General features: G+C 47.7%; 49 protein-coding genes and 1 tRNA gene. 29 read left to right on the forward strand and 21 right to left on the reverse strand.

Translation table 11 applies throughout. From position 1 onward, the window contains the following. The 4 genes from PKI34_07835 to PKI34_07850 all read right to left on the reverse strand — a co-directional run. Nucleotides 1–298: DUF6443 domain-containing protein (locus tag PKI34_07835; protein HNS17714.1), on the reverse strand; the 298-nt coding region annotated here is incomplete at its 3' end. 28 nt (nucleotides 299–326) lie between these two features. Further along, nucleotides 327–2,030 carry a T9SS type A sorting domain-containing protein gene (locus tag PKI34_07840; protein HNS17715.1) on the reverse strand — a complete coding sequence of 568 codons (1,704 nt, stop codon included), beginning with the start codon at nucleotides 2,028–2,030 and terminating at the stop codon, nucleotides 327–329. Beyond that, entirely contained in the window at nucleotides 2,027–5,587 is a 3,561-nt protein-coding gene (locus PKI34_07845) for a hypothetical protein (protein ID HNS17716.1), read from the reverse strand. The genes PKI34_07840 and PKI34_07845 overlap by 4 nt, the downstream gene beginning before the upstream one ends. A gap of 521 nt (nucleotides 5,588–6,108) precedes the next feature. After that, a tRNA-Leu gene (locus PKI34_07850) sits at nucleotides 6,109–6,192 on the reverse strand. 251 nt (nucleotides 6,193–6,443) lie between these two features. Between PKI34_07850 and PKI34_07855 the strand changes: the two genes are divergently transcribed. From PKI34_07855 to pth, 3 genes are all read left to right on the forward strand, one after another. After that, nucleotides 6,444–7,406, forward strand: a complete 963-nt coding sequence (locus PKI34_07855) for a ribose-phosphate pyrophosphokinase (protein HNS17717.1) — start codon at nucleotides 6,444–6,446, stop codon at nucleotides 7,404–7,406. A gap of 14 nt (nucleotides 7,407–7,420) precedes the next feature. After that, the gene (locus PKI34_07860) at nucleotides 7,421–8,020 is read left to right on the forward strand and encodes a 50S ribosomal protein L25/general stress protein Ctc (protein HNS17718.1); all 600 of its coding nucleotides are present in this window, start codon (nucleotides 7,421–7,423) and stop codon (nucleotides 8,018–8,020) included. Nucleotides 8,021–8,155: 135 nt separating this feature from the next. Beyond that, nucleotides 8,156–8,725, forward strand: coding sequence for an aminoacyl-tRNA hydrolase (gene pth / locus PKI34_07865; GenBank protein HNS17719.1), 570 nt, complete (start codon nucleotides 8,156–8,158; stop codon nucleotides 8,723–8,725). Between the two features lie 10 nt (nucleotides 8,726–8,735). On the opposite strand, the gene PKI34_07870 is transcribed toward pth, so the two are convergent. The 5 genes from PKI34_07870 to PKI34_07890 all read right to left on the reverse strand — a co-directional run bounded on the left by PKI34_07870 (nucleotide 8,736) and on the right by PKI34_07890 (nucleotide 16,032). Beyond that, nucleotides 8,736–11,219 (reverse strand): bifunctional UDP-N-acetylmuramoyl-tripeptide:D-alanyl-D-alanine ligase/alanine racemase, encoded by a 2,484-nt coding sequence (locus tag PKI34_07870; protein ID HNS17720.1) that lies wholly within the window; start codon nucleotides 11,217–11,219, stop codon nucleotides 8,736–8,738. Then, nucleotides 11,219–12,337: a 4-hydroxythreonine-4-phosphate dehydrogenase PdxA gene (gene pdxA / locus PKI34_07875; protein ID HNS17721.1), complete on the reverse strand. Its 1,119-nt coding sequence runs from the start codon at nucleotides 12,335–12,337 to the stop codon at nucleotides 11,219–11,221. Before pdxA ends, PKI34_07870 begins: the two co-directional genes overlap by 1 nt. Nucleotides 12,338–12,580: 243 nt before the next feature. Next, nucleotides 12,581–14,020: a leucyl aminopeptidase gene (locus PKI34_07880; GenBank protein HNS17722.1), complete on the reverse strand. Its 1,440-nt coding sequence runs from the start codon at nucleotides 14,018–14,020 to the stop codon at nucleotides 12,581–12,583. 9 nt (nucleotides 14,021–14,029) lie between these two features. Continuing rightward, entirely contained in the window at nucleotides 14,030–15,268 is a 1,239-nt protein-coding gene (locus PKI34_07885; protein ID HNS17723.1) for a glycosyltransferase N-terminal domain-containing protein, read from the reverse strand. Further along, a complete protein-coding gene (locus tag PKI34_07890) occupies nucleotides 15,268–16,032 on the reverse strand; it encodes a hypothetical protein (protein HNS17724.1) in 765 nt (254 codons plus the stop codon). The genes PKI34_07885 and PKI34_07890 overlap by 1 nt, the downstream gene beginning before the upstream one ends. Before the next feature lie 192 nt (nucleotides 16,033–16,224). Here PKI34_07890 and PKI34_07895 point away from each other — a divergent pair, with 192 nt between their 5' ends. Genes PKI34_07895 through PKI34_07905 form a run of 3 tightly spaced genes read left to right on the forward strand, consistent with a single transcriptional unit; the run spans nucleotide 16,225 to nucleotide 18,919 of the window. Further along, nucleotides 16,225–17,364, forward strand: coding sequence for a DegT/DnrJ/EryC1/StrS aminotransferase family protein (locus tag PKI34_07895; GenBank protein ID HNS17725.1), 1,140 nt, complete (start codon nucleotides 16,225–16,227; stop codon nucleotides 17,362–17,364). Beyond that, nucleotides 17,361–17,945 carry an acyltransferase gene (locus PKI34_07900; protein HNS17726.1) on the forward strand — a complete coding sequence of 195 codons (585 nt, stop codon included), beginning with the start codon at nucleotides 17,361–17,363 and terminating at the stop codon, nucleotides 17,943–17,945. Before PKI34_07895 ends, PKI34_07900 begins: the two co-directional genes overlap by 4 nt. Before the next feature lie 23 nt (nucleotides 17,946–17,968). After that, nucleotides 17,969–18,919 (forward strand): Gfo/Idh/MocA family oxidoreductase, encoded by a 951-nt coding sequence (locus tag PKI34_07905; GenBank protein HNS17727.1) that lies wholly within the window; start codon nucleotides 17,969–17,971, stop codon nucleotides 18,917–18,919. Nucleotides 18,920–18,941: 22 nt separating this feature from the next. On the opposite strand, the gene fabD is transcribed toward PKI34_07905, so the two are convergent. From fabD to PKI34_07940, 7 genes are all read right to left on the reverse strand, one after another. Further along, nucleotides 18,942–19,829: an ACP S-malonyltransferase gene (gene fabD / locus PKI34_07910; GenBank protein HNS17728.1), complete on the reverse strand. Its 888-nt coding sequence runs from the start codon at nucleotides 19,827–19,829 to the stop codon at nucleotides 18,942–18,944. Nucleotides 19,830–19,948: 119 nt separating this feature from the next. Then, complete coding sequence (folE, locus tag PKI34_07915) at nucleotides 19,949–20,548, reverse strand: GTP cyclohydrolase I FolE (GenBank protein HNS17729.1); 600 nt, start codon at nucleotides 20,546–20,548, stop codon at nucleotides 19,949–19,951. 81 nt (nucleotides 20,549–20,629) lie between these two features. Next, nucleotides 20,630–21,046 carry a 6-carboxytetrahydropterin synthase gene (locus tag PKI34_07920; GenBank protein HNS17730.1) on the reverse strand — a complete coding sequence of 139 codons (417 nt, stop codon included), beginning with the start codon at nucleotides 21,044–21,046 and terminating at the stop codon, nucleotides 20,630–20,632. After that, nucleotides 21,043–21,453, reverse strand: a complete 411-nt coding sequence (locus PKI34_07925; GenBank protein ID HNS17731.1) for a hypothetical protein — start codon at nucleotides 21,451–21,453, stop codon at nucleotides 21,043–21,045. Before PKI34_07925 ends, PKI34_07920 begins: the two co-directional genes overlap by 4 nt. Before the next feature lies 1 nt (nucleotide 21,454). Continuing rightward, the gene (locus tag PKI34_07930) at nucleotides 21,455–21,676 is read right to left on the reverse strand and encodes an AtpZ/AtpI family protein (protein HNS17732.1); all 222 of its coding nucleotides are present in this window, start codon (nucleotides 21,674–21,676) and stop codon (nucleotides 21,455–21,457) included. Further along, a complete protein-coding gene (locus tag PKI34_07935; GenBank protein HNS17733.1) occupies nucleotides 21,642–22,049 on the reverse strand; it encodes a polymer-forming cytoskeletal protein in 408 nt (135 codons plus the stop codon). The genes PKI34_07930 and PKI34_07935 overlap by 35 nt, the downstream gene beginning before the upstream one ends. 120 nt (nucleotides 22,050–22,169) lie before the next feature. Next, nucleotides 22,170–24,848, reverse strand: coding sequence for a hypothetical protein (locus tag PKI34_07940; protein ID HNS17734.1), 2,679 nt, complete (start codon nucleotides 24,846–24,848; stop codon nucleotides 22,170–22,172). 212 nt (nucleotides 24,849–25,060) lie between these two features. Between PKI34_07940 and PKI34_07945 the strand changes: the two genes are divergently transcribed. From PKI34_07945 to rseP, 3 genes are read left to right on the forward strand one after another with little or no spacing between them, the layout of a single operon-like run. Continuing rightward, a complete protein-coding gene (locus PKI34_07945; protein ID HNS17735.1) occupies nucleotides 25,061–25,966 on the forward strand; it encodes a M23 family metallopeptidase in 906 nt (301 codons plus the stop codon). Then, nucleotides 25,966–27,132, forward strand: a complete 1,167-nt coding sequence (locus PKI34_07950; GenBank protein HNS17736.1) for a 1-deoxy-D-xylulose-5-phosphate reductoisomerase — start codon at nucleotides 25,966–25,968, stop codon at nucleotides 27,130–27,132. The genes PKI34_07945 and PKI34_07950 overlap by 1 nt, the downstream gene beginning before the upstream one ends. A gap of 28 nt (nucleotides 27,133–27,160) precedes the next feature. Further along, on the forward strand, nucleotides 27,161–28,483 hold the full coding sequence (rseP, locus tag PKI34_07955; GenBank protein HNS17737.1) for an RIP metalloprotease RseP: 1,323 nt from the start codon (nucleotides 27,161–27,163) through the stop codon (nucleotides 28,481–28,483). 2 nt (nucleotides 28,484–28,485) lie between these two features. On the opposite strand, the gene PKI34_07960 is transcribed toward rseP, so the two are convergent. Further along, entirely contained in the window at nucleotides 28,486–29,406 is a 921-nt protein-coding gene (locus PKI34_07960) for a YitT family protein (protein HNS17738.1), read from the reverse strand. 221 nt (nucleotides 29,407–29,627) lie between these two features. Between PKI34_07960 and PKI34_07965 the strand changes: the two genes are divergently transcribed. The 17 genes from PKI34_07965 (at nucleotide 29,628) to PKI34_08045 (ending at nucleotide 49,452) form a co-directional block, all read left to right on the forward strand. Beyond that, the gene (locus tag PKI34_07965; GenBank protein ID HNS17739.1) at nucleotides 29,628–30,605 is read left to right on the forward strand and encodes a type IX secretion system membrane protein PorP/SprF; all 978 of its coding nucleotides are present in this window, start codon (nucleotides 29,628–29,630) and stop codon (nucleotides 30,603–30,605) included. Between the two features lie 74 nt (nucleotides 30,606–30,679). Further along, nucleotides 30,680–32,038: an SUMF1/EgtB/PvdO family nonheme iron enzyme gene (locus PKI34_07970; GenBank protein ID HNS17740.1), complete on the forward strand. Its 1,359-nt coding sequence runs from the start codon at nucleotides 30,680–30,682 to the stop codon at nucleotides 32,036–32,038. Nucleotides 32,039–32,141: 103 nt separating this feature from the next. Continuing rightward, nucleotides 32,142–33,284 (forward strand): gliding motility protein GldL, encoded by a 1,143-nt coding sequence (gene gldL, locus PKI34_07975; protein ID HNS17741.1) that lies wholly within the window; start codon nucleotides 32,142–32,144, stop codon nucleotides 33,282–33,284. Nucleotides 33,285–33,333: 49 nt separating this feature from the next. Further along, a complete protein-coding gene (gldM, locus tag PKI34_07980) occupies nucleotides 33,334–34,944 on the forward strand; it encodes a gliding motility protein GldM (protein HNS17742.1) in 1,611 nt (536 codons plus the stop codon). A gap of 32 nt (nucleotides 34,945–34,976) precedes the next feature. Further along, nucleotides 34,977–35,831 carry a gliding motility protein GldN gene (gldN, locus tag PKI34_07985; GenBank protein HNS17743.1) on the forward strand — a complete coding sequence of 285 codons (855 nt, stop codon included), beginning with the start codon at nucleotides 34,977–34,979 and terminating at the stop codon, nucleotides 35,829–35,831. 245 nt (nucleotides 35,832–36,076) lie between these two features. Continuing rightward, the gene (recG, locus tag PKI34_07990) at nucleotides 36,077–38,182 is read left to right on the forward strand and encodes an ATP-dependent DNA helicase RecG (GenBank protein HNS17744.1); all 2,106 of its coding nucleotides are present in this window, start codon (nucleotides 36,077–36,079) and stop codon (nucleotides 38,180–38,182) included. Between the two features lie 82 nt (nucleotides 38,183–38,264). Then, the gene (gene pheT, locus PKI34_07995) at nucleotides 38,265–40,730 is read left to right on the forward strand and encodes a phenylalanine--tRNA ligase subunit beta (protein ID HNS17745.1); all 2,466 of its coding nucleotides are present in this window, start codon (nucleotides 38,265–38,267) and stop codon (nucleotides 40,728–40,730) included. A gap of 105 nt (nucleotides 40,731–40,835) precedes the next feature. Next, complete coding sequence (locus PKI34_08000; GenBank protein ID HNS17746.1) at nucleotides 40,836–42,065, forward strand: sigma-54 dependent transcriptional regulator; 1,230 nt, start codon at nucleotides 40,836–40,838, stop codon at nucleotides 42,063–42,065. Nucleotides 42,066–42,084: 19 nt separating this feature from the next. After that, entirely contained in the window at nucleotides 42,085–42,621 is a 537-nt protein-coding gene (locus tag PKI34_08005; protein HNS17747.1) for an LptE family protein, read from the forward strand. A 31-nt stretch (nucleotides 42,622–42,652) separates the two neighbouring features. Next, nucleotides 42,653–43,396, forward strand: a complete 744-nt coding sequence (locus PKI34_08010) for a hypothetical protein (GenBank protein HNS17748.1) — start codon at nucleotides 42,653–42,655, stop codon at nucleotides 43,394–43,396. 5 nt (nucleotides 43,397–43,401) lie between these two features. Next, a complete protein-coding gene (gene secG, locus PKI34_08015; GenBank protein HNS17749.1) occupies nucleotides 43,402–43,731 on the forward strand; it encodes a preprotein translocase subunit SecG in 330 nt (109 codons plus the stop codon). Nucleotides 43,732–43,883: 152 nt separating this feature from the next. Further along, nucleotides 43,884–44,162: a co-chaperone GroES gene (locus tag PKI34_08020; protein HNS17750.1), complete on the forward strand. Its 279-nt coding sequence runs from the start codon at nucleotides 43,884–43,886 to the stop codon at nucleotides 44,160–44,162. Between the two features lie 36 nt (nucleotides 44,163–44,198). Next, nucleotides 44,199–45,833: a chaperonin GroEL gene (groL, locus tag PKI34_08025; protein HNS17751.1), complete on the forward strand. Its 1,635-nt coding sequence runs from the start codon at nucleotides 44,199–44,201 to the stop codon at nucleotides 45,831–45,833. Between the two features lie 89 nt (nucleotides 45,834–45,922). Beyond that, nucleotides 45,923–46,489, forward strand: a complete 567-nt coding sequence (locus PKI34_08030) for a DUF4468 domain-containing protein (GenBank protein HNS17752.1) — start codon at nucleotides 45,923–45,925, stop codon at nucleotides 46,487–46,489. Between the two features lie 68 nt (nucleotides 46,490–46,557). Continuing rightward, nucleotides 46,558–47,334 carry a hypothetical protein gene (locus PKI34_08035; GenBank protein HNS17753.1) on the forward strand — a complete coding sequence of 259 codons (777 nt, stop codon included), beginning with the start codon at nucleotides 46,558–46,560 and terminating at the stop codon, nucleotides 47,332–47,334. A 123-nt stretch (nucleotides 47,335–47,457) separates the two neighbouring features. After that, on the forward strand, nucleotides 47,458–49,092 hold the full coding sequence (gene ade, locus PKI34_08040) for an adenine deaminase (protein HNS17754.1): 1,635 nt from the start codon (nucleotides 47,458–47,460) through the stop codon (nucleotides 49,090–49,092). A 66-nt stretch (nucleotides 49,093–49,158) separates the two neighbouring features. Then, on the forward strand, nucleotides 49,159–49,452 hold the full coding sequence (locus tag PKI34_08045) for a metalloregulator ArsR/SmtB family transcription factor (protein HNS17755.1): 294 nt from the start codon (nucleotides 49,159–49,161) through the stop codon (nucleotides 49,450–49,452). A gap of 30 nt (nucleotides 49,453–49,482) precedes the next feature. Here the strand turns inward: PKI34_08045 and PKI34_08050 are convergent, their stop codons facing one another. After that, the gene (locus tag PKI34_08050) at nucleotides 49,483–51,180 is read right to left on the reverse strand and encodes an Ig-like domain-containing protein (GenBank protein ID HNS17756.1); all 1,698 of its coding nucleotides are present in this window, start codon (nucleotides 51,178–51,180) and stop codon (nucleotides 49,483–49,485) included. A 300-nt stretch (nucleotides 51,181–51,480) separates the two neighbouring features. Between PKI34_08050 and PKI34_08055 the strand changes: the two genes are divergently transcribed. The 3 genes from PKI34_08055 (at nucleotide 51,481) to gpmA (ending at nucleotide 55,553) form a co-directional block, all read left to right on the forward strand. Then, entirely contained in the window at nucleotides 51,481–52,707 is a 1,227-nt protein-coding gene (locus tag PKI34_08055) for a DEAD/DEAH box helicase (GenBank protein HNS17757.1), read from the forward strand. A gap of 61 nt (nucleotides 52,708–52,768) precedes the next feature. After that, nucleotides 52,769–54,718, forward strand: a complete 1,950-nt coding sequence (locus tag PKI34_08060) for a M1 family aminopeptidase (GenBank protein HNS17758.1) — start codon at nucleotides 52,769–52,771, stop codon at nucleotides 54,716–54,718. Between the two features lie 91 nt (nucleotides 54,719–54,809). Beyond that, nucleotides 54,810–55,553: a 2,3-diphosphoglycerate-dependent phosphoglycerate mutase gene (gene gpmA, locus PKI34_08065; GenBank protein ID HNS17759.1), complete on the forward strand. Its 744-nt coding sequence runs from the start codon at nucleotides 54,810–54,812 to the stop codon at nucleotides 55,551–55,553. 31 nt (nucleotides 55,554–55,584) lie between these two features. On the opposite strand, the gene nadD is transcribed toward gpmA, so the two are convergent. The 3 genes from nadD to PKI34_08080 are packed head-to-tail and all read right to left on the reverse strand — an operon-like array spanning nucleotide 55,585 to nucleotide 57,654. Continuing rightward, a complete protein-coding gene (gene nadD / locus PKI34_08070) occupies nucleotides 55,585–56,178 on the reverse strand; it encodes a nicotinate (nicotinamide) nucleotide adenylyltransferase (protein HNS17760.1) in 594 nt (197 codons plus the stop codon). Beyond that, nucleotides 56,175–56,789 carry a guanylate kinase gene (gene gmk, locus PKI34_08075; protein ID HNS17761.1) on the reverse strand — a complete coding sequence of 205 codons (615 nt, stop codon included), beginning with the start codon at nucleotides 56,787–56,789 and terminating at the stop codon, nucleotides 56,175–56,177. The genes nadD and gmk overlap by 4 nt, the downstream gene beginning before the upstream one ends. Further along, nucleotides 56,779–57,654, reverse strand: coding sequence for a DUF1732 domain-containing protein (locus PKI34_08080; GenBank protein HNS17762.1), 876 nt, complete (start codon nucleotides 57,652–57,654; stop codon nucleotides 56,779–56,781). Before PKI34_08080 ends, gmk begins: the two co-directional genes overlap by 11 nt. Between the last annotated feature and the right edge of the window lie 17 nt (nucleotides 57,655–57,671).

Below are 57,671 nucleotides of genomic sequence, written 5' to 3' on the forward strand. Positions count from 1 at the left end.
CCGCTTCGTCGTATTCAAAATGCTGTATTATGTCATTTCTGTTAGGAGACTGATGATAGGCGTTGGTCTGAATGAGCCGGCCCAAACCGTCGAAATACTGGACGGTCACTAATTTTTCCCCATCCGTAAGTGAGCCGATATTAGAAGTGTCATCTTCTTTTATAAGCAGATCGGTCTGTTTGATGTAATTATAATCCGGACTCTGACCTAAAGTCGAAATAAAACAAAGCATCATCAGGGTGCAAAACGAGAACCTGGCTATCTGGTTGATCTGGGTCGCACTATGATTGGTTTTCATCAGCTTGTATCTTTCAGGATTCATTCATTTAATGAAGGCACATAAGTTTGATGACTTTGATCACGGAGATTGTCTCCCCCGATGCGTAAAACCTGCAATAATAGTTGCCGGTATGTAATTCTTTTCCATTAAAATCCAGGAAATGGTTTCCTGCCGATTGATTGGGGAAATCATACTTTCTGATTATGTTCCCTTTCATATCCAGTATTTCAATGTACACATTGCAAGCCTGAGGCAACGAATAAATGATCTGAGTGATTTCGCCGAAAGGATTAGGGTAGGAATAAAGGGTGAAATCATCATTAATGGACGGATGCATATCCGAAGCTGGGAAAAAAATAGTATCAGCTTCATTTCGCTTTAGTTCGGTGACACTATCCTGTTCAGGCGCCAGCTTAACGATAAATAAATCTTCCTGTCCTCTGGAATTAAGTGTAAATTGATCCAATACAATTTTGTCATGAAATGTTCCGCAGAAATAAATCTCATCCGGCTGAGTCATGACGGCTGAAAGGATTATTGGATTAAAGTTCGTGGATGTTTCAAGGATATCAGCAATATTTCCCAGCATCTCATAATTGGCAAGTGTAACGCTTTTGTTTCCCCCCAGAATTTTCAGGTCAGAAGCCATCATAATTTTTTGTCCAACCGGTATCCAGGCATCGAAAACAAAATCATTATTAATATCACCATGTTTTGTAAAACTTTGTAAAATACCATTCTTATTGAACTTCAGATGAAAGATATCATCACCTCCATCGGCGCTCAGGATTGTCTTATTTTCATGACGCAGATTTTCCTTAAATTCACCGGTCATGATCATTTTATCATTACCACCCAGGGTAAGGCACTTCGCGTTATCATCAAGGATACTTCCAGCTGTCTTAAACCAAAGCAGATCACCAAGGAGGTTGTACCTGGCAATAAAAACATCTTTTCCCCCAAATGAATTGACAGCATTTTGCGTACTGTCCGGAATTACGGTACCACTGAAGGTTCCGATGACATAGCATGAGTTATTATTATCCATCAACACATCTTTCACCTGACTGATTTCCGGACCAGGGATCAGTTCTATCCATAGGAGCGCACCCCAGGGACTCCATTTCGCAAGAAATCCATCATATTCACCCTGGGATTGGATAATACCGGTGTTTTGCAAAGGGAACTCCAGAGTGTTGGCAAAGAATCCTCCACAGATCAGATTTCCATAAGTGTCACTAGTTATGGTCACGCAATGCTCGCTGTCCAGCCCGGATATTTGTCGCAACCATAACAGGTTGCCTAGGGAATCATATTTCGCTATAAAACTATCAATATAATCTTTGGCTTTAAGGAAGGTGGTCCCGAAATGGATCGTATCCTCAAAGATGCCGGACAGGAAAACTTCCCCATTTGCATTCACCGTGATGTCAGAAGGTGCATCTGTTCCTTTGCCACCCAGGTGTTTCCTCCATAAAAGCTGACCATCCTGATTGATTTTACCAAATACAATATCCTCATAGCCAAGGCTGGTGATCGTATCGGTTGTTTGATTGATGCAGGCAGTATTTTCTATGGTTCCCGCAAAATAGATGTTCCCGGTAAGATCGGCCATGAGTTTCATTCCCCGGTCATCTCCCTGGCCTCCGACTTGAAACGCCCAGTGGGGCGACAGTACCTGGGCGAAGGAGGGCGAAAGTCCGCTGATGCTCAGCAGTAGGATAATAAAGAAAAGGTAGTTGCGGTTCATTGATTTTGTCCTGTTGCGTACTTATATTCAATATGTTTCAGAATATTCAAATCATTATCCCTGATCGAGGAGAGTCGCCCGAAATCATCGTAATCATACTTGGTTTTGATACCGTTGGGAGAAATTTCAGAGGTCATTCCATCAAGTGGGGAATAGGTGTAGGAATAAACCAGAGATTCCTTCATTTCTTCATGATCCCGAAGGATTTGAAATATTCCTTCCAGTTCTTCACTATTTTTTGACTGAAGTTGTTCATAAGTAATATTTAAAGGAGACTTTCCCAAAATGCCGATGACCTGATTATAGTTAGCATTTTCGATTTTAGCGACGGGGTAAGTATAGTTATAGCCCCATAGGATGGTCACGTTAATATCATTTTCCCTATGATATTGCAGAATATTTGAGTAATTATCATACTCATCGATCGTCACGAGAGGATTTGGTGAATAATGTTGGTCCCATTGCCCTATGGCAAAATCCTGAGGATCACCCTGGTCTGGCGGAAAAATCCCTGATTCCTGGAAATTGGATAACGTAAAGGACGATTTAGGTATAGGATCGGATGTTTCAAGCTGATAAGTACTATTTAACAAAATATGATCGTCGAAATCCCGGTAAGTTCTTATATTCCCACGGAGCACTTTAATATTCCCTCCATTCGCGTCGGATTCATATTGAATGGTTTCGATAGGGGTACTTATCATATGTTTCTCTTTCATCATACCCACTGGATCTCCTTGTTGTCCTTCAATGTTGGCATAATCATCTGGAAATAGGGTGAGCAAATATTCTCTTTTATTGTCACTGGTTGTGGTATACGTCCGGGAGACCTGGGCGTGGGAGGGATTGTCGTAAAAATGCTGGGTCGTGGTTGAAAGATAATTGATCCCATCTATATCATAATCCCTTACCTCGCTTATTTCGAGGTATTGCCATTTGGATAAAATTTGATACTCGTTGACTACGTATTGGTTCATATCCCAAAATAAATCTACCGGCTCTCCAACACTATGGGTATGACAAGGATGATATACTGGGACCATATGATAATCCTGTGCCTGGCATGTAGATTCATCCCCATTCCGAACCCACCAATGGTCGTGGTTAGTATCGCAATAACTATATAATATATCATTTACTAACTCTGGAGTACAATTAATGGAATATAAATTTTCACAATAAGTTTCATAACTCTTTCTTATTACATATCCATTTATTTCTTTGCTGTTCCTTTCATCCGTTTGATAAGTATTAATCTCGTGTTTATTGATTATCAATGAGTTACCCTCTGCTTTTCGAAAGGTCTTTTTCTCTATAAGGTTTCCAGCCTCCCAGCTGCCATTGGTTTTCGTGCCACCCATGATCGTTTGTTTTCCCCATATGGGATTACCATAGCTATCAAAGGATGTTTGAAATTTATATTCTTCTCCACCGTATTCAAAGTTCTCGCCAAATGACTTTGTAACGTACTCGTAAAAAAGATGGTTCCCGTTTGAATTATAGAGTGTGTTTACACTGCTTGAATGAAGGGTCACATAGTCACAAGTAATATATTCACATTCAACATCACAAGGTTTAGTAGTTGAATAAGTTGAATAAGGAATTATTTTACCGTTTAGTAATGCTGATATATTGTCTGTGTCATCCTTTGGGCCATAATAATAACGTATAGTTTCGTGTTGGCCCGTAACATTATCTTCAAGGATTGTTTTTTTTATGCGTTGTCCTCCGGCTTCTTTAGGGACATTTTGAACCAAAGAATCATCATAATACGTTAACCGCCCAGTGACTTTTGCACATTTTGTATGTGACTTTACAGTCAATATATAATCCGTGTTTTCTATCAGATAAACTCTTTTGTCGAATTTAAGATTAGATGATATAAGCTCTTCATCAACTATGAATGTTTCGGATCCCGCTTTTTTAAGTGTTATATTGCCTTTGAAATGGCTGTCATTTGGCGCATTGGAGCAACCAGGATCAATTGTATCGATTGATAGTTCTCCATGTAGATCACACCATTGAGAAAATGGGACAACCAGGGATTCCTCTTGTTCACCAGGTTGATGAAACCCAATTCCCAATACAGTAAGTAACAATGATTGAGGTTGATCATATATCGTTTCTTCTGCCATAACGTAATTTGGTTCATATTCTAATAGAGAGTATCCTTTTGTTGGGTAAATTATTTTGTTCAACAAACCCTTTGGGGAATAATTACCATTAGGCTCCCTATTATTATAAATGTTTGAGAAGATACCATGCCAGTCGTCGCCTGGATCAGGGACAAAAGAATCATTGGATGCACCATTAAAGAAACCCCAGTGATCCTGGGCATAGGATAATCTGGGGGGCAAATCATTCGGTTGGATGTATTCGAATCCATACGTCTGGATTACGGTACTTGAATTATCAGATATCTGGATCCCCTCAAGAAACATTCTATGTTTAAGTGTTGTATCTGAGTTATGATTTACGTTTAGATATTGGTTGTGCGTTGTAAAAAAATATGAAAAATCGAACCTTTTATACATATTTTGGTCAGGATCATAAACAATAATACTATCGAGCTTGTAGTCATTCAGATCTTGTCTGTCATCTGAAGAAGAAAAAATGATCTTACTACCGTCATTGGCTTCAATCTCAGTCAGATGCCATGTATCAGCAACTAAAACTTGACGGCATAACGTGGAATTATAATTCTGTTCGCACTGGATGGAAGGACAGGAGTTCGGATATAATAATTCTGTCACCGTCTCTGATATTCCAGTAGAATACTGAAGGTGTTTGGATTCATATGCAAACTCTATAGTATCGCCACTGGGATGGATTATTTCATACAAATACCAGGATGTTCTTTGGGACTGGCCATACGTTCTTGTGCATGAAGACCCAGTATTCCAGACTTTTGATGTTTCAATAAAGCCACCGCCAAATAAATATTTTATTCCGTCTGAAGTTGTAATGGTAAAATTATCAAGCTCTCCCTGGATGTAATCAAATTCAACTCTCAGAGCTTGAAATGGAATTAACGCAATATCCCATTCATTTTGCTCATTCACATACATAACAAAACTTCCGCTATGTCCTGCAAAATTGAACGAGAAAAGGTCGGGTTCCGTATCCAGCATATCGTTCCATATATGATGAAGAAAATCCCATGTTTCGTAGCAGTTTTCTTCAATATTTACCGGCACTGGAAATGTTGTTTTTTCATCTTCCTGTCCCCTAATTATTCTTGTAATCACACCTCCTGCGTTTAACGACCATCCCAGACCTACCCAGGAAGCTACCTGGTCCACTTTTATGCCATTACTGCTGTAGCTTAACGAAACCGGGATGGAGAGTTGTCTGGAGGTCATTGTATATAAAGGAATTGATATTTGTGGAGTACCTGTAAACATTCCAACCGGAATTTGCCCATAACGTCCCAGCTCTGCAGCTGTCGGTGACGGAGGAATGACATTGGGCACATAATCGTGTCGCGGAGTAGGGTCCTGATCAGCATAAGCAAAGAGGCAGGATATTAAGGCTAACGTTACGATAAAAATTCTCATTATTATTGAGTTATCGGGATTTTGATACTATAAATTTTATTACATATTTTGGTTAAACTGATAGCCAATTAGATATTCATTAATTTAGGTGACATTATTTCAATTGTCTAGAACGGATAAAAGCGTACTACATCTTGAGCTGACTATTTGTAAGATATTATGTTCTATGGTTCACATCACAGCTCATAAAATTAACAAAAAATCTGAAAATGATTTGATAGTCAGATGTATATTTTTAACATTAGTGAGTTTTTTTATTAAGTGAGTCATTTTTAGCATAAAATGCCATGGTTATTTTATGAAGCTATGAGCACTTTCTGACGCAGCTTCTTTTATGCGAATCTCTTGGATTAATGCAGCCTACTGAAGGGAAAAGAGTTAGTCAGGAGAATGTCGTACTACTTATTAAAACAGACCCCAGTTACATATAAACAAGCTCAATAAATAGAATTTTTGGATACTCATCTGGATCCTCATAAAAAATAAACCACTGAATAACAGTGGTTTATTTGCAATATTCGTACCCGGAGCCGGAATCGAACCGGCACGGGCTTGCGCCCATTGGTTTTTGAGACCAACGCGTCTACCTGTTCCGCCATCCGGGCAAGGCTACAAAGGTAGTAAATCCCAAATTCCAAGGTCCAAATTCCAAACAAATTCCAGGAACCAAATTCCAAACGGTTGAACAAAACATTGAACATTCATGAAAAAGTGATCAAAACAGGGTAACATTTTGATGAAAATGGGATTAACAGGTATGTGATACAACGATCCCTGGAATTTGTTTGGATCCTGATCCCCGGAATTTGGAATTTTATGTATTTTTGTACCCCACTTCCGCCTCACTACCAAAAACATCATCACAATGACACCAAAAGTCAGCATCTTCTCCGGCCGCGACAGCCTCTCGCTGACCGAAAAAATATGTGAGATCTATGGTAAACCGATGGGAAATGTCGACATTCTCCGGTTTTCCGATGGAGAATTTCAGCCCTCCTTCGAGGACAATATCCGCGGGAATGATGTTTTCATCATCCAGTCCACTTTCCCGCCCGCCGAGAATATCCTGGAGCTGCTGATGCTTATCGACGCCGCGAAACGCGCTTCCGCCGAGCAGATCATCGCCGTTATACCCTATTACGGCTATGCCCGGCAGGACCGTAAGGACAAGCCCCGCGTGTCGATAGCCTCCAAGCTGGTGGCCAACCTGCTTTCGGCGGCCGGTGTCACGCGCCTCATCACCATCGACCTGCACGCCGACCAGATCCAGGGCTTTTTCGATGTCCCTGTTGACCACCTGTACGCATCCTCCATTTTCATACCCGATATCCTTGACAAGAAACTGGGAAAAGCCATCATGGCCTCTCCGGATACGGGCGGTACACGCCGCGCAGCTGCGTATGCCAAGATCCTGGGAACTGAAATGGTGGTATGCTACAAGCAGCGCTCAAAGCCCGGGGAAGTTGGTGCAATGGCGCTTCTGGGAGATGTCAGGGGAAAGGATGTCATTCTGCTCGACGATATCATCGACAGCGGCGGAACCATCAAACGGGCAGCCAACCTGATCATGGAAAACGGAGCTGCCAGCGTCAGGGCACTGATCACCCATCCGGTGCTGTCAGGGAAAGCCTATCAGAACCTCGACGAATCGGCCCTTACCGAACTCGTGGTCACCGATACCATCCCACTGAAAAAAGAACACCCGAAGATCCGGGTACTGACCACTGCCGATTTGCTGGCAGAAGTGATCCGCCGGGTTCATAAACATAAGTCGATCAGTTCATTGTATAAGTTCGACAACCTGATTAGTCATCATTAATTAAATCAAAAAACATGAAAACAGTATCTATGAGCGGCTCCCGCAGAGAGAGCGTAGGGAAAAAAGATGCTAAAGCACACAGGAGAAGTGGTAAAATACCCTGCGTGCTTTACGGCGGAGAGGAACAAATCCACTTCACCGTTGACGACACCAGCTTCAACGAGTTGATCTTTACTCCCCATACCTACATTACACAACTGGATATCGATGGCCGGAAATTCAATGCCATCCTCCAGGATGTACAGTACCATCCCGTCAGCGATCGTGTCCTGCACGCAGACTTTATGGAATTGAAGCCCGGGAAAATGGTCACCGTTGCCTTGCCCCTTCAGATGAATGGTGTGGCCAAAGGTGTTCTGGCCGGTGGCAAGCTTCTGAAGAAGAAAAGAAAGATCCGTGTGCACGGCCTCCCTGAATACATCCCTGAATATATTGAGGTGGACGTTACCGAACTGGTTGTGGGTCAGTCGATCCGTGTTTCGGACATTTCCATCGACAATCTGCAGTTGATGGATTCACCGCGCGACGTAGTGGTCACGGTGGCCATTACCAGGGCCGTACCGGCCAGCGATACAGGCGCAGCGGGTGCGGAAAAGGAAACAAAAACCGAGTAATGCTGGTTTAGAGGTTAGGGTTAAGAAGCCGGTTTGGTCTAGAGGTCAGGATGGTAGTCATACTTTACCTTTCGACCCTAAACCAAACTGGCCTCCTAACCTTAACCTCTAAACATTTTAACACATACAATCACCTTGAAGTACCTCATCGCGGGACTTGGAAACATGGGCGAGCAGTATGCTAACACACGCCACAACATCGGCTTTATTGTGCTTGATGCCCTTGCTTTATCGTTCAATGTGACCTTTGCCCCGGACCGCTACGCTTCAGTGGCCACTGCCCGGTACAAAGGGCGCATCCTGAAGATGATCAAGCCATCCACCTATGTGAACCTGAGTGGCAAAGCCGTCAAATACTGGCTGAACAAGGAAAAGCTGCCGCCCGGTAACCTGCTGGTGGTTGTTGATGACCTGGCACTGCCACCGGGACAGCTGCGCCTGCGGGTCAAGGGAAGCGACGGCGGACACAACGGCCTTGCGGATATCATCTTTCATCTTGAAACTACGGAGTTTCCCAGACTGCGGATCGGCATCGGGGGTGATTTCGCGCGGGGTACACAGGTGGATTATGTGCTGAGCCGATGGACGCGGCAGGAGGAGGAGATGCTGATACCGCGGGTTGAAACAGCAGTGGAAGCGATAAAAAGCTTTGTGACGATCGGAATTGACGGTACGATGGGGATCGTAAATCCTAAATTCCGCTGATTTAGGAATTTTACTCTTGGTAATACACTCTCTTTACCCTCCTGGATATCCCCGTCAGCACCTCATACGGTATGGTTTCCATATCCCGGGCGAGTTCAGTGATGGGATAATCCTTTCCGAAGATGATCACCTCATCGCCCTCTTTCACCTGCATCCCGGTGACATCGATCATGCACATGTCCATGCAGATGCTACCTACGATCCGGGCAAACGTTCCGTTTACCAGCAACCTGCCCCTGCCATTGCTCAGCCGGCGGTTCAATCCGTCGGCATATCCAATCGAAACGGTGGCTATGGTCATTTCGCTCTTAGCGGTCCACCCCCTGTTGTAGCCGATTGTTTCCCGTGCATGTACGATTTTGATCTGGGAGACAGAAGAGCGCAGGGTACTGACGTGTTGAAGCTTGTCAGCCTGTTCGGGACATGCAGGCACGCCATACAGGCTGATGCCCAGCCGTACCATGTCATACTGCGCTTCAGGAAAACGGCAGATCCCTGCCGAGTTCAACAGATGCATCAGGAATGGATACCCGAGCAGTCTGTTTAATTGTTTGCACATCCTGTCGAACAACTGGATCTGTTCTCTGGAAAAAGGATCATGGACCGGATCTTCAGCTGCAGCCATGTGAGAGAACACCGTATGAACCCTCAGCATGGGATTGTTGTTGATGCGGGCCGCAAGTAATTCAAGATCACCGATATCAAATCCCAGCCGGTGCATGCCTGTGTCGAGTTTGATGTGGATCTTTACAGGTTCAGGAAGGCTTCCGTTGTACGAACGTACACTTCTGTCAAGCATATCCAGCACCCTGAAATTATAGATCTCAGGTTCCAGCTGATTGCGGATCATCCCTGCCAGGCTTTCTTCTTCCGGGTTCATGACAATGATGGGCATGGTAATCCCAGCTTTACGGAGTTCATATCCTTCATCTGCATAGGCAACGGCCAGGTAATCCGTCTGATGATATTGCAGAAGACTTGCTATTTCATAACTTCCGCTTCCATAGGAAAAAGCTTTCACCATGATCATGACCCGCGTCGTGGGACGGATCAGACCGCGAAAATAGTTCAGGTTATGGATCAATGCGTCCAGGTTGATCTCCAGAACCGTTTCATGGGCCTTTTGCTGCAAAAGGTTGCTGATCCTCTCGAACTCAAATACCCGGGCACCTTTTAAAAGCACGGCTTCATCCCGGAAATGCCGTGGATTAAAGCTTCTGATGAATGCATCCGTGTCAGAAAAAAATACCTTGTCCATCGGGAAGTACCGGGATTGTTCCCTGATGCGCGGCCCAATGCCGATGAGGCGATTGATTTTTTTGCCCGCCAGCAGAGATGCAATCTCGTTGTACAGATCGGTATCCGCTTTACCGGTTTGAAGAAAATCGGACAATATCACCGTTTTGCGGTCGTGCTGTTTCTGCTGGTCGAGAAAGTCAAGGGCAATGTTGAGCGATTTTACATCCGCGCTGTAGCTGTCGTTCAGGATGGAGCAATGGTTGATCCCTTCCTTCATTTCCATTCGCATGGCAATCGGGGAGAGCCACCTCATTTTTTCCTGGATGATGGCGGGATCATATTCAAAAAAAAGCATGACCAGCCAGCAAATAATGGCATTTTCGATGGATGCACTGTCGGTGAACGGAATGGTAACAGAGCCGGACCCCTGGTGATAGGTACCGGTCATTCGGGTGGTACTTCCGGATTTCTCGATGGAAGTAATGCGTAAATGGGCGTTCCGGTAAAGTCCCCAGGTGAGAAGTTTTTTGTCTGAAAGCAGCCTGTTGGAACGTATGGATTTGTCGATGAGCTCAGAATCAGCACAATAGATCAGCGTATCTGTATGGACGAATAACTTGAGCTTTTCCGTGATCTTTTGCTGGACGTTCGTAAAGTTCTCATCGTGGGCCTGCCCAATGTTGGTGAAGATCCCAATCGTTGGCTGGACTACGGATTCGATGTATTCCATTTCATCCGGCCGTGAGATCCCGGCTTCAATGATGGCCAGCTCATCGTTTTGATCCATCTGCCAGACGGAAAGGGGAACGCCGATCTGTGAGTTATAGCTCTTAGGGCTGCGCACGATCCGTTTTTCTTTACCCATCAGCTGGAACAACCATTCTTTTACGATCGTCTTGCCATTACTGCCCGTGATGCCAATGACAGGACAGGTGAATTGCTTCCGGTGGAATGCGGTCAGGGCCTGCATGGCTTTCAGGGTATCCTCCACCAGGATGATGTTCGGTTTTTCATCCGGTTTCAGATCATCAGGGAGCCGTGAAACGATAAACTTCCGTACTCCTTTTTTGTAAAGTTCGCTGATGTACCGGTGACCATCGTTCCGTGAGCTGATGAAGGCAAAAAAGAGTGTTTTGCGCGGTGTCAGCAGGCGCCTGCTGTCGATGAGCAATTCACTGACAGGATTTTCATCCTCACATCTGAGGATCAACTTACCCCCCACAATGCGGTGTATGTCATCAATGGTGTAGGACATCAATGGATCTCTTCCTGCTCTTGTTCGGATACATCTTCCGGGTGTGCTGCTTTCTGGAGAGGATTGGAGGTGATTTCGCTGTATTCCCTGCGTTTATTGAAAATATCCACAGCGAGGTACAAGGCCTGCCGGAACGAATCGGGAGAGGCTTCATTCTTTCCTGCAATGTCGTAAGCCGTACCGTGGGCCGGTGAGGTCCTGACAAAAGGCAATCCGGCCGTGTAGTTCACACCTGTTTCCATCGCAAGGGTTTTGAATGGGATCATCCCCTGATCGTGGTAGGCAGCCAGGACTCCGTCGAAATGCCTGTGATTGTACGTTCCAAAAAAGCCATCGGCAGAAAAAGGGCCAAAAACCAGCATCTGTTTTTCCTGCATTTCCCGGATGGCCAGCAGGATGATCTGTTCATCCTCGGTTCCGAGCAGACCTTGATCGCCTGCATGCGGATTCAAACCAAGCACGGCTATTCTGGGATTCCTGATCCCAAAATCCCTGACCAGTGAATCGTACAGGATACGGATTTTCAGCAGGACCATCTCCCGTGTCAGGGAGGCGGCAACTTCCCGGATGGGAAGGTGTCCCGTCATGATCCCTATACGCAGTTGCTGATCCACCATCATCATCAGATAGGAATGCGCGTTGAAGCGGCTGGCAAGGTATTCGGTATGCCCCGGAAATTGAAATTCTTTCGACTGTATGTTGTGTTTATTGATGGGAGCAGTTACCAGAACGTCGATCTGATTTTTGATCAGGTCCTCCGTGGCCATTTTCAGCGAGAGGTAAGCCAGTTCGCCCCCGGTTTCCGTGGAGTGGCCCGGTTCGATCTTTACTTCCTGTTCATAGCAGTTGATGATGTTGATCCTTCGAGGGAGCGCGGTGTCGGCTTTTTTGATCAGATTGAATGTTAACTCGTTAAAGTTGAACATTTTACGATAATAAGAAGCGACTTTCGATTGTCCGTAAAGGATTGGAGTGAATGATTCTGCGATCCGCTGATCACTGAACGTTTTAATGATGATCTCGTAACTGATGCTGTTGATATCCCCGTGAGTGATCCCCACCTTGACCAGATGATCGGGATGTATTTTCTCAAGTTCCTGTAACTGATCTGATTCCATAGAAAATCAATTTATGCAAAAGTAGTAAAAGTATTCATGGTACTGTGTGGTTATTTGTGGTCATTTGCTCGGCCCTTTGGGCCTCGCGATATTTATAGTCATTTGCTCGGCGCCTGCGGCGCCTCGCGTCATTCGTGGTCATTTATCGTGATAAAACAATGAATAACGATGAACGACAACGAATAACGCGAAGCACATAGTGCTGAGCAAATGACAGCGAAGCGTAATGACTAAAAATGACTGCTATTGATCATTTTGATACTTCCTTCGTAAAAACTCAAACAGCAGCCTCACCCCGACCCCTGTCGCCCCTGTACCCCGGTAACTGTCTTTTTTCTCCGACCAGACAGGTCCTGCAATGTCGAGATGAATATAGGGATAAGCAGTGAAATGCTCCAGGAATTTTCCGGCGGTGATGGCACCGGCTTCCCTTCCGCCGATGTTTTTGATTTCTGCAACGTCTGACTTGATCAGTTCACCGTACTCCTCCCAGAACGGAAACTCGACGATTCGCTCATACACCGCATCACCGGCAGTTTTGAGTTTTGCGAACTCATCATCGCTTTTTGATTTCATCGCCACAATACCGTATTTTCCAATGGCCATGGCCGCTGCACCAGTCAGTGTGGCAATATCAATCACCAGTTCAGGATCATAATTTTTGGCATAGCTCAACGCATCGGCCAGGATCAACCTGCCCTCAGCATCGGTATTGAGAACTTCGACGGTGGTTCCGTCATACATACAGATCACGTCGCCGGGAGCATAGGCATTACCGCCCGGTCGGTTATCCGTCGCAGGTATCAATGCAATGACGTGAACCGGCAGGCCTGCTTTTGCAACTGAATACACAACTGCGGCTGCGGCTGCCGCCCCTGCCATGTCATACTTCATGTTGTCCATGTAGTTCCCCGACTTGATGTTGAGCCCGCCTGTATCAAACACAATCCCTTTGCCCACCAGTACGTACGGTTTTTTGTTGACAGGCTTTGGAGGCTTCCAGCTGAAGATGGAGAAGGTGGGTGGATCCAGACTCCCCTTATTGACGGCCAGCAACCCTCCCATTTTTAGTGCTTCAATTTTTTTTCTGTTCAGAATCTCCACCTCAGCACCCACCTCTTTACCCATCTTTTCTATTTCACCGGCCAGCCTGGCGGCATTCAGGTTGATCACCGGTTCGTTGATCAGGTTTCGGCACCGGCTGGTCCCCTCACATACACTATTGAGGAGGTCCACCATTTTCGGGGTCACACTTTTTGAGCAGATGGATATCGTTTCCAGCGAATTCTTTTTCTTCCCGGGATCTTTTTTATAGGCCAGGAACTGATAGTTGCCCAGTTCCATCCCTTCCGCCAGGGCAAGTGTTTCCTCCTGCCTGCCTTCAACATCCAACAGGATCACTTCCCTGATCTTATGATCGTTCAGCACTGTCCCGATCCTGTCACCGGCTATCCGGCAGTTTTCCCATCTTTTCGGAGCGGATGCTTCTTCTTTGATGAACTGGATCACCACAAGATGATCGTACCGGTTCAGGACCACCAGGTCTTTTTCCTGTTTTTCCTTCTGACGGATCACATAGGAAAATTCTTCCCCTGTCAGGAAGGATGGAGGCAGCTGATCTTTCTTTTCCAGCAGGAGGACGATGTTTCCCTTGCTCTTCAGTCGGCTTGTTTTTTTTATCATGGTAAAAATCTATTGGATGGTTTGAATAAAGTCAAGGATGATGTCCGTAGCGCCCGTATGATCCTTAACATAGGAAAAGGCTGCTCCGGCAGCCTTTTTGTACTTGACGGGATCCGCCATCAGCTCTTCTGCTTTCCGGATGAGTTCATCCTCTGAGGTGATCGAAAACGCTCCCTTTAAATGGATCAGGTCGGCGGCCTCCTGAAAGTTCCCGTAATGGGGTCCAAACAGGACAGGTATGCCAAAAGCGGCAGCTTCCAGGATGTTATGGATCCCTTTCCCGAATCCGCCTCCTATGTAAGCCACGGTGGCATACTGGTAGAGATGCGACAGAATTCCGATGCTATCGATGATCAGGATCTCCGCAGTCACCTCGCCCGCGGACAGAAGTGATGAATAGGTAAGGGCTGATTGCCCAATCCTTTTGATCAGTGACTGGATCCGCTCAGGATGTACTTCGTGGGGTGCGATCACAAACCGAAGACCGACTGATTTTTTTTCGGTGAACCTGATTAGCAGCTCTTCATCCTCAGGCCAGGTACTTCCTGCAATGATTACCGGATGACCATCAATGAATTTTTGAATCTCCGGGAAGTGCCTGGGGTGATCTGCGATGGCTTTAACCCTGTCAAACCGGGTATCACCGCATACGATGGCATTTTTTATCCCATGGTGCTCCAGCAGGCGGAACGAGAGTTCATTCTGGACAAACAGGCAGGTGATTCTCCGGAGCTGTTTGCGGAACCAGGTTCCATACCACCTGAAAAAGACCTGTCGTGGCCTGAAGGCAGCGGCAATGATGTAAACGCGTATGTTATTCCTGGCAAGGACAGACAGAAAATTGTACCAGTATTCATATTTGATGAAAAAGACCCTTTCCGGCCTGACTGTCTTTATGAATTTTTTCGCATTCCAGGGTGTGTCAAGAGGAAGATAGCTGACGAGGCTAGCCAAGGGATAATGCTTTTGGATTTCGTAACCCGAAGGGGAAAAGAAGGTCAGCAGTAGCCGGTGCTCCGGAAAGGTGGCCTTGACTCGTTCGATGAGCGGACGTCCTTGCTCAAATTCCCCCAGCGATGCACAGTGGAACCACAGGATGGGTGCAGAGGAGGATTTTTTAAAGTCACTCAACCGTTCAAAAATCTTCCTCCGACCGGAAACCCACAGGGCGGCTTTCCGCTGGAACAACGACATCACCCGGATAGCCAGACCGTAGATCAGGATCGATAAGGTGTAGAGAAATCGCATCAATAATAATAATAGCCTGAAGAGGATTTCCGATAGAATGGGATCATCCATCCCGCTTTTATCCCATAGAACAGTGCCAGCGTTCTGGAGGTATCTTTCCCCATCAGGTTGAAATCATACGGACGCATCGGGGAAGTCCAGGCCTGTTGTAGCTCCAAACCCGCAGAAAAATTAATGCGCTTATTGTTCCCGTAATGGACATATCCGGCAAATTCTGAGATGGCAAATCCTCCCGAAAGTTTATCATAACCTTTTCTATAGTCACCCATCACCTGTGGTACGGTTCCCTCAATGTTTTCGATCCGGATCTTATGCTGCAGATACCCGCCTCCCAGCGAAAACTGCAATCCGGAGTTCGGATTGGGCCCGAACACAGGCACAATTTTTCCAAGTTTCAAAAAGACAGAAAATCCCCTTTCATAGAGAAAAACATCCGCTGGTGTGCCGTATTGATCAATCACCCATCCCTTATCCGTCAGGAGCGTTCCCAGGACTTCCTCTTCATTTTTGACAGCATTCCCAAACAGAAAATTTCCTTCTGTACCGACCAGGAAGTTTTTACGGGTTTTTACGTAAAATTCGCCTCCGGTGGTGAAATTGGGTCCAAACCGTTCTGCGATATCGCCACCGGGGATATAAAATCCCAAATTCACCCTTAACGTCGTTATCGTGATCGAGGAATCCCTGATACTTTGCTGTGCCGTTAAGGAAAAAGATCCTGCCAGGCAGAACAGGGTGAGGAGGATATGACGGGCCCGGATCATTTTTCTTTTGGATTAGGGATGACAAAGGTAGTAAAATGGCACAGAGCTTTCGTTCAGACATCAAATTATCGTAAATTTGCGCCCGTTTTAGGAAGGATTGCAGCCACAAGGATCCTGGTCAGAAGTTCACCGGGATTTTATGTTTCCACAATCCGGCAGAACGGATAAAGATTTGAATCAAATACCTGCAGCATGAAACCGATAAGGATGGTTGACCTGAAAGGACAATACGACAGGATAAAGAACGAAATAGATGCGGCCATTCAGGAGGTAGCGGAATCCACTGCTTTCATCAATGGGCCGGCCGTGGGCCGGTTTCAGAAAAACCTGGAGCATTACCTGGGGGTGAAGCATGTGATTCCCTGTGCCAATGGAACGGATGCCCTGCAGGTGGCGATGATGGCCGTGGGTTTGAAACCCGGTGACGAGGTGATCACCGTGTCGTTCACGTTCGTTTCGACCGTTGAGGTGATTGCCTTGCTGGGATTGAAGCCGGTTCTTGTGGATGTGGATCCGGATACATTCAACATGGATCCGGATCAGGTAAGAAAAGCCATTACACCGCGGACCAGGGCTATCATTCCCGTCCATCTGTTTGGACAGTGCGCGGAAATGGAATCCATTCTTCAGATTGCCCGGGAGAATCAGTTGCTGGTCATCGAAGATGCCTGCCAGGCGATTGGCTCTGATTACCGGTTCAGCGACGGAACCGTCAGAAAAGCGGGGACGATGGGGGAGATCGGTACGGTGTCGTTCTTTCCTTCCAAGAATCTTGGAGCTTTCGGGGACGGCGGTGCACTGTTCACCAATGACGATGCGCTGGCCTCTCAGATGCGGGGAATTGTCAATCACGGCATGTTCACACGGTACCATTACGACTACATCGGAGTGAATTCAAGGCTCGACAGCATCCAGGCCGGCATTCTGGATGTAAAGCTGAAGTACCTGGATCAGTACGCCCGTCAGCGTCAGGAAGCAGCGGATTATTATGACCGGGGGCTGGAACAGTGTCCCGGCGTGAAAATTCCGTACCGGGCTTCCTATACCAGCCATGTGTTCCATCAGTATACCCTGCGGATCATCCATGCTGACCGCAATGCCCTACAAAAATATCTGCAGGAAAAAGACATACCGGCAATGATCTATTACCCTGTACCCCTGCACTTGCAGAAGGCCTACCGCGATACGGGCTATGCCGTTGGAGATCTTCCGGTGACAGAGGCTTTGTGCGATGTCGTTCTGTCACTGCCCATGCACACGGAGCTGGACCACGAACAGCAGGATCATATCATTCAATCGATTCTTGAATTTCTCAAACAGAACGGATCATGAAGCTTCCGGAAGAATATTTTGTACATGCAAGTGCCATTGTGGATGAACGCTGTATCATAGGCAAAGGGACCATGGTGTGGCATTTCTCTCACCTGATGACCGACTCGGTGATCGGGGAGAACTGCATCATCGGGCAGAATGTTTTCATTGCCTCCGGGGTGCAGTTAGGGAACAATGTGAAGGTTCAGAACAATGTTTCGATTTACGCGGGGGTGGTTTGTGAGGATGATGTCTTTCTTGGTCCGTCGATGGTCTTTACCAATGTGGTCAATCCCAGGAGTGCAGTTGTGCGGCGGGGGCAGTATATCAGGACCCTGGTGCGCAGGGGTGCGACCATTGGTGCCAATGCCACGGTCGTTTGCGGTGTGGAGATCGGTGATTATGCGTTTATCGGGGCAGGGGCCGTGGTGACAAAATCCGTTGCTCCGTATGCACTTGTGGTGGGTAATCCGGCCAGGCAAACCGGCTGGATGAGTGCCTACGGCCACAGGCTTCAGTTTGACAAAAATGGCCGGGCCCGGTGCCCGGAAAGCGACCAGTCTTACATCCTTTCAGAGGGGAAAGTCATCAGGGAAGAATAATTCATCATTCATAGCAAACCAACATCATGAATTTTGCATTGATCGGTGCTGCAGGGTACATAGCACCCCGCCACATGAAAGCCATCAAGGATACCGGGAATGAACTGGTTGCCTTTCTGGACCCCCACGACAGCGTGGGGATCATGGACAATTACTTCCCGGATGCGGATTATTTCAGGGAACCCGAACGTTTCGACCGGCATCTGGATAAGTTGCGCCGGCAGGGTGACCGCAGGATTGACTATGTCAGCATTTGCTCACCCAACTACCTGCACGACGCTCACATTCGTCTTTCACTCCGAAACCAGGCCCATGTCATCTGCGAGAAACCGCTGGTGCTGAACCCGTGGAATGTGGAGGCCCTTCAGGAGATCGAACGGGAAACAGGCCGAAAGATCAATGTGATCTTCCAGGTCAGGTTGCATCCGGCAATCATTGAGCTTAAAAAGGCAGTTCAGGCCGGACCGGCCGATAAGGTGTATGATGTGGACCTGGTCTATGTCACCTCGCGGGGCAAGTGGTATTTCAGGTCCTGGAAAGGCGACATTACAAATTCGGGCGGAGTGGCAACCAATATCGGGATACACTTCTTCGATATGCTGATTGACATTTTTGGAACGGTCAGGGAAAATACGGTCCATTATTCAGATGATAAAACCGTTTCGGGGTTTCTGACTCTCGAAAAAGCCCGTGTCAGGTGGTTCCTGAGCCTGGATCATAACCTGCTGCCTGAAGAGGCTCGCATAAAAGGTCTTCGCACCTTCCGGCGCGTCACTGTGAATGGGAATGACGTGGAATTCAGCGATGGATTCACCGACCTTCATACTGAAAGTTACCGGCAGGTACTGATGGGAAACGGTTTTGGATGTGAAGATGCCCTGCCAAGCATTCAGGCGGTATACGAAATCCGCAAAGCAACACCTGTAGCACCCGGTGGTGATCATCATCCATACCTTAAAAAGCTTTCAGGGTAATGAAAGGGCGCACATCAACGAATTACATATCCACTTCCCCGCTCAGCACCTTTATGTCTTTTTTAACCTGAAGGATCAGGTTCTGCAGGACTTTGCCGGGACCGATCTCAATGAACGTATCAGCGCCATCAGCAATCATGTTTTTGATGGTTTGCGTCCAGCGAACCGGGAAGGTGAGTTGTTTGATCAGGTTGGACTTGATCACATCCGGATTTGTGACCGACTGGGCATTGACATTCTGATAGACCGGACAGGTGGGTACCTTGACCTCGGTGATGTTGATGGCTTCTGCCAGTTCCAGGCGGGCAGGTTCCATCAGCGGTGAGTGGAACGCACCGCCGACTTTCAGCAGGATAGCCCGTTTGGCGCCTGCTTCCTTTAATTTTTCACAGGCCTGCTCAACACCGGTGATTGTCCCGGAGATGACAATTTGACCAGGGCTGTTATAATTCGCCGGCACGACGATATCTTTAATGGACCTGAGCACTTTTTCCACCACCTCGTCATCCAGTCCGAGGATGGCAGCCATGGTGGAAGGCTGGACCTCACAGGCTTTCTGCATCGCATCGGCACGTTTGGCCACCAGCCGCAGGCCGTCTTCAAAGCTGAGCGCCTTGCAGGTGACCAGCGCGGAAAATTCCCCGAGTGAATGCCCGGCAACAAAGTCGGGTTTGAAACGATCACCCATTACTCTGGAGAGAATGACAGAATGAAGAAAAATGGCAGGCTGAGTCACACGCGTCTGCCGCAGGTCGTCCTCGGAACCCTTGAACATCACATCCGTAATCCGGAATCCCAGGATATCATTGGCCCGTTCAAAGAGCTTTCTGGCCTGTTCGTGTCCATCATACAGATCATTACCCATTCCAGGGTACTGGGCACCCTGTCCGGGGAAAACATAAGCCTTCATAGTGTGTACTTTTCTGAGAGGTGCAAAAATATAAAACTTTCACAACTTTGACCGATCTGGTGTTTTATCATTCTAAGTATTTAAATTACAATGATTTATCGTGTCAACTTAGAATGATTTTAATGAAGCCGGGAACCGATCAAATGGATGAATTCTTCCCGTGTGGCCTCCTTCTGGAATTCTCCGGTGAAATCGGATGTGGTTGTCACAGAATTTTGTTTCTGGATCCCCCGCATCGACATACACATGTGCACGGCTTCAATGACTACGGCAACGCCCAGCGGATGCAGCGTGTTCTGGATGCATTCCTTGATCTGGCGTGTCATGCGTTCCTGGACCTGAAGCCTGCGTGCATAAGCATCAACCACGCGCGGTATCTTGCTCAATCCCACGATGTACCCATTCGGGATATAGGCCACGTGTGCCTTGCCAAAAAAGGGGATCATATGGTGCTCGCACATGGAGTAGATTTCAATGTCCTTTACGATGACCATCTCTTTGTAATCTTCCTGAAACATAGCCGACCGGAGAATGACTTCAGGGTCAAGATCATAACCATGCATCAGGAACAACATTGCCTTGGCCACCCTTTCAGGGGTCTTGAACAGCCCTTCCCGGTCAGGATTCTCCCCCAAAAGCTTCAGGATGTCCTTATAATGATTGCTCAGCTTCTCAATTGCCTCCTTGTTGTACAGATCAAATTTTTCATAGCCATCCATCGTATTTTCTTTCATCATTTCCCGAACAATGTTGCTTGCCATAGGTTATCAGTTTTAGCGTTTTACCACGAAATTTCCTGGTCATTTGTGTCCGTAATACTCAACGTAATTATTTTCTGTTTCCACCACTTTGATGCAATGCAATTCAACACCAAGCTGCCGGACCGGACCGGCAAGCTGATCCCAGATCGCTATCGCAAGATTTTCAGTCGAAACAAGCTTATCTTTCATAAAATCAACTTCCAGGTTAAGGTTCTTATGGTCAACCTTATCAATGATGAAGGTAGTGATGACCTTGCTCAGATCACTTAAATTTACGAGGAACCCGGTAACCGGATCGATTTCTCCCTTAACGGTAACATAGACGACATAATTGTGTCCGTGCCACAGGGGATTGGAACATTTACCAAACACCTCCCTGTTTTTTTCATCGGACCACTCAGGTCTGAAAAGCCTGTGAGCAGCATTAAACCTCTCCCGTCGCGTGATATGGATCATGGCCTTACCTCCTTTTGATCTGGAACGAATGTTTTCGAAATTTTGAGAAAGGAGTAAATCTCGAAAGATGAGAACAGCACATAAAGCATTAGATAGGGAACGGTGAAACGTAAGGCATCCCCTTTATTCAGCAGGAGGTAGATGACCAGAACGATAACGTAGAGCAGGAGTTTAAGGAAAGAGACCACCATGAAGCGGGTGACAAATGAACCCGGGCTTTTGCGCGCTGCTTTCAGAAGAACATAATGGACGCAAAGGGTTACTGTGTAAAAAAAAACAAATTGGAACGGAACCGTTACAGAAGCAGATCCCTTCGGCAGGAGAAAAAAAGCGAGCCATGTCATCAGTCCCAGGATCAGGGTGAATACAGTCAATCTGGCGACGAACCTTGGAAACGGAGACCGCATGTCATTTGGTTTTAATAAAATCCTTAACTGCATAATAGATAGCCAGTGAGACAGATACAACTGAGAGGATCACCGTGAAAACAGGAAAATCGGTCTTGATCAGCTTGTCTAATTGCACACCACCGAAGATACCCACAAGGATGATGACCAGCATCTGGGATGAAATACTGGAATACCTGATGAAATTGTCAAAGGACTTTTTCTTTGACAATTGGTTTTTCATTTTCCAGAACAAATTTATCCCGTTTAAAAGAAGGTTCTTCCATGGAGCAGGTTCCGGAGAAGCTAGCTCCTGATTCGATGGCCAGTTTTCCGGTGCGGATGTCACCGTGGATCTTGGCTGTGGCTTTTAAGGTCAACAGTTCCGTCACCGTGATGTTTGCTTTAAGCTCACCGCTGATATCTGCATTCTGGCATACGACCTCACCGTCAATTTTCCCGGTCGTCCCGACAATGATTTTACCTTTGGAATTGATGGAGCCCAACATTGTGCCGTCAATGCGGAAATCGCCGCTGGAGGTGATATCACCCTTCAGGATGGTACCAGCGCCCAGAAGATTGATCGAAGGTGCATCGGGTAAATTATTCTTCACCATAGTATATCTTTGATTTATAATTAAAATGGTTGTTTGAATTCGATTTTACGCAAAGTTAATGTAAAATGTTGCACGAAATCCCGCATAATGCTAATTTCTAAAGTTTTCTGTTCACTCCGGCTAATTTTCAGTCTGATAATTCTTCGTGAAAAACCTTAAATAATCTTTCGTGTCCTTATTTTCATAGAAGATCCGGTAATTTTCGGACGAGATGATAAACTGGCTGAAGGCATCCGAAGGGATATTGGAGAAAATGTACTCACTGTTGCGGATTCCTGCAAAGTAAGTGAGGGCCTGTTCCTTGTTCCGGAAATTACTGACAGTGATCATCTGCCGCTTATTATCAAGAAGAACGCTGCTGATGGTCAGGTTTTCCAGGCGGTGATATTTCTGATTATGATCGGATATTTTCACCTTGGTCGCATTGACGTTGATGCGTCCTGCATCCACCACCAGGATGTAAAAGTGGATCGTATTGGGCTCGTATACATAGGGTGCTATGACTTCCTGGTTGATCTCCAGGGAGTCGGTGCTGAGCGTAGAATCGTTATCGGCAAGGATTTCATCGATGATAGTCAGATGATTCAGCACATTCTGAGCAAGCGGGGTTACCTCGTGGGATGGATATTTTTCAATGAACTGCCGGAGCAGGACACCCAGTGAATCATGGCCGACGCTCTGCCCGACAGCCAGCAAGCGCAGATATTCAAATTTCGGGATCAGGACCTTATCTTCGGGATAATTGGTCATGGCTTCTTCCGAATAGATCTTTACCATCATATATTGTTCGTTCTGATAAGCCTGGTAGGTTTCTTCATACAGAATGGCGGCTTTATTACGCTGAGCCTGAAGGACCAGGCTGTAATTGGGATCCATGATGATTTTGGCATAATCGCTATCAGGGTAGTTGTTAACGATCAGATCCCTGTAAAAGGCAGTTCGCTCTGAGTCCTGCAGATCGGTAAAGATGGAGTAGAGGTTGAAGTAGGCCTCCAGAACCCGTTCGTCGGACGGGTACCGGTCGATCAGGCCGCGGTATGATTCAATGGCCATTGGAAAGTCAGAGAGGCCGTCATCATAGATCAATGCCGACTGAAAGAAGGCATTGGCAATCATCTTATTGGATCTGGCCATCTGTTCTTCGGTCAGGGGTAGGTTCTGCAGGTAGGTTTCCGGTTTGAGCGGATCGGTGGAAAGAACCGCCGTACTATCGGAGGTGAGTGAATCGGCCTCTGCCAATTCCTCCTCCTGTCCCATGGAGATCACCTGTTTGTTTTTCAGGCGCCAGAGATCTTCAAGCTTACGGTTGCCCCATTTTTTCAAAAACTCATTATAGCCGAAACTAAGCGTGGACGGATTGTAAAAGTACCATTTTCCGCCTGCAAGACGGTCAACGTTCTGCTGTGTCTGGTAGGAGGAAGAAGCCATCATGACCTGGTTCTGGAGCAGAGCCTCCTGCTCTTTCCGCAGCCGTTCCTTTTCCTTGTAGTCGGCAATCATTTTATTGATCAGATCCATACGCTCCTTCTCCGGCATCATTGCAATCGCCTGCAAGCTGTCCTGCACGTGGATCGTAGTGAGGTGGGTCACAAGATCGGTCAGCAACCTGGCCTTGGTGACGATGGGATCATAGTTCGGGTAATCAGCAGGCAGGAACATCACCGCTGTGTCGTAGTACACCTGAGCATTCGCATAATCGGGATAGGAGAAGAAAAGATCGGCAAGGCGAAGCGATGATATTGACTTCTGATAAAGATTGGATGTGCTCTTGCTTACCGATGACTTGAGGTATTTGATGCCAAGGCTGTCGTCATTGTCCCTGAGTGCAATTTCAGCAAGAGCATAGTAGATCTGGTCGAGGAAATCTTCATTTTTAAGATCCTTGATCATTTTTTGCAACTGTTTGATGATCATTTTTTTATCACCTGTTGCAGCCGAATAGGATTGTGCCAGGTTGATACGGGCATTAAAAGCCATTTCGTATGGTGCACCCCGCTTGATCAACTTGGTATAGTACTCGGAAGAAGCTTCATAATCTTTATCGGCCTGATAAATCTGACCAAGAATGAATAACAGGCGGCACTGAGTGACCTTGTCATGGTTGATCTCAAGTCCCCTTTCAAGATAGGGGACCGCCTGCTTATACAATTTCTGTTTGATATAGAAATCCGCATACACCAGAGGCAGTCGCTTTACCATCTTCAAGGCGAGGACCTCTTTATCAATTTCACTCTGCACAAGGTCGAGAAGCGATTGGGCCTTGTTCCATTCCTGCTGTTGAATGTAGGAACTCGCCAGCCAGATCATGGCCTCATACTTGATGGGATCGTTCTCATAGTTCTTGATCACGTAATCAAATGTTCTGCGGGCCATCAGGTATTCCTGTTTGTAAAAATAGGCCATACCGATCATCAGGTAACTGTCGTCGACCCAGTTGACATACTCCCTGTTACCGAAGAACATCGAATGCTTCTGAATCACTTTGGATCCCTTCTCAACGGCCCTGTCCATCTGTGGGTTGACTGAAACGGCCTGTTCTTTCGTGCCATAATTGAAGACCGGAAGGATGAACGAATAATTGTCCTTTGCTGCTTTCTGAAGTTCCTCTTCTCCCTCCCTGATGCTTTGCTTTCCATTCCAGTAAGCATTGTAATGAGCCGTCAGATTATGGTACATCCTGCGGGTCAGGGTATTTTTCTTGGTACTGCAGGAAACCAGGAACAGGGCTGCCAGGGTAAAAAAAATGATCCTACCCGCCCCGTAAGAGAAGAAGGGACTTGAAATATGGCCTTGTTTCATCAGGTCGAGAGAACCTCTTCTAAGTGGATCCTTCCGTTAACTAACTCCTTACAAACTTAAAATCTGCAAAATTATTTTATTTTTCTTAATAATGTCCGGACGGACAAAAAGAACTACATGGATTACAGTGGATGCCAGTCCGGGACAGGAAATATTTTCTCTGTCAGATATGAAGAGGATTGCACTATCTTTGCCGCGGAAAATTCGGATACATGGCAGAAAAGAAGTCCCTGAAAAGAAAAAAGTGGATTCAGAAGCTCCGTGACAAGTATCTTTTGGTGATCCGCAATGAGGACACTTATGAAGTCAAGCTTTCTTTTCGCCTTTCACGCCTGAATGTTTTCATCGTCCTGGGGCTTATGACGATCATTCTCGTGGTACTGACCATTTTTCTGATCGCTTTCACTCCCTTGAGGGAGTACATACCAGGGTACATGAATGTGGACCTGCCAAGACAAATGTATGCACTTCAGCTCAAAGCCGATTCCATTGAAAGGGCGTTCATGCAGCAGAGCATCTATTTTGAGAATCTTAAAAACATCATTGAAGGCAGTGATACAACAGCCACCTATTACCAGGTGGGCATTGGCAGCGAAGGCCAGCTGGATTCCTCGGCCGATTATCAGAACATTACCCTTTCCCATTCTCCTGAAGACTCCCTGCTGCGGCTGGAATTCCAGCGGCAGGGAAGATACATTCAGGATCTTTCCTCAGGCATCGTCTCTCCGGATGAGGGTGAACTGGTTCCTGATTTTTTATTCTTTTCTCCGCTGGAAGGAATCGTGACCAACCGCTTCAATGCTGATATCGGCCACTTTGGCGTTGACCTGGTTGCCAATAAGAATGAGCCCATCAAGGCCATTCTTGACGGAATGGTTGTCTTTGCAGGCTGGACCCTGGAAACTGGTCATGTGATCGCCCTGCAGCACCAGCAAAATATCTTGTCGGTATACAAGCATAACGCTGTTATACTGAAAAAGGAGGGGAATTTTGTCAAAGCAGGGGATGTCATTGCCATCATCGGTGAATCGGGTGAGCTTTCCACCGGTCCACACCTGCATTTTGAATTATGGTTCAATGGTAATCCGGTAGATCCTACTGATTACATAAGGTTTTGATGAAAAAGAAGGGGATTGCCATACTGGGTTCGACCGGATCGATTGGTAAGCAGGCACTTGAGGTGATCAGGCAGCACGGTGACCTATTTGAACTGGAGCTTCTCACTGCCCGTAAGAATGCCGGTTTGCTGATTGAGCAGGCGATCACTTACGGGCCCAATGCCGTGGTCATCTCCGACCATGCCCTTTACGGTCAGGTGAGGGAGGCGCTGGCGTCATACCCGGTGAAGGTTTATGCAGGGGAGGAAGCAGCCCTCGAGGCTCTTGAGATGGAAAACATTGATGAAGTGCTGCTGTCCATTGTTGGTTTCGCGGGATTGTATCCGGCGATCCGGTCACTGGAACTTGGACACCAGCTGGCACTGGCCAATAAGGAATCACTGGTGGTCGCAGGGGAAATCATCACCGCTTTGTCGGAAAAGCACCATGCCCCCGTGATCCCTGTCGACTCGGAGCACTCGGCCATCTTCCAGTGCCTGGCCGGTGAGCGCCTGTCTTCTGTTGAGCGGATCTATCTTACTGCATCCGGCGGGCCCTTCCGGGAGAAAGACAGGTCCGAATTTCCTTCGATCACCCGGCAGCAGGCGCTTCAGCATCCTAACTGGAGCATGGGGGATAAAATCACCATTGATTCGGCCACACTCATGAACAAAGGTCTGGAAGTGATCGAAGCCCGGTGGCTGTTCAATTTACAACCGGAGCAAATAAAGGTGGTGATCCATCCCCAGTCGGTCGTCCACTCCCTGGTGCAATTTCATGATGGCAGCATTAAAGCCCAGATGGGACTGCCCGATATGCGGCTGCCAATCCTGTACGCACTCGGATACCCCGAACGGGTCCCTTCTGACCTTCCGCGGTTCGATTTTTCGGACTTTCCTGCACTCACGTTCAGCCAGCCCGATTTCGTAAAATTTCGTAATCTTGCCCTGGCTTATGAAGCGCTTGACCTGGGTGGGAACATGCCCTGTATACTGAATGCAGGCAACGAGGTGGCTGTGGGAGCTTTTTTACAGGAGCGGGTACTGTTTACGGATATCCCGGTCATCATTGAACAATGTATGGAGGAGGTTCCATTCGTCAGGCATCCGGAATTATCCGAATATACGGAAACAGACCGGGTGGCAAGGAAATTGGCGGAGGCCATTGTAAACCAAAAACGACACTGAACATTTTATTAAAGCTAAACCAACGAAGATGGAGGTGCTGATCAAGATCATTCAACTGCTGCTAAGCCTGTCAATTCTGGTCATTTTCCACGAAATGGGCCATTATATTGCAGCCAGGGTCTTTAAGACAAGAGTGGAGAAGTTTTATCTGTTTTTTGACCCCTGGTTCCATTTATTTCGCTTTCGCCATAAGGAAACTGAATACGGAATAGGCTGGTTACCCCTTGGGGGATACGTCAAAATTTCCGGGATGATTGATGAATCTATGGACAGAGAGCAGATGAAACAACCTCCCCAGCCGTGGGAATTCAGATCAAAACCTGCCTGGCAGCGCCTGATCATCATGCTGGGCGGAGTGATCGTCAATGTCTTGCTGGCGATGCTCATCTATGTCGGCATCTTGTTCGCCTGGGGGGAACAGTACCTTCCGACCTCTGAAGTCAACAAGTACGGAATTTCCTGCGACACATTGGCCCTGGAGCTGGGACTGCAAAACGGTGACCGGATCCTCTCAGTCGATCAGGAGCCCGTGGTGGATTTCCAGAAAATCATTCCCCACATCATTCTGGAGGAGGCGAAAACCATCCAGGTCATCCGTGACGGTGAACCCGTCGAGGTCATCATCCGGGAGTCGGCAGTCAGTAAATTGCTCAAGCAAGAGAATCCTGTCATCTGGCCAAGGATTCCGTTCGAGGTAGCCGGTTTCGGCAAAGATTCCCCCGCGGAAAAGGCCGGCCTGAAACTGGAGGACCGGATCATTGGGCTAAACCAGGCCAGCCTGCCGTTTTTCACGGAGTTCAGGAATGCCCTGCAGCGCTTTAAAAACCAGGAGGTGATCGTGGACCTGGTCCGCTCCGGAGATACCCTGCACATTCCTGTTACGGTTCCTGAAAGCGGACTGATCGGAGTGCAAAATAAAAGCCTGGACGCTTTTTTTAAGTTTCAGGAAAAGGAATACTCGTTTCTGTCAGCTATCCCGGCAGGCATCACCAAAGCATTCACTGGGATCGGGAATTACCTGAAGTCGCTCAAACTGCTGTTCTCAACAGAAAAAGCATACGAATCGGTTGGCGGATTCATCACCATGGGAAAAATCTTTCCTTCTACCTGGGACTGGCAGTCCTTCTGGGGATTGACCGCCTTTTTGTCGATCATGCTGGCCATCTTGAATGTACTTCCGATTCCGGGCCTGGATGGCGGTCATGTGCTGTTTTTGATGTTTGAGATCGTCACCGGCCGCAAACCCAGCGATAAGTTCCTTGAATATGCGCAGATCGCCGGAATGATCCTGCTGTTTGCCCTTCTGATCTTTGCCAATGGGAATGACATCCTCAAGCTGATCAGGAAATGACCTTATTCGCTGACTTTTTCCTCCAGGGATTTGAATCCCTGGCCAAGGATCTCGTTGGCATTGATTACCGCAAGGAAGGCATTGGGATCGACCGTATGGATGTAATCCTCCAGGATTGCCAGCTCCCGGCGGTTGACAACGGTGAAAATGATCTTTCTGTCGTCATAATTGTACATACCTTTTCCTTCGATGAGGGTTCCACCCCTGTTCAGATCAGCGAGGATCTTGGTGCGAATCTCCTGATGTTTCTCGGAGATAATGAAAAGGGTTTTGTCATAGCTGATCCCTTCGATGACCACATCGATCACTTTGCCGGTGATAAAGATCACAATCCAGGAATACAGAGGGATGCGCCAGTCACCGAATGCAATCAGGCCCACCAGGACAATGACGGAGTCTACATAGATCATCAGTTGCCCGAGGGGAAGGCGTGTATGCTTTGCCAGAATCATGGCAATGATGTCCGATCCTCCGGAAGTGGCTTTTGATTTAAAGACCAATCCCAGCCCCAGCCCGATGAGTACACCTCCGAAAATGGAAGAAAGCAGTGCATCGTCCGTCACCAGTGGTGCATCGCCCCAGTACCAGGTGATCAAATCAATGAAAGCAGATGTCAGAACAAAACCAACCACGGTCTTCACTCCAAAACGGGGTCCCAGAATACGAATGCCGATGATTGTGAGGGGAATGTTCAGGACAAGGCCAACTGCACCGACCGGCAGTCCGTTAGGGAAGAATGAAAATATACCCTTGGTGAGATGGTGGACAACAATGGCAATACCATAGACGCCTCCCGGAACGATTTTATAGGGGGTAATGAAAAAAACGAAACCGGCTGCCAGGATAAAGGCACCCAGCGTGATCAGGCTGTAGGTGGCAAACCATTTTCGTGAAAATAATTTTTCGTGCTGAAGAAAGGCCATGGGAACGGATTTTAAAATCGGCGCAAATGTAGCTATTTTCTTAAATGCCCATAAATGAAGATTTTAATCTTTTTTCTGAACGAAGTACTATAAAATGAAATAATCAGTTATTAATAGGGATAGCTTAAAAAAACCGGCCATCCATTTGTTAATATTGCCCGGAAAGATTTGGTTTAAAGAAAAATCATTAATTTAGCAGCCTTTTAGGCTCAGGCTATTCGATGCAATTAAGAAAACGGTATATTGCAAATGCTGTAAGTGTATTTTTTTCGATTATCCCGTTTGTCATTTTTGGCCAGCAGGAACCTCAGTTTAGTCAGTATATGTTCAATCACCTTGGGATTAATCCCGGTGTCATCGGTACCAATGAGGCGATCTGTGCCTTCGGGCTTTACCGGCAACAGTGGCTGGGTTTTGAGGATACGGAAGGCAACGATGTGGCACCTGAAACGTATACGATTAATCTTGACGCTCCAATACGCTTTCTCAGAGGGGGTTTGGGTCTTTCCATAACTTCTGACAAGCTTGGCTTTGAAGGAAATACGATCGTGAAGTTTGGGTATGCCTACCATCTCAAGGTTGGAAATGGAATCATGGGTCTGGGAGCGATGGTCAGTTTTAATGATAAGTCAGTGGATTTTTCGAAATTAAAACCGGTGGATGATGATCCGATTCTGACACAGCTCGGGAAAGAAAGCGATATGCTGGTAGATGCGTCCGTAGGTGTGTTTTATCGTGTTCCTGAACTGTTCTACGTCGGCATATCATCCACACAGGTGCTTCAATCCAGGGGAAAAGCGCTGGGAAAGGTTGAAGGAGCGGAATTCAAGATGCAGCTGAGACGGCATTATTATCTCACCGGGGGTTATGAATTTACGTTTCCGGGCAATCCGGCCTTTACGGTTACGCCCTCCATGCTTTTCAAAACAGATGGAGCTTCGTTCCAGGTGGATGCAACCGCCTTGCTGAATTATAAAGACCGTTTCTGGGGAGGTGCCAGCTATCGTTTGCAGGATGCCATCGTTGTCATGTTGGGAGTGAGTTATAAGAACATCCGGATCGGATACTCCTATGATATTACCACTTCCTCCCTCGGTGGATCCTACAGCAGTGGGAGTCACGAAGTCATGGCCGGGTATTGTTTCAAGCTGGAAGTTGAAAAGCTGAGGCAAAGTTATAAGAATACGAGGTTTTTATAGGCAGCCGAACCTTGATCTAAAATAATAATAGTATATAAACATCGTTAATAATGAACGCAAAATCAGGAAATCCAATGAAAAGGTTCTTCATCTTTCTGCTGGTGATGATTGTTCTGGGGAGTTGCAAGAATACCGGCAACGGGGAATTGATCGGCGTGGAAAAACGTCCGCGTTTTTATCAGCCCGATCCGTATGGCATGGCTTATATCCCGATGGGAAGCTTTACCATGGGGATCGGTGACCAGGACGTACCCGCCTCACAGATACACCAACCCAGGACCATCTCTATCTCGGCATTTTATATGGATGAGACGGAGATCACAAATAATGAATACCGCCAATTTGTTCATTATGTAAGGGATTCCATTGCCAGACGCTTGCTGGGCGATGTGAAGCCGGAGGTATACCTCATTGAGGAAAATAAAAAGACCGGAGAAGTGTATGATCCTCCCATCCTGAACTGGGAGGAAGAGATCGACTGGTACGGGGAAGAAGAGCGCGAAGTCCTGGAAGAGATGTTCCTTCCGGAACATGAACGGTATTTCCGGAAAAAGGAAATCGATACCCGTAAATTGTTCTATGAGTATTACTGGGTTGACTGGCAGGCAGCTGCCCAGAAAGATCACAACACCCTGGGTGATCCTACCAACGGTATGTTTGCCAATCGTCCCCAGGGGATGACCGACCGGTCCGTCTATGTGCGCAAGGAAGTGATCAATGTTTATCCTGATACGCTGGCCTGGATCAAGGATTATGTTTATTCATACAATGAGCCGGCTACCCAGCGCTATTTCGCGCATCCGGCATATGATAACTATCCGGTGGTTGGTGTGAACTGGGCTCAGGCGAAAGCATTCTGCATCTGGAGAACCGAACTTTTAAACAGCTATCTTTCCTCAAAAGAGGAAGCTGTTCTGAATGAGTTCAGATTGCCCACGGAAGCTGAATGGGAATGGGCAGCCAGAGGGGGATACGAACTCAACCCCTATCCCTGGGGCGGACCCTATACCAGGAACGGTAAAGGATGTTTTCTGGCAAACTTTAAGCCTATGAGGGGGAACTATGTGGGTGATGGCGGCCAAACAACCGTGGTGGTTGCCCACTATCCGCCAAATGACTTTGGCTTGTATGATATGTCGGGAAATGTCGCTGAATGGACCAACGATGCCTACGACGAATCCACTTACAATTTTGCCTGGGATATGAATCCCACCTATACTTACAGTGCTAAGGAAACAGACTCGCCTTCCCTGAAACGTAAAGTGGTCAGAGGAGGCTCCTGGAAGGATGTTGCCTACTATCTTCAGGTCTATGCACGTAATTATGAATATCAGGATACCGCCAAATGCTATATCGGATTCCGTTGCGTGCAAAACTACCTTGGGAGACAAAAAGGGGATAATCCTTCCAAAGCATCCTATATCTACCGATAAGAAAAATACGTTTTTGACCTGAAATTTATTTAATAACCTAACCTATTTCATAAATATTATGGGACTTAACAATGTAGTTAGGAGTCGAGGATTTAAGAATTTTATGTCCAAACTCTATGGATGGGGAGCATCCGTTGTCATTCTGGGAGCTCTTTTCAAAATCAACCACTACCCGGGAGCTGACTACATGCTGGTAGCCGGCCTGGGTACCGAAGCAATCATCTTCTTTTTCTCGGCGTTCGAGCCTCCATTTGTGGAGCCCGACTGGAGCCTGGTTTATCCTGAGCTGGCCGGTTTGTATCATGGCTCTGAGGTCGATGTCAAAACCCTGAAAAAAGGAAAGCAGGGCAGTCTTGCGGGTGAGCTGGATTCCATGCTGGCAGAAGCTAAAATTGATCAGGGGCTGATCGAGAGTCTGGGCAAGGGCCTGAAGAAAATGAGTGAAAGCACTGCCGTACTGTCGGATGTTTCAAATGCAGCTCTGGCTACAAATGAGTATGTTGAAAATGTTAAGGGCGCATCCAAATCGGTCTCTGAACTGTCATCCACCTATGCCAAGACCTCACAGACTCTGAACAAGGATCTGGAAGGATCGCAGGAGCATATCAGCAACCTGAAAAATGCGTCCCAGTCAGCTGCTTCCCTTTCAAAGGTCTATAACGATGCCTCTCTCTCGATTAAAGGAAATCTGTCGGCTACGGATCAGTTCTCTGAAAGCATCAAACAGGCTGCTCAATCTGCTTCCACCTTGTCGCAGAAATACATAAGCTCAGCCGAGAGAATCTCTGAATCGGCCTCCAAACTCGAATCCATTGGAATGGAATCCAAGGATTTCAATACCCAGATGAAGAAAGTGTCGGATAACCTGGCTGCCCTGAATGCAATGTATGAGCTTCAGCTACAGGGTTCTAACGAAAATGTGGAGTCGAACAGCAAACTGCAGGTCACCCTCGGCCATTTCCTGAACAGCCTGAATGAATCCGTGGATAAGACCACGAAGTATCAACAGAACATGGCTGCCGTGAATGCCCTCTATGAAAAACAGCTTCAGGGTACAAACAAACAGGCGGAGGTGACCGATCAGATGCAAAAAGCACTCGACAGGTTCCTGGAGAACCTGAATGCTTCGGCAAACCTGACCTCAAAATACAAACAGGAAGTGGATTCACTGACCCAGAACCTGGCTGCCCTGAACAAGGTGTATGGCAATATGCTCTCGGCAATGAACGTCAGAATGGGCTCCTGAAGCCGATACTTGAACATAACATAGTTGACAGAACCAATATCAATATCAGATGGCTGGATATAAGGAAACCCCACGACAAAAGATGATAGCCATGATGTATCTGGTGTTGACCTCCCTGCTCGCACTCAATGTATCCAAGGAGATCATCGACACATTCATTATCATGAATGAGAGCATGGAAACCACTGCCAGGACATTTACCAGTAAAATGGATAACACGTATTCGAAATTCAGTCAGCAGCACTCATTGAATCCCAACAAGGTCGGCCCTTACTGGTCGAAGGCCCAGGAAGTACAGAAGATTTCCCAGGATCTTATTGATTATATCAATGGGGTGAAATATGAAGTTATCATTACGACTGACGCGGACATCAATACGGTGGAAGAGGCTAAGAATACGCCCCTGGATGAAATATCCTCCAAGGACCGGTTCACGGAACCCACCCGGTACTTCTTTGGCAGATCACGGACAGGTGAAGAGGGCGTGGCCGGGGATCTGAAAAAGAAACTCAATGAGTACAGAACGACAATGCTGGAGTATATGGGTCTGCCAAATGACAGCGACCGCCTGGGACTGATCACCGAGGGTGATTTCCGGGATGCGGACAATAAAAAACAGACCTGGGAACAACATTATTTTTACTATACGGTACTGGCTGCCGATGTGGCCATCCTGAACCGCCTTATCGCAGAAGTGAAAAATGCCGAGTTCGATGTGGTTTCTCATATTTACAATGAGGTGACCGCTGAAGACTTTAAATTCGACCAGATCAGCGCCAAGGTCATCGCCAACAGCCGGTACATTTTTGAAGGTGACAAATACGAGGCAGAGGTCATCGTAGCTGCCTATGATACCAAACAGAATCCGGCCGTGTACTACGCCGAGGGAGTGGATACCTTACGCAATATCAGCAATGCGAGGCTGGTCGACGGGAAAGATGGTGTTGTCAAACTTACGCTTCCAGCCGGATCGGCCGGACTGAAGAAATATGCCGGTATCGTTCAGGTGATGGACCCCTCCGGCATGCCGCAGAACTATGCCTTCAAGGATGAATACATCGTCGCAAAACCTTCTTTGACAGTCTCTGCCACCAAAATGAATGTTTTTTACATCGGAGTGGATAATCCGGTTTCCATTTCTGTTCCAGGTATCAGCAACGATTTGATCAACCCCCGCATCAATGTCGGATCACTGACACCCGCCCCTGCAGGAAACAATTACAACTTCATTGTCAGGATTCCCAAGGGCTCAACCGGCAAGGCCCTGATCAACGTCGATGCCGAATACGGAGGACAGCACATCAACATGGGGACGTCAGAATTCCGCATCAAACGTGTACCGGATCCCAAAGCGTTTATTGCCAATGTCAATGACGGGCCTGTGGCCAGGAATGCCTTGATTGCCGCCGGGGCCATCATCCCCCGCCCACCGGAGGATTTTGAATTCGACCTGAACTTTGTGATCACTTCCTTCACCTTTGTGTCGGTCCGCAGCGGGGATATTTTTAGCAGCGCAGCAAGAGGCAACCAGCTGACACAGGACATGAAGACCTTCATCACCAATGCCAAACGAGGCACCAAAGTATGGCTTGAAAATATCATAGCCGAAGGACCGGATGGTAACCGTCGTTTAGGTACCATCACCCTAGTCATTGAATAATTTAACGTGATAAAACAGTATCAGGAGGAGAAATGAAAAAATTAATTTATTTGGGTTTATTCATCGGACTGGCTTTCCTGGGTCTGACAGCTACTGCTCAGATCCTTGACAGTCCGCCACGCGATGCGGCCTACGATAAAACCCTGGTCAATGAAAATACTCCGCTGCCCTATGCCTACGTCAGGGAAGCCGATGTCCTTTGGGAAAAACGTCTCTGGAGAGTGATCGACATGGAGGAAAAGATGAACCAGGTATTTTATTACCCTGAAATACCCCATAACCAGTGGAGAAGCCTCATGCAGGTCATCATCGATGCCCTGAAGGAAGGATCCATCACGGCTTACGATGCCAGCCTTCCTACCGACGAATTCACCGCTCCGCTGACCTTTCAGGAACTGATGAATACGCTGGAACGAGCCGACACCATGTCGTTGCAACGGCCTTACCCACCGTATGACTGGTATGACACGGTGATCTCGGTGACTTTCAATCCCTCCACCGTGAAAAATATCCGTATCAAGGAAGACTGGTTCTTCGACAAGCACCGTTCCATGCTGGATGTACGCATCCTGGGGATCTGCCCCGTGGTGGAGGATTACGACGAGAAAGGGGAGTTCAGGGCTTTCAAGCCCCTGTTCTGGATCTATTTCCCCGAAGCCCGCAACATTTTCGCCAAATCGGAAGTGTTTAACCGTTTTAACAGCGCTAACCGGCTGACGTATGATGACGTTTTCCACAAACGAATCTTCAACAGTTATATCTACAAGGAAGACAACGTATTCGACCGGAAAATTTCTGAGTATTCAACAGGCCTTGATGCCCTGCTGGAGGCTGAACGCATCAAGTATGAACTCTTTGAGTTTGAACAGAACCTGTGGGAGTATTAAACAATAGCCATGAACGATTGAAGTGGTAGAAGAAGAGTTGGAGAGAGAAGGAGATCGTTGAAAGGAAGTTTGAAGTAAAATAGAGGGGTTGGGCGACTTCAAGCGTCCACCCCTTTTTTAATGTACCCCTCCCGTGCTTGCCCCGGAATTAAGGTCCAGGGCTTGCCCTGAGGTGAATCCCTTTAATTTTCCGGAATTGATTACTTTTGTTTGAATGCTGCCAGAATGACCTTAGTGCGGGTGCAATGAATGACCGGTTTACTGAAACTCCTGTTGAATATCTGAAAGGGGTAGGCCCAAAACGCGCCGAACTCCTCCGGAAGGAACTGGAGATCTCCACTTTCGGAAACCTGCTTGAATATTACCCCTTCCGGTACGTTGACCGAAGCCGCATTCAATTCATCCGTGACATAAACACTGACCTTGCCTATGTGCAGATCATAGGCCGGATCGTTCGCGTGCAACTGATCGGTAAAGGACCTGCCACCCGGCTTGTCGCCGTCCTGAAAGATCAGACCGGCGAAATAGAACTTATCTGGTTCAACGGCATCAAATGGATCAGAGATAAACTCCTGCCGGATGTGGAGTTTCTGGTTTTTGGGAAACCAGCTTTGTTCAGCGGGAAATTCAACATTCCCCATCCGGAAATTGAACCGGCAAGTGAACAGACATTATCCGTAACCGGAGCTTTGCAGCCGTTCTACAATTCCTCTGAAAAGCTGAAATCCAAAGGATTCAACTCTAAGGGATTCAGCAGGATCATGCGTGCACTGATTGACCAGGCAAAAGGTAATCTGCCGGAAACACTCCCGGCTGACATCATCATCCGGTTCCGGTTGATTTCCAGAGAGGAGGCACTTACCCATATCCATTTTCCGGCCGATGCAGGCATGCTGCAAAAAGCACAATTCCGGCTCCGTTTCGAGGAATTGTTTTTCATCCAGCTTAACCTGCTCCAGCTGAAACTGGTACGAAACCAGAAAATCACAGGGCTGACCTTCTCCAAAATCGGTGCTTATTTCAATGATTTTTATCATCACCTTCTTCCATTTCCACTCACGTCTGCACAAAAGAAAGTCCTGAAGGAAATCAGGGCGGATGTGGGATCCGGCAAACAGATGAACCGGCTGTTGCAGGGTGATGTAGGAAGCGGTAAGACACTGGTGGCGATCATGTCGATGCTGATGGCACTCGATAATGGTTATCAGGCTTGCATGATGGCACCAACCGAGATCCTTGCCGGTCAGCATTTCGAATCCATTTCCCGTTTCCTGCAGGGAATGAATGTGCAATGCGAACTGCTGACCGGTTCCGTTCCTGCATCCAAAAGAAAGTCCATACACGAGCGGCTCCGGAACGGGGAATTGCAGATCCTGGTGGGAACCCATGCCCTGATCGAAGAGGATGTCCGGTTCCGGAACCTGGGAATTGTCGTGATCGATGAGCAGCACCGTTTTGGCGTTGCCCAGCGGGCACGGTTATGGGAGAAAGGCGATGTACCTCCCCATGTTCTGGTCATGACCGCCACACCTATCCCCCGCACACTGGCCATGACCCTGTACGGAGATCTTGACATTTCGGTGATCGATGAACTTCCGCCGGGGAGGAAGCCGGTCAAGACGTTTCATTTCAATGATGCTGCCCGGCTCAGGGTCTTTGGATTCATGAAAGAGGAAATCCGGAAAGGCAGGCAGGTCTATATGGTCTATCCGTTGATCCAGGAATCAGAAGCACTCGACCTGAAAGACCTGATGGATGGCTATGAAAGCATTGTCCGTGAATTCCCGCTACCGGAGTATGCGGTGAGTATCGTTCACGGCAGGCTCAAGGCTGCTGACAAGGATTATGAGATGCAACGGTTCATAAAAAAAGAAACCCAGATCATGGTCGCCACAACCGTCATTGAAGTGGGCGTTGACATTCCGAATGCATCGGTCATGGTGATTGAAAATGCTGAACGGTTCGGCTTATCCCAGCTGCACCAGCTTCGCGGAAGAGTGGGCCGGGGAGCCGACCAATCCTATTGCATCCTGATGACAGGCAACAAGCTTACTGCGGAGGGCCGCAAAAGGATCGAGACCATGGTCAGGACAACCGACGGATTTGAAATTGCTGAAGCTGACCTGAAGATCAGGGGACCGGGAGACCTGGAAGGAACCCAGCAAAGCGGCATGATCCTCCTGCGGATTGCCGATCTGGTCAGAGATGAAAAACTGCTGACCCTGGCACGTAATGAGGCCATTTCCCTCCTCGACAAAGATCCGGCACTTAAGAGAAGGGAAAACCAACCTGTGCTACGACAACTACAAAGGATGAAAAAGATGAGAACCAGCTGGGGAATGATCAGCTAGACGGTTTATTATGCCTGCCTTATCCTGTAGTTCCCGGGAGAACATAGATAATTTTGCTAAATTTGCCTAAAAATAGTGCCGTATGAAAATTTCGTACCGCTGGTTGAAACAATACCTGGACATTGATCTCCCTGCAGAAGAGGTTGCCCGGATGCTGACAGGTTGCGGATTGGAGGTTGAAAACCTGGAAATGACGGAAACAGTGAAGGGAGGCTTGAAAGGTGTTGTCATCGGGGAGGTGAAAACCTGCGTCAGGCATCCCAACTCCGATCATCTGAGCATCACTACCGTTGATGTTGGCACTCCGGAGATACTGTCCATCATTTGCGGCGCTCCCAACGTGAAAGCCGGTCAGAAAGTACCGGTAGCCACGATCGGGACCGTTTTGTACCAGGGAGATCAATCTTTTGAGATAAAGCAGACCAGGATCAGGGGAGAGCTCAGCCAGGGCATGATCTGCGCCGAGGATGAGCTTGGTCTGGGAACCTCGCACGCCGGAATCATGGAACTTCATCCGGATGCACCTGTAGGGCTTCCCCTGAAAGAATATTTAAACCTGAAGGAGAAAGCGGTCTTTGAAATCGGATTGACACCGAACCGGACCGATGCAATGTCGCACATTGGAGTGTCGAGGGATCTGCTGGCTGTACTGAAAAGCCAGAACCCGGCGTTCAAAGATCTCCAGCTCCAAATTCCCTCGGTGGAAGCCTTCAAACCCGATAACCACACCCTTGCGATTGAAGTCGTTGTGGAAGACCCGAAAGCCTGCCCCCGGTATTCGGGAGTAAGCGTGACGGGTGTGCTGGTGGGGGAATCCCCTGAATGGATGAAGTCGTTGCTGATGGAAGCCGGCATCCGGCCCATCAACAACGTGGTGGATGTCAGTAATTATGTCATGCTGGAAACAGGTCAGCCGCTTCATTTTTTTGATGCGGACCAAATCACGGGCCATCAGATCATTGTGAAAAAATTGCCTGATAAAACCCCTTTCGTTACACTGGATGAAGTCGAACGTGAACTTTCGGAAAATGACCTGATGATCTGCAGCAGCAAGGAAGGTATGTGTATTGCCGGGGTGTTCGGCGGAATGAAATCAGGCGTAAGCGACCAGACAACCCGGATTTTTATCGAAAGCGCTCACTTCGACCCGCGTACAGTCCGAAAAACATCAAAATATCACGGATTACAGACTGACTCTTCTTTCCGGTTTGAAAGAGGGGTTGACCCCAATGGAACCCTCTATGCACTGAAAAGAGCCGCTCTGTTGCTTCAGGAATTGGCCGGTGGACGGATCGCCTCGGAAATCGTGGATGTCTATCCGGATCCCATTCGGGAAAAAGAGGTTACAGTCAGGTACGCCTTCCTTGACCGGCTCATTGGAAAGCAACTCCCGCACGACCAGATTCGCAGGATTTTGCAGGACACCGGAATGAGCATCCTGGCAGATCATCACGATTCCCTGTTGCTCTCTGTCCCAACCCATAAACGTGATGTCACCCGGGAAGCGGATGTGATTGAAGAGATCCTTCGGATCTATGGTTATAATAATATTGAAATACCGTCAGAAGTCAATGCATCTGTTGTCCACTGGGAAAAACCCGACAGAGGCAGGATCCGGGAGGTCATCTCCTCCTTGCTGACCGGTGTGGGATTCTTTGAGATCATGAATAATTCGCTTTCCAATCCCGATTATTATAAACAAACCGGGGAATTTGTTCCTGAATCTTTTGTTGAGGTGATCAACCCTCTGAGCAGGGAATTGAAGATCCTGCGCCAAACCATGCTTTTCGGAGGCCTGGAAACGATCAGTTTCAATCTGAACCGGAAAGCATTGGATCTGAAATTGTTTGAATTTGGCAGAACGTACCATCAGCACCCTGACCAGCTTTCTTCAACGGATGTCATCCAACGCTATACAGAAACCGAACATCTTGCGCTCTTTCTCACCGGCAGGCAAGTGCCTGAACACTGGCATGCGGGCGATGAAAGGATGGATGTTTATTATTTGAAGGCAGTTGTCATGAACATCCTTCACCGACTGGGGGTCGAACCGGGTAAGCTCAACTTCCGCACGGGGGGGCCTTCCCTGTTTGCCTATTCCTTAACAGGTACCTGCCAGGAGGGTACGGTTGCTGAGATTGGCCGTGTGCGCGGGGAAATCATCACGAATTTCAGTATCAGGCAGGATGTGCTGTTTGCCGACCTGAACCTGGATGTCATCAAAGGACTGTTAAGAAGCGTGGGTATCGAATTTAATCCCCTGCCACGGTTTCCTGAGGTCCGGCGCGATCTGGCTCTTTTGTTGCCGAAGGAGGTTCAATACAGCGACATCGAAAAACTGGCTTTTCAAACAGACCGGCGGTTGTTGAAAAAAGTAAGGCTGTTTGATGTCTTTGAAGGTGAAAAGATCGGTGAAGGAAAGAAATCATACGCGGTATCCTTCTTTTTGCTGGATGAAGAAAAGACCCTGACGGATCCGGAGATCGATCAGGTAATGAAGCGGTTGATGACAGCTTTTGAACACAGGTTTGGGGCAGTCATCCGGTAATAACCAGGATGATCACGGGGACGGGAAGATAACTTAAGGGCTGAAATAAGTTGCACTGTTTAAATAATTTTGTATCTTTAGCCTGACAGAGACCTAAGAATCAGCATGGACATACAGACGATCAAACAACGGTTCGGAATCATTGGTAACTCCCCTTTGCTTGACCGGGCAATTGATATCGCCCGGCAGGTAGCGCCGACAGATATCACCGTACTGATCAACGGGGAAAGCGGAACGGGGAAGGAAGTTTTCCCGAAGATCATTCACCAGCTGAGTGCACGAAAACACGGGCCTTACATAGCGGTCAACTGCGGTGCGATACCCGAAGGGACGATCGATTCAGAACTTTTCGGACACGAGAAAGGCTCCTTTACAGGTGCCAGTGAGTCACGAAAAGGGTATTTTGAAGTGGTGAACGGCGGAACGATCTTCCTGGATGAAGTGGCCGAGCTACCGCTTTCCACCCAGGTGCGTCTGCTGAGAGTGCTGGAATCCGGAGAATTCATGCGCGTTGGCTCTTCCAGGGTCATAAAAACAGATGTTCGCGTGGTGGCTGCCTCCAATGTCAACATACCAGACGCGATACAGAGCGGAAAATTCCGTCAGGATCTTTATTACAGGCTGAATACGGTGCCAATCCATATTCCCACGCTGAACCAGCGAAAGGAGGATATCATTCTTCTGTTCAGGAAATTTGCATCTGATTTTGCCGAACGCTACCGGATGCCATCCATCCAGGTAAGCGAAGAAGCCCAGGAATACCTGATCAATTACCGGTGGCAGGGAAATGTAAGGCAACTGAAAAACGTTACGGAGCAGATCAGTATCATTGAAGAGAACAGGTTCATCACCCTGGATACCCTGAAGAAGTATCTGCCTGATACGCATTATACGGAGCTGCCCGTACTTTATAGTGGCGAACGTCCTGGCACTGGCATCTCCGAAAGGGACCTGCTGTACAAGGTACTGTTTGATATGCGGAGAGACATCAATGACATGAAACAGCTGATTGCCGAAATCATGCAATCAGAAGGGGTGGATCAGGGGATCCGGGATAACAGTTCCCATATCCTGAATCAACTTTATCCTGAAACAGAATCCTACGGAGCCGGGATACAGGAGATGAAGATCCATCCCAAAAGCTCCGTTCCCATGGAGGAACCGATCCAGCCTTCTGAAGTTCTGGAGGAATCCCTTTCCCTGGCAAAGAAGGAGATGGATATGATCAGGAAGGCCCTCGATAAACACGCCGGTAAACGAAAAAATGCGGCTCGCGAACTGGGGATCTCCGAACGTACACTTTATCGGAAAATCAAGGAATACAATATTCAGTGACAGATAGGGTCTGTGTTTTATGAAGAAAATACGTAACCAGCAAACCGGCTTGTTTTTTATACCGCTCACATTTGTGATCCTGATCTGCATGCTTATCGTTTCAGGATGTGGCGTGTATTCCTTTACCGGTGCATCCATCCCGCCCGGTGCAAAAACCATATCCATCAATTATTTTCAGAACAACGCCCTTCTTGTTCAGCCTACATTAAGCCAGCGATTGACAGACGCGTTACGCGATAAGTTCACAGGAGAGACCAGCCTCCACCTGGTCACGGAAAACGGGGATATGTCCATTGAGGGAGAGATCACAGGGTACATGGCGAACCCAATTGCTATCCAGGGAAATGAGACCGCTGCTCTTAACCGGTTGACCATAACAGTGAAGGTTAGGTTTGTCAGTCAGCTGGATGAAAAAATGAATTATGAAACGAGCTTTACCCGATACCAGGATTATGATAGCTCAAGCAGCCTGGCAGATGTGGAAGATGAACTCATTGACCAGATCAACCAGCAGCTTGTGCAGGATATTTTTGACAAGGCCGTCGTGAACTGGTAGGCTGGATGAATCATTCCAAAATACCTGTTGAATGAACCGTCAGCAGTTTGAACATTTTCTGCATTTTCCCGGTGAGCTTTCCTCTGCCCATCTGGAAGATCTCGGTGAGCTGGTAAGCTCGTTTCCTTATTGCCCGACACTTTATTTAATGCTTGCCAAGGCTCATTCCAGCGCCGACAGTGTTTATTTCCAGCGTTATCTCCACCTGGCCGCTGCACGCGCTGTCGACCGGAAACGACTCAGACAGCTTATCCTGGTGGAGCCTGGCACGCTTGCTTCATCTCACGAAATTTCAGAAGATGCCACCGAACCTGATGCCTTGCTGCCTGATCACGAACCGATGGATTTCCAGCACTTCCGTAAGCTGATCACTCAACTGGAACAGGCATTCACTGAACTACAGATGCAGCGGGATAAGCATCGGGCATATGATATAGAAAAGGAATTTGAAGGCGCCGGACGGTACCCTGTCACCCTTCCTCTTTCGGAGCAAGACCATGACAGGGAGGGATCACCTGACGGACAGAGCCTGGAAGAGGCAGGCATTCAGCCCTCAAGACCTTCTTTTTTTGATCCGGTTGACATTGCGCGTAAAAGCGTGATTGAACACGACGATGTTGCATCTGAAACCCTGGCCAGGATCTATGCCGATCAGGGGTATTTTCAAAGGGCCATAAAAATATATCAGCATTTGATGTTGAAATTCCCGGAAAAAAGTCGTTACTTTGCAGCCCAAATTAAAAAGCTGGAAAGTAACCCGGAATTTAAACATTAAGCATTATGGCTGCATATATCCTGGTAATGGTACTGATCCTCGTTGTTTGCGTCCTGTTGGGACTGATTGTCCTTGTCCAGAATCCCAAAGGGGGAGGATTGGTTTCCAATTTTTCATCCTCCAACCAGTTCATGGGGGTTAGAAAGACAGCAGATTTTCTTGAAAAGGCTTCCTGGACGCTTGCGCTCGCATTACTGGTATTCAGTCTCATTTCCATTTTTGTCATTCCCCGGAACATCAGGTCATCTGAAGTACCGCAGAGTGAGATCCAGCAACGGGCTCAGGAAGGAACGGGTGGTGCTCCGGTCGACTATCAGGCTCCCCCTGAAGAGTAAGCTGGTCAGATAACCCGATTAAAAAGTGTCATAATGTCAGATCATTATGACACTTTTTTTATAAAATGGCAATGGCATAAAATATGCAAAGTGATTGCAGACTTCTGAAAAATCCATTTTTTAATTCATGTATAACTTAAAAATTTAAACGTATGGCAAAGTTAGCTATTCAACCACTGGCAGACCGCGTTCTGATTGAACCTGCACCTGCTGAGGCAAAAACGGCAGGCGGTCTTTATATCCCTGACACTGCCAAGGAAAAACCACAGAAAGGAACCGTAATGGCTGTCGGCAGCGGGAAAAAGGATGAACCGATGACGGTAAAAGTGGGTGATACCGTCTTATACGGCAAATATGCCGGTACAGAGATCAGCTTCGACGGAAAGGATTACCTGATTATGCGCGAATCCGATATTGTGGCTATCATTTAACAATTTCATATTTATAATATTTTAAAATTCAGAACAATGGCTAAACAAGTAATATTTGATTTTGAAGCTAGAAAATCCTTGAAGAAAGGAGTCGACATCCTGTCAGATGCCGTCAAGGTGACCCTTGGACCCAAAGGCAGAAATGTGATCATTGACAAATCCTATGGATCTCCAGCTATCACCAAGGATGGGGTTTCGGTTGCAAAGGAGATCGAACTGAAAGACCCGGTCGAAAACATGGGTGCTCAGATGGTCAAGGAAGTTGCTTCCAAAACCAGCGATGTGGCTGGGGATGGTACGACAACGGCTACCGTTCTGGCACAGGCCATTATCACTGCCGGTCTTAAAAACGTGACGGCAGGAGCCAATCCAATGGATTTAAAAAGAGGCATCGATAAAGCTGTCGTGGCTGTCATCGCCGATCTTAAAAAGCAAACAAGGCAGATTGGGGACAGCACGGAAAAAATTGAACAGGTAGCTGCCATTTCAGCCAATAATGACCCGGATACGGGCAAGTTGATTGCGGAAGCAATGAGTAAGGTGAAAAAAGAGGGTGTCATCACCATCGAAGAGGCCAAAGGGATTGAAACCACCGTGAAAGTGGTGGAGGGCATGCAATTCGACAGGGGGTACATCTCACCCTATTTTATCACGGATCCGGAAAAAATGGAGGCTGTTTTCGAGCATCCTTACATTCTGATCCACGATAAAAAGATCTCAATCATGAAAGACATGCTCCCAGTCCTGGAAAAAGTTGCCCAGTCGGGTCGTCCTTTGCTGGTCATTGCAGAAGATGTGGATGGAGAAGCACTGGCTACCATGGTGGTCAATAAGCTCAGAGGTTCGCTGAAGATTGTCGCCGTCAAGGCCCCGGGATTTGGCGACAGGAGGAAGGAAATGCTGGAGGATATCGCCGTCCTGACCGGTGGAACGGTTATTTCAGAAGAAAAAGGATATAAACTGGAAGATGCCAGCCTGTCGTATCTTGGCAATGCTGAAAAGATCTCCGTTGACAAGGAAAACACCACCATTGTCGGAGGGAAGGGTGAACGCAAGCAAATTGACGGACGTATTGCCCAGATCAAAAAGCAAATTGAATCAACGACTTCTGACTATGACCGTGAGAAGCTTCAGGAACGCCTGGCCAAGTTATCGGGAGGTGTTGCCGTTATTTACGTGGGTGCTGCCAGTGAAGTGGAGATGAAAGCCAAAAAAGATCTGTTCGACGACGCGCTTCATGCCACCCGTGCTGCCATTGAAGAAGGGATCGTACCGGGAGGAGGTGTGGCCTATATCCGGACAATCAATGCACTGAGCAGTTTAAAAGGTGAAAACGATGATGAAGCCACCGGCATTGAAATCGTGAAAAGAGCACTCGAGGAACCGTTACGCCAGATCATAGAAAATGCAGGTCTGGAGGGCTCGGTGGTTGCCCAGAAGGTGAAGGAAGGAAAAGGCGACTTTGGTTACAATGCCCGTACCGATCGCTATGAGAACCTCTTCGATACAGGTGTGATTGATCCGACCAAGGTAACACGCGTTGCACTGGAACATGCTTCCTCAATAGCAGGGATGCTCCTGACAACCGAATGTGTCCTTGCCGAGATCAAGGAAGAAAAAGAAAATGTACCCCACCCGGGTATGGGAGGCGGAATGCCTGGAATGATGTAAGAGAATGACCTTTTTCAAGCAAAGAAGCCGCCGTGAGTGCGGCTTTTTTGTTTACTTTTGTGATACAGATCTTTAAATCCATAAACAAAATGCTGAACCCTAAAACGACCGTGCTTGTTCTTATTCTTGCAGCTCTGCTGGCAGGAATGAAGGTGACCAGCCAGCCAATCCCTGATTCAGTGTCCGTTGTACCGGTTGACCCGACCACCGGCCTGATTACCTATCAGGAGGTGGTGAACGAAGAAGGGACGAAAAATGACTTCTTTAACCGTTCTGTGGCCTGGGTAAATGAAACCTATAAGAATCCTACATCTGTTACGACGGTCAGGGATCCCCAGACAGGCAAAATTGAGGGTAACTACCGCTTCAAGATCTATCAGACGACCGAGGAACAGGTCAGTATGGAATGGGCTACCATCCTGTACTCCTTCCGGCTGGAATTCAAAGATGGCCGGTACCGGTATACCTTCTATGACCTGCTGCTCAAGACAGAATCCAGGTACCCGGTTGAACGCTGGCTGGATAAATCGCGACCGGATTATTCACCTGACTGTGACCTGAAACTTCAACGGGTGGATGAATACATGCAGAGCCTGATCAGCTCCCTGAAAGCATCCCTGAAACCGAAATCTGTCAGGCAGGAAGTGGAATGGTAATGAACCACTGCAATAAGGATTACCGGCAAGCGTTATCCTGACAGATTTTTTGTTAAAACCAATACACCATGAATGCACGCCTTTCATTGTTTTTAATGGGATTCATCGCAATCGCTACGGCCGCTTCCGCCCAGGATATCCTCTATAAGACCGATGGTTCAAAAGAGGAAGTAAAGATCCTGCAGGTAGGTAACCGCGAAATCCAGTACAAAAAGTTTGATAACCCTGACGGACCGGTCTATGTCATCAATAAGGAAAATACCGTGATGATCACTTATGAGGATGGTGACTATGATCTTTTCAGCAGGAGTGATAATTTAAAAAATTATGATAATCAGGAACTTGCAACGGATTTTGCGCTCAATGTCTTTGCTTACCACCTGTTCGACCTCATTTTCGGTGATTTTGCCCTGTCCTACGAGCGGCTGTTGCCTTCAGGGACCCTAGGGATCAAGATCCCTGTGGCGTTTGGCTTTGATGAATATGATGACTGGAATTTCAATAACATCTTTTACTCCGGGGTTGGGGTAAATTTTTATCCGACCGGACAGGGAAAATGGAAGTATTTCATGGGTCCCCAGCTCCGTATCGGCTATAGCAAGGCCACCGACTGGGTTGACTATTGGGATGATGATGGAAATTACTGGTATTCGGCGGAAGTCATCAGCGAAGGAATCTATTCAAAATTTTTTATCGATAACGGTATCCAGTTCATGCCCCTGAAGAGCTTCAGCGTTTCCGCGATTGGCAGCATCGGCATCCGTTACTTTCCCGAAGCACCGTGGGAGGAAGATGTGGTGCGCACGGACGGACAATTTGCGATCAACCTGAGCTATAGGTTTTAATAAGGCACAAAGGCACAAAGGCACAAAGGCACAAAGGCACAAAGGCACAAAGGCACAGAGGCACAGAGGCACAGAGGCACAGAGGCACAGAGGCACAAAGACACCAGTAAAGCAGAAAGTTGGATGAGCGAAGTGTTTAATTTGGAGGGGAGGATCGTTGATGTTGTCGGGAAGAGGATCTTTGAGGGGAACGTGGTGGTGAGGGATGGATTCATTGAAGCAATCCGGGAAACTCCGGTTTCATCTTCACAGTATGTTCTTCCTGGCCTCATCGATGCCCATATCCATATCGAAAGCTCCATGCTGATCCCATCGGAGTTTGCCCGCCTTGCTGTTACCCATGGAACCGTGGCGACAGTTTCTGATCCGCACGAAATCGCTAATGTCCTGGGTGTTGAGGGTGTGAAATTCATGATCCGGAATGGGAAAAAAGCCCCTTTTAAGTTTTTCTTCGGAGCACCTTCCTGCGTTCCCGCAACCCCTTTCGAAACAGCCGGTGCCTCGCTGGGACTGATCGAAACAGAGGAGCTTCTCAAGCTCCCCGATATCCACTATCTGTCGGAGATGATGAACTTTCCGGGAGTTTTGCAGAACGATCCTGTCGTTATGGCAAAACTTGAACTGGCCAAACGATACCATAAACCGGTCGATGGCCACGCTCCTGGCCTTCGGGGGCACGATGCGCTGACCTATATTGGGGCCGGAATCTCCACGGACCACGAATGTTTCAGCCTGGACGAAGCAATTGATAAGGCGCGCAGCGGTATGCATATCCTGATCAGGGAAGGAAGTGCAGCCAAAAATTTCGATGAGCTGATCCCTCTGCTGACCGATTATCCCGGGCAGGTCATGTTTTGTTCCGATGATAAACATCCCAACGACCTGGTCAAGGGCCATATCAATGAGCTGGTAAAACGTGCCCTTGCCTTAGGATACGACCTGTTTGCCGTTTTAAGGAGCTGTACGCTGAATCCTGTACGCCACTATAACCTGCCGGTGGGCCTGCTTCAGAAAGGAGATCCGGCAGATATGATCACCATCGGCAACCTGGAGGATTTTGAAGTGACGGCAACCTATGTCAACGGCAAAAAGGTAGCAGAGAATGGCCGCACCTGCATTGGACCGGTTGAAGAAACGACACCGAATCACTTTAATGCACGCACGATCACAGCGGATGATCTTACCGTACCTGCCGGCGGAACAAAGATCAGGGTGCTGGATGCATTGGACGGACAACTGATCACCCGGACCTCCATTGCCGATGCAAGGATCATCGACGGGAAAATTGTTGCCGATCCGGAGAAAGATATTCTGAAGCTGGTGGTAATGAACCGGTACCGGCCAGCACGCCCGTCGGTTGGCTTTGTCAGAAATTTCGGACTCAAAAGAGGTGCCATCGCTTCTACCGTGGCTCACGATTCGCATAACATGATTGCTGTCGGATCCAACGATAAGGATCTTACGGATGCAATGAATCTGCTGATCGAGCACCGTGGAGGAGTATCCCTGTCGGCCGGTGCTGAAAAATTCATTCTGCCCCTGCCGGTAGCCGGGATCATGACCAATCGTGACGGATTTGAGACCGCCTCCGTTTATGACCTGCTGGATGAACAGGCGAAAAATCTCGGTTCCAGGCTGCAGGCACCTTATATGACCCTCTCCTTCATGGCCCTGCTGGTGATACCCCAGCTGAAATTAAGCGATCAGGGACTTTTTGATGGATCCCGCTTCCAATTCACACAACTCTTTGTCAAATAAAGTAATTAAATTACATATTTATTTTTCTATTATGTTTTTTGTTACCTTTGTATAAAATTTAATGCCATGCAAAAGACAGGATTGGATATAACAAAATTGGAATCAGCTGCCGCTAAGTTAAGGGCTCTGGCCCATCCCATGAGAATAGCCATCATTGAATTGCTGGAAGAGAATCAGAAAATGAGTGTGACGGAGATCTATAAACATCTGAAGATTGAACAGGCCTCTGCTTCCCATCATCTAAACATTTTAAAAAGCAAAGGATTGCTGGCTTCTAAAAGGGATGGAAAAAAAATCCACTATTCCCTGAAGAATGAGGCCCTTGTTGATGTGGTGAACTGCATTAACCGGTGTGGATAAAACTAAACTTCAGGACTTACTTTTTTCATTCTAAAGTTCCCAGGTTTCTTCTGAAATCCAATTGGCTCTTATCTCAAGGGTCTTTTCATAATAACGGACTTTTTCCGGGGCCCGTTTCAGTATGTACCTCCCTGGATCCCACTGATCATTATGATTTTTATCGAAAATCACCTTGACTCTGTATCTGCCTGGAGTCAAATAGGGAAATTCAATCCTTTCTGATGCCTTACCCTTTACATTTCTCTGTTCCACCACCTCTTCCTCCCCTTTGATCACCTGTAAAAGGTACTGGCCGGCTGTATCGGGCATCATCAGGTTGACCGTGAGTGTGCCGTATTCTTCCAATGCCCTGTCCATAAAGGTCATCCGGATGGTGTCGTGACTGGTTCCCCGTATGGAGAAAAAGGTTGAATCCGGTATGAGCAACTGATAACTGCTGTCAGCTTCTCTTGGGTTATGAATGGTCAATCGCCGGTGCAGGCTGTCGCTGAAGGAAGATTCAGGGATCAGGGTATCCCGTCCGGCAATGAGCCGTAATGCGGACAGATCACCATGGAGGACCGGATGGCTGAAGAGAAGGGTCAGGGGGCTAAACGGATCGAGCTTTCCCGCCCGGAGGTTGCTTGAAAGTGTCAGTTTCTCCCCGGCAGAAAATTTCTTTAAGTTAAGCTCTTGCATCAGTGTGTGAGTAAGGATTCGTAAGGTATCAATGATACGTGTTTCGTCAGCTAACTCCACATAGATTGTATCGGGCGGTTCCCTGTAAAGCCACATCAGCAGTGTGTCACCTTTCTCATTCCATTCAGGCATATACCAGGGCTGGGTGAGCAGAGTATCCAGCACCCGTAGGGAAGGAGCTCTGAGCGGCATTCTGAAGGCCAGTCGCACAATCCCTTCAGGCAATACCTTGTTCTCCAGAAGCCGCTGGGATGAATCAGTCTCCTGGAAAAGATCCAGGATCAGATCCGGTGGAGCCACTTGGGGCACCGCAACACTGTCCGTCAGATCAACGGTCGCTGCTTCCGGGATGTAATAAGGCTTTACAAGAGTATCAACGAATGCGATCAGTTCGTTGGGATCATCGTAGAGGTAATTACCGTTCGTCTCTTTTAGTGCAAAAAGAAGGTACTGCAGGTCCCGGAGATGATAAAAATGAAACACGCCTGATGAATCAGTGCGGGAAACATAATATGGTCGTTCCAGGTATGGAACCGAGTCGCCGGGAGTGTCGTAGAGCATAACGTGTACATTTACTTCGGGCCGCAGGGTGAACGCATTGACCACCCGGCCGACCAGAGATGAAGAATCGAGATAAGTGCCCGTCGAAAAAACATACCGGTAATCTAAAAGTGGATTATTCTCTGTGATATCCGAAATAGCCTTACCCAGAAAGATCGTATAGGTAGTATTCTCCCTGAGCGTATCCTTGAAGTGTATGGTCACTGATTTCCCCTTTATTTTAAACTCGGGATCTTCCTGGAACGGCGGTGAAATGATGACCTGGTCCTTGGTGTTTTTTAACTGGACATACTCATTGAAGGTAAGCTGGATCTGGTCCTTATTGAAGTTCAGCGACCGGTTCTCCGGTTCATGGATCACCACTTCAGGAGGAGTTACATCCTTCGGGCCTCCGGTGGGCGCCACAGGATTGGCACACGACCAGAGCAGGATGACGATCAGCAGGCTTGCCTGATTGAAGATCAGCCGGAAATGGTTAGTTTGAAGCACATCCAGATGGTTTGATTCACAAAAATGGTGAAAAATTGATTAAGTGTGGTCGAACCTGTCTTATTTATACTGATCTTTGCAAATCTTCTTAGTGAGAGTCCCTCCGTTAAGTCTGCAATAAGTCCACGATTTATTACTCAACACTGCGATTCGACTAAGAATTAAAGTCGATTTCTATTGCTTTGGTTGATCATTTCGGTTCATTTTCGGAAAGTCAATTTTCACTGTTAATGAAGGTAAATGTGGTGACGGGTAAATATGACGGCTTTTCATTAACAATTAAATTATTTTTTTATGAACATGAGCAATTCAAGATTTGCTTCAAAAATCAGAAACTATTCCAGGCCACGAAATCCCTTTAACGGACAGCCAATCGTAACTCCCGGCCGAACGGCAGGGAGTCAGGGCAGGGGTAAGGTTTCATCGATCAATCCTAATCAATTGATCAAAAGAGCCATCCAGCGAGATGAGGTTGAATTTGTGCCCGGCTGGTCATTTGATCAGACTTCGCTGCATGCCCGTTTAAAAAAAGCGCTTCATCAAAAAGGGTATACAAGTCCCACTGAGATCCAGGAGAAAACCATCGGCACCCTGATCCAGGGTCGTGATCTTCTTGGAGTTGCCAAGACCGGTACGGGTAAAACCGCTGCATACCTGATCCCTGTCATCCACAGGCTGCTTTCAGAGGACAGGCCTTTTCAGTCATTGATCCTTGTTCCCACGCGTGAACTGGCGCTTCAGGTGGAGGGAGAATTCAACAGCCTGACGAAAGGAATGGGATTCGCTGCTGCCTGCTTTGTAGGTGGTAAGAGCATTTCCAACGACTTCAGGAAATTAAGGATGATGAATCATCTCGTCGTGGGCACACCCGGTCGTCTGATCGACCTGATGAACAGGGGTGCATTGCGGTTAAACTCATTTACACTGCTGGTCATCGACGAATTCGACCGGATGCTTGATATGGGATTCATCCAGGATGTGAACAGAATCGTTGCAGCCGTGCAGGACAGGAAACAAACCTTGCTCTTTTCCGCCACCCTCGACAAAACACAACGGAAAATGATCGATGAGCTTCTGACCAATCCGGTGGAGGTAAATATCAACTGCGATGATATTTCGGGCGACCATATCGATCAGGATATTATCCGCGTTGGATCCACGGAGGATAAGTTCGCCGTACTGCTCCAGTTGCTCCAGCAGGAAGGATTCACCAGGGTGCTTTTGTTTGCCGATACCAAACGGATGGTTGAAAGAATGGGCAAACAGCTTCAACGGTCAGGTATCCGCACAGAGGTGATTCACGGTGACAAATCCCAATTCATGAGGGAAAAAGCATTGAACAATTTTAAAAAAGGACAGGTCCAGGTGCTGGTTGCCACGGATGTGGCCGCACGGGGCCTGGATATTTCGGATGTGACCCATGTGATCAACTATCAGCTTCCCAGGGATTATGAAAGTTATGTGCACCGTATTGGAAGGACAGGCCGGGCCGGCAAGGAAGGGAAGGCGTTCACCTTTGTAAATTGATCATTCCGTGGGTCAGTGTAATGACATCAACTGACCCATGTTTATGTCTAATTTTGCATGGATGAAAAGGATCTGTGTCATAGGAATCTTCTGTTTTTTTACTTCTTCTTCATCTTTTGTTTTCTCCCAGGAAAAGCCTGATTGCATTATTCTGGAACAAATAGCCCAAACAGATCAAAAAGCATTCAGCTTCACACCTTACCCCTCACAGAATCATTCCTTCCACGGTTATGACATAACCTATCACCGCTTCAACTATTCCATAGATCCTTCGGTACTGTTCCTGCGCGGTTCTGTCACCACCTATTTCAAGGTCCTCACCGATGGTTTTCAGCGGATATCCTTTGAGCTGAATAATTCCTTATCTGTTGATTCTGTCATTTTTCGTGAACAAAGTGTGGCTTTTCAGCATACTTCCGACAAACAGTTATCCATACCCCTGGAAGGGGTACTGCACCCTGGTCACCTTGATTCCGTCAGGGTCTATTATCATGGCGTTCCGTACCCGGGAGATGGTTTCGGGTCATTCATGCAAAGCTGGCATTCCGGGGAACCCATTATCTGGACCCTTTCGGAGCCCTATGGCTCCAGTGATTGGTGGCCCTGCAAGAACAGCCTGGATGACAAAATTGACTCGATCGACCTGATCATCACCACACCCGCCAGGTACCGCGTCGCCGGAAATGGAGTGCTGGTGGAAGAATCTGCTGCGGGCGCCGATAAGATCTATCACTGGAAGCACCGTTATCCCATTGCACCCTACCTGATCGCTTTCGCTGTCACGAATTATGAATCCTATTCTGACTGGTGCGTCACCGCCACCGACTCCGTTGAGGTGCTGAATTACGTTTATCCTGAAAACATTGAAAACGCCAGGAAGGGCACCGCCGATATGATCAAGGTGATGCAGTACTATTGCGAACAGTTCGGGCCTTATCCGTTCCGTCAGGAAAAATACGGCCACGCACAGTTCAACATGGGGGGCGGAATGGAACACCAGACCATGTCGTTCATGGGCGGCTTCGGATTTGAGGTCTGCTCACACGAGCTGGCCCATTCCTGGTTTGGCAATAAGGTCACCTGCGGCTCCTGGAGCGAGGTCTGGCTGAACGAAGGCTTTGCCACCTATTGCGCCGGGCTGGCCTATGAACGTTTTTCGCCGGATCTCTACTGGCCCGTCTGGAAAAACAATAACATATCTTTCATCACCCAGGCTCCCGATGGCACTGTTTACGTTGCCGATACCACCTCTGTCCAACGTATCTTTAACGCACGGCTTTCCTACAGCAAGGCTGCCTTTCTTTTACACATGCTCCGATGGATGATGGGCGATGATTTGTTCTTCAGTGCCTTGAACAATTACCTGAATGACCCTTTACTTGCCTATGGTTTTGCCACGACCGCCCACCTGATACGTCACCTGGAAGAGACCAGCCAGCTGGACCTGAGCGGATTTTTCGACGACTGGTACACAGGACAAGGATATCCGTCCTACACCATCCTGTGTTACCCGATGACAGGCACACCGATACAACTGATCATACACCAGAAGCAATCCCATCCTTCCGTCGGATTTTTTGAAATGCCACTACCGCTGCTTTTCAAAAATGCTATCCGTGACACGCTGATGGTGCTCGAACACAGCTACTCCGGAGAGGTGTTCATTGCTGATCCGGGGTTTGAAGTGGATTCTGTCATTTTTGACCCTGATCAGTGGATCGTTTCCAAAGGAAATTCAGTGATTTGGAATCCGCCTGAAGATCCACAGAGTACTTTGCTTACGGTTCCCAATCCAACCCGCCAGGGAGTGCAGCTATTCACCCTGATCCTCGAAGTGGAGCAAATCGAATTGTTTGACCTTTCAGGGAGACATTTTCGCATACCTGTCACAACAGTCCTTCCGCAGCGCTCCTTTGAGCTTGATCTTTCATCCTGCCCTTCGGGTACGTACATTTTAAAAGTGACGGCATCCTCCGGAACCTATTCCCGGAAAATCATCAAGGTTGACTGAACCATAGGGGATCCTGCCCGGTGACAGCCCTGAACGGAAGAGATAAAGGGATTTTTCTTACTTTTGCGCAGAATCTTATAAAATAATATATATGAAACGATTGGTATTACTCCGCCATGGAGAAAGTGTATGGAACAGGGATAACCGTTTTACAGGCTGGACCGATGTGGATCTTTCGGAAAAGGGGATCGAAGAAGCACGGGAAGCAGGAAGGATGTTAAAGCAGGAAGGCTATGAGTTCAAGCTGGCCTACACATCTTATCTGAAGAGGGCTATCCGTACACTCTGGCTTGCGCTTGACGAGATGGACATGATGTGGCTTCCGGTGCGCAACACCTGGCGGTTGAACGAAAAACACTATGGTGCGCTGCAGGGGATGAATAAGAAGGAGATGGCCGCTCAATACGGCGAGGCGCAGGTGAAGATCTGGCGGCGCAGCTATGATGTTCCACCCGCACCCATGGCACTGGACGATCCGCGGCATGCCCGGTTTGAAGCAAAATACGCCGGCCTGGATCCCAACGACATTCCGTCCACCGAATCGCTCAAGGAAACCGTGATCCGGCTGAAGCCTTACTGGGAACAGGACATCCTACCCGCGTTGCTTCAGTACGGTGAGGTGCTGGTTTCTGCCCACGGCAACAGCCTGAGAGCGGCAGTCAAGATCCTGAAAGATATCAGCGAGCAGGAAATCGTTGAGTTCAACATACCCACCGGCATCCCGTATGTGTTTGAATTCGACGATGATCTTCATCTCATCAGGGATTATTTCATCGGCGACCAGGAGGAGATCAGAAAAAAAATGGAGATGGTGGCCAACCAGGGCAAAAAGTAAAAGTGCTATTTCGCTTTTGTCTGGCTGATGGTCAGCTGTCAGGTTTCTTTTCGTAGAAATGCATTTCCGTAAGATGCCTGTAAACCTTATCGGGTAACAGAAAGGAAACATTTTTGCCCTTTGCGATCGACTCACGGATGAAGCTGGATGAGATCTCCATCATCGGTGCATCTATGAACCTGACCTTCGGGTGATCAACGTAGGGGTGAGGTTCCGTGTAGGGTCGTGGATATACGTAAAGTTCGTAATAGGTCAGGATCTGTTCGTAATTCTTCCACTTGTGAAAAGTGGGCAAAACGTCGGATCCTGTGAGCAGGACAAGGCGTTTGTCCGGATATTTCTCGTGCAGATAGGTCAGCGTGTTGATGGTATAGGACGGCTGCGGCATATTGAATTCAATGTTGGAAGCCTTAAGCCGGGGGAAATCTTCCACGGCCAGATTCACCATGTAATAACGGTGATGATCGGCTAACAGGGTTTTCTTTTCCTTAAATGGATTATGCGGTGAAATAATGAACCAAACCTCGCTGAGATCGGTAAATTCAAGAGCATAGCGGGCTATGATCAGATGACCCAGGTGGATGGGATTAAACGATCCGAAGAAGAGACCAATTGTTGTGTTCATTCTTGCTGGCGTATGGTTGTAATGACCCGTGATCCTTCATCCAGAAAGCATCTGACCACCTTCACGGCTTCTTTCTTTGCCACTTCCAGATCATCATTGATCAGGGTGTAATCAAATTTTGGTGCAAATGTCAGCTCAAGGGATGCTTTCTTCACACGTTCACGAATGCTTTTTCCCGTATCGGTTGCACGCAAACGCAACCGGTTTTCCAGCTCCGCAAGGGAAGGAGGCATGATGAATAAGGCAAGGGCTCTTGCACCAAATGCTTTTTTAAGGTTAATCCCCCCTTGTACATCCACATCGAACAGGATATGATGATCTTCGTCCCAGATGCGCCGGACTTCCCGCTTTAAGGTCCCATAATATTTCCCGGGATAAACCTCCTCCCATTCAACGAAATCACCTTCCTGAATCTTTTGCTGAAACTCCGCTGTACTTAGAAAATAGTAATCCTTTCCGTTGATTTCGTGGTTGCGCGGGGGCCGGCTGCAGGCCGATACGGAAAAGACCAGGTTCAGGCCGCCGGCAAGCAGATGCCTGACAATGGTTGTTTTACCGGCACCTGACGGAGCGGAAACAATGATGACCTTTCCTTTTCCTTCAGAGTACATTCGACAGCTGTTCTTTGATCTTTTCCAGTTCATCCTTCATCTGCACGACCAGTTTCTGGATGTTTACCTCATTGGCCTTTGCCCCCAGCGTATTGATCTCCCTTCCGATTTCCTGGGAAATGAACGTAAGCTTCTTGCCATTGCTGTTTTCCTCTGCCATGGTTTCAAGAAAATAGTCGCAATGTTTCCTGAGCCGGACTTTCTCCTCGCTGATGTCGACCCTGTCGAGGTAGTACAGCACCTCCTGTTCAAACCGGTTCATGTCGATCCTGGTTTCGTCCTTGATGCCGGTCAGATTCTTTTGCAACCGGTCCTTGATTGCCGTGATCCGCCCGGATTCAAAAGAACCAGCCTGGTCAAGGTAATCAAGAATAAGCCGGATGCGTTTCTCCATATCCAGTTGAAGAACATGGCCCTCCTGGATCCTGAACTGTTCCACCTGGTCGTTGGCTATCCCGATCGCCTGGCGAACTTTTTCCCATTCCTCAGGATCGATTTCCTCTTTTTTTGGACTGAACACCTCGGGAAAGCGTATCAGAAGTGGAAGATAGGAATTGAAATCCTCTTCCCGGATCTCCGAGGCCAGTTCCCGCAGCTCATTCCAGTATTTCAGGGCAGCCACCCTGTTCAGGGAGAAATGGTTCTCATCCCCGCTGTTCTCTATGTACAGGTTCAGGTCGATCTTGCCTCTTACCAGTCTTTCAGCAAGGATTCCCCTGATCTCAAGGTCTTTTTCCCTGAACCGGCCAGGGGTTTTCAGGCTGATGTCGGTCTGCTTGCTGTTCAGGGTACGTACCTCAACATGGAGAGTGGTGCCGTTAATTTCCACATCTACCTTACCGTAACCGGTCATTGATTTGATCATCGAAGGTGTGATTGATG

The sequence above is a fragment of the Bacteroidales bacterium genome, from assembly GCA_035342335.1.
GTDB lineage: Bacteria > Bacteroidota > Bacteroidia > Bacteroidales > JAGONC01 > JAGONC01.

Coding starts and splice junctions, on each gene's coding strand:
- PKI34_08005 (HNS17747.1), top strand. CDS start 42,085: ATGAAGAAAATACGTAACCAGCAAACCGGCTTGTTTTTTATACCGCTC.
- PKI34_07845 (HNS17716.1), bottom strand. CDS start 5,587: ATGAGAATTTTTATCGTAACGTTAGCCTTAATATCCTGCCTCTTTGCT.
- PKI34_08020 (HNS17750.1), top strand. CDS start 43,884: ATGGCAAAGTTAGCTATTCAACCACTGGCAGACCGCGTTCTGATTGAA.
- PKI34_07880 (HNS17722.1), bottom strand. CDS start 14,020: ATGATAAAAAAAACAAGCCGACTGAAGAGCAAGGGAAACATCGTCCTC.
- PKI34_07965 (HNS17739.1), top strand. CDS start 29,628: ATGCAATTAAGAAAACGGTATATTGCAAATGCTGTAAGTGTATTTTTT.
- recG (HNS17744.1), top strand. CDS start 36,077: ATGAATGACCGGTTTACTGAAACTCCTGTTGAATATCTGAAAGGGGTA.
- folE (HNS17729.1), bottom strand. CDS start 20,548: ATGGATGGCTATGAAAAATTTGATCTGTACAACAAGGAGGCAATTGAG.
- nadD (HNS17760.1), bottom strand. CDS start 56,178: ATGAACACAACAATTGGTCTCTTCTTCGGATCGTTTAATCCCATCCAC.
- fabD (HNS17728.1), bottom strand. CDS start 19,829: ATGAAGGCTTATGTTTTCCCCGGACAGGGTGCCCAGTACCCTGGAATG.
- PKI34_07840 (HNS17715.1), bottom strand. CDS start 2,030: ATGAACCGCAACTACCTTTTCTTTATTATCCTACTGCTGAGCATCAGC.
- gldN (HNS17743.1), top strand. CDS start 34,977: ATGAAAAAATTAATTTATTTGGGTTTATTCATCGGACTGGCTTTCCTG.
- PKI34_07870 (HNS17720.1), bottom strand. CDS start 11,219: ATGTCCTACACCATTGATGACATACACCGCATTGTGGGGGGTAAGTTG.
- secG (HNS17749.1), top strand. CDS start 43,402: ATGGCTGCATATATCCTGGTAATGGTACTGATCCTCGTTGTTTGCGTC.
- pheT (HNS17745.1), top strand. CDS start 38,265: ATGAAAATTTCGTACCGCTGGTTGAAACAATACCTGGACATTGATCTC.
- PKI34_07950 (HNS17736.1), top strand. CDS start 25,966: ATGAAAAAGAAGGGGATTGCCATACTGGGTTCGACCGGATCGATTGGT.
- PKI34_07900 (HNS17726.1), top strand. CDS start 17,361: ATGAAGCTTCCGGAAGAATATTTTGTACATGCAAGTGCCATTGTGGAT.
- PKI34_08045 (HNS17755.1), top strand. CDS start 49,159: ATGCAAAAGACAGGATTGGATATAACAAAATTGGAATCAGCTGCCGCT.
- PKI34_07970 (HNS17740.1), top strand. CDS start 30,680: ATGAAAAGGTTCTTCATCTTTCTGCTGGTGATGATTGTTCTGGGGAGT.
- PKI34_08035 (HNS17753.1), top strand. CDS start 46,558: ATGAATGCACGCCTTTCATTGTTTTTAATGGGATTCATCGCAATCGCT.
- PKI34_07925 (HNS17731.1), bottom strand. CDS start 21,453: ATGCGGTCTCCGTTTCCAAGGTTCGTCGCCAGATTGACTGTATTCACC.
- rseP (HNS17737.1), top strand. CDS start 27,161: ATGGAGGTGCTGATCAAGATCATTCAACTGCTGCTAAGCCTGTCAATT.
- PKI34_07945 (HNS17735.1), top strand. CDS start 25,061: ATGGCAGAAAAGAAGTCCCTGAAAAGAAAAAAGTGGATTCAGAAGCTC.
- PKI34_07920 (HNS17730.1), bottom strand. CDS start 21,046: ATGATCCATATCACGCGACGGGAGAGGTTTAATGCTGCTCACAGGCTT.
- ade (HNS17754.1), top strand. CDS start 47,458: ATGAGCGAAGTGTTTAATTTGGAGGGGAGGATCGTTGATGTTGTCGGG.
- gldM (HNS17742.1), top strand. CDS start 33,334: ATGGCTGGATATAAGGAAACCCCACGACAAAAGATGATAGCCATGATG.
- gldL (HNS17741.1), top strand. CDS start 32,142: ATGTCCAAACTCTATGGATGGGGAGCATCCGTTGTCATTCTGGGAGCT.
- PKI34_07935 (HNS17733.1), bottom strand. CDS start 22,049: ATGGTGAAGAATAATTTACCCGATGCACCTTCGATCAATCTTCTGGGC.
- PKI34_07940 (HNS17734.1), bottom strand. CDS start 24,848: ATGAAACAAGGCCATATTTCAAGTCCCTTCTTCTCTTACGGGGCGGGT.
- pdxA (HNS17721.1), bottom strand. CDS start 12,337: ATGGAATCAGATCAGTTACAGGAACTTGAGAAAATACATCCCGATCAT.
- PKI34_07930 (HNS17732.1), bottom strand. CDS start 21,676: ATGAAAAACCAATTGTCAAAGAAAAAGTCCTTTGACAATTTCATCAGG.
- PKI34_07860 (HNS17718.1), top strand. CDS start 7,421: ATGAAAACAGTATCTATGAGCGGCTCCCGCAGAGAGAGCGTAGGGAAA.
- gmk (HNS17761.1), bottom strand. CDS start 56,789: ATGTACTCTGAAGGAAAAGGAAAGGTCATCATTGTTTCCGCTCCGTCA.
- PKI34_07885 (HNS17723.1), bottom strand. CDS start 15,268: ATGCGATTTCTCTACACCTTATCGATCCTGATCTACGGTCTGGCTATC.
- groL (HNS17751.1), top strand. CDS start 44,199: ATGGCTAAACAAGTAATATTTGATTTTGAAGCTAGAAAATCCTTGAAG.
- PKI34_07890 (HNS17724.1), bottom strand. CDS start 16,032: ATGATCCGGGCCCGTCATATCCTCCTCACCCTGTTCTGCCTGGCAGGA.
- PKI34_08055 (HNS17757.1), top strand. CDS start 51,481: ATGAGCAATTCAAGATTTGCTTCAAAAATCAGAAACTATTCCAGGCCA.
- PKI34_08030 (HNS17752.1), top strand. CDS start 45,923: ATGCTGAACCCTAAAACGACCGTGCTTGTTCTTATTCTTGCAGCTCTG.
- PKI34_08060 (HNS17758.1), top strand. CDS start 52,769: ATGAAAAGGATCTGTGTCATAGGAATCTTCTGTTTTTTTACTTCTTCT.
- PKI34_08080 (HNS17762.1), bottom strand. CDS start 57,654: ATGATCAAATCAATGACCGGTTACGGTAAGGTAGATGTGGAAATTAAC.
- PKI34_08010 (HNS17748.1), top strand. CDS start 42,653: ATGAACCGTCAGCAGTTTGAACATTTTCTGCATTTTCCCGGTGAGCTT.
- PKI34_07960 (HNS17738.1), bottom strand. CDS start 29,406: ATGGCCTTTCTTCAGCACGAAAAATTATTTTCACGAAAATGGTTTGCC.
- PKI34_07895 (HNS17725.1), top strand. CDS start 16,225: ATGAAACCGATAAGGATGGTTGACCTGAAAGGACAATACGACAGGATA.
- PKI34_08000 (HNS17746.1), top strand. CDS start 40,836: ATGGACATACAGACGATCAAACAACGGTTCGGAATCATTGGTAACTCC.
- gpmA (HNS17759.1), top strand. CDS start 54,810: ATGAAACGATTGGTATTACTCCGCCATGGAGAAAGTGTATGGAACAGG.